Consider the following 57671-nt stretch of genomic DNA (forward strand, 5'->3'; position numbering starts at 1 on the left):
TGAGTACTGGCTCAGGAACCGCTGAAATCAAAAGCTAAACGGACGCTTTTGATTGCGCTGGAGATATGGATGTCAGGTCATGTGACCTGACATTTTTTATGATTTTCTCAGGACATAGACGCCCCCAATAACCAGGAGCACTCCGAAACCAAGATAAATGTAGGCGGTAGTTGCGCTAGTTTCATTTTTAGCAGAAAGCTCCAACTTGCCCACTTTCAACGATGCCGATGAATTCTGGAGCTGGGTTACACCTTCATATCCCAGGTATATACCACCTGCGATAAGTAAAATACTGATAATTTTTTTCATAGCTATTGAGTTTGTAGGAGTTGCAAGGTACATAACGAACAATGGATCACAAGAATTGTTCTTAGGTTGGTTGCCAGGAAAAAGTAGTTAGGTGCTATTTTTCCTTTTTGCCTTTGGTCTGATTTGGCTGTTTTTTTTTGGGTTTGGGAAGAGCTTTGTATTCCTCCCGGAGTTCGGAGCTGTCAATGAAGCAGACTGGGCTGGAGATTTTGATGGCTTGATCTTTGACCTTAGGTTTCTTTTTCATGGCGAATCCAGTTTGAATGGGTCTTGAAGAAAAACCCCTTGAATAAGTTGGCCGTTATTTAGGTCTTCAGTAAGTATTGTTGTGCATTTTGCCTGAGAGGCAGCACTTATTACCAGGCTATCCCAAAACGAAATCTTATTAACCGTCTGTATGTCAATAGCGGTATTAATTGTTTCCTTGTTGTTGATAACAAGCTCAAAATCATCGAATAGCTGAAGGATGTCTTTCACTACTTGAGGTGGAATGTGGTGTTTAACAGTCATTACCCTGTAAAACTCTTGCATTACCTGTGTTGACCAAACCAGAACAACTTTGTCTCTAAGGCTATCTATCAATTGAGTGCAATGGACTTTTTTTATCTGATCATCTTCACTGAACAGATATATCAAAAAATTAGTGTCGATAAATACTTTACCTCTCATAAAGCTCATCACGATCGAATCGTTCTCCTTTAGTTTTTACCTGCACTTGCTGCTGAAGCAACTCTAACCTTTTTATGAAATCAGATTGGTCAGACTTGACGGTTTTCTTTAGGTAGTCCCTTATCATTTCATTCAAGGTTGTTCCATGTTTTTCTGCATACTCCCTGCTTTTAGAAAGGAGGTCGTCAGGCATTGAAAGTGTTACATTCTTCATAGCACACATATTATGTGTGCAAATATAATTATTTGAAATCAATTCTGACTTTGATTCCAGAGGAAATGATTGAAAACGGCCCTGATGTCATTGTAGCTATAGTCATCGCCTAGCTGAACCTTGATGGGAGTAGCGCTGAAGTTCTCAGACTTTTGCACCAACGGGAGTATTTTCTCCACTTTTTCTACGGGCACCAGATCAAAAATGGAGAGTTCTCCCGTCTTGATAAAATCGATCAGGTGGACTTCGATAGTGCCCACAGCCAATCCTCTTTCCTTGGCTATATCAGCAATGGACTTGCCCTTTTTGAACAAGTCCATTGATGTTTGCTTACTGTCGCCTGCCTTGGCTTTGGGCAGCCGGGGAGGAGGTGGAAGCTTCTCAACCACCTCCCTGTGATGTTTGTCCGCTTGCTGCAACACCTGGCTGCTGTCGATCCCTTCGCTTAAGCCTTTGGTTAGCAGCAGGGCCTGTTCAATCAATTGTTGCCGGGCGAGCAACTGCACCTGGAGTGCGTGAAGTTCTTTCAGGTATTTTTTTATACGCTGCTTTTTCATCATTGAAGCGATATGCGCCTTCAGGGGCTGGAAGACCTCTTCTGCCATTCGCTTGTCGAAATAGGCCTGTGCAGCCGACATGCGTTCATGGAGTTGGGCGTACTTGTCTTGCTCGGCGTGGGGTAACAAGCCTTGAAGCTGGGCCAGGAACTTATCCGCCACATTTTTGTGACCCAGCGTGGTTTGCACCATTTTGCTGAACAGCTCCACAGCTTCTTCTTTGTTAGGCACCTGCCGACCGTCGAAGCCTTTGTAAAAATCAGTCACCTCCTGGCAAACTGGCTGCCATTGAAAGGTGGTCGTCAATTTATTCTCAATGAACGCCTTTTGCTCGATCTTCAGCAAGGGCGAAAGCGATTCTTCGCTTTCCGACTGAGACACAAACTCATTGACTTTGTCGTCGCTAAGGATGCTTTGTGCTGGAATGGCTGAGCGCAAAACCAAGCCTTCCATATTGGTTAATCGACTGAGGGCCACATACACCTGGCCGGAAGCGAACGACTGGCCAGCATCGATAATCGCTTTGTCAAAGGTCAGGCCCTGGCTCTTGTGAATGGTAATGGCCCAAGCCAACCTGACCGGGTACTGCTTGAACCGGCCCATTATCTTTTCGTCGATGCTGTTCTTTTCGGTGTTGTAAGAGTAGTGCATGTTCTGCCACTCTTCCTGGACCAGCCGAATCGTCGAATTGTCCTCCGGTGTAGAGACGATGATCTTGTCATCGTCAATACTTTTGACGATGCCGATTTTACCATTATAGTACTGCCTTTCTTCTCCCTTGTCGTTTCTGATGAACATCACCTGCGCACCGACTTTCAGTTGCAGGACCTCGTCGGCAGGGTAGGCCCTGTCGCTGAATTCACCTTCTACTGACGCTTTGAAATTGTAGGTCTTGCCGGGTAATTTTAAGAGCTCTTCTTCGTTGATGGCGTGCGCTTTATGGTTGTGGGAGGTGAGGGTGATGTAGTTTTCTCCTTCAGGAATTCTAAAGTCGGGAAGAAAACGCCTGTTGAGTAAGGCCAACTGTTCTCTGGTGACAGTGTTGGTTCTGATACCATTGAGCAACCCAATGAAATCTTTCTCCGTTTGGCGGTAAATTTTCTGCAATTCAATGCGCAATACAGATGCTTCTGACATCACATGTGCATCAAAGAAGAAAGGGCTTTTGTAGTGTTCTTCGAGCAGGGTCCACTCATGGTCTTGCACTACGGGTGGTAGCTGATACAGGTCGCCTATCAAAAGCACCTGCACGCCGCCAAATGGTTCGTGAAAGCGTCGGCGAAAGTGCCGCAAAATCTGGTCGATGGCATCAAGCATGTCGGCCCGCACCATCGATACCTCGTCGATGATCAGCAACTGGAGTTCTTGCATCAATTTGCGCTTGTTGCCGTGCATTTTCATCTTCTGAAACAGCGATAGCTTGTCATGAGCGCCATCGGTTTCTTGTCCTGTCCAGTTGCGCTTGACAGGCAGGAAAGGCCCGAACGGAAGCTGAAAAAAGGAGTGCATGGTGACCCCACCTGCGTTGATAGCGGCTACACCTGTGGGTGCCACTACCACATAGTTTTTTCCTGTGGTTTCTACAATGTGTTTTAGAAAAGTGGTCTTTCCGGTACCAGCCTTTCCGGTCAGGAATAGGTGCCTGCTGGTGTGGTTGACAAACGAGGCTGCCAGTTGAAAGAGTTGATTGGATGTATCTGAATGCTTCATGGAGATCGTGAAGTTAAGAAAGTTGTAAAAAGAAACTGGCCGATCAGTTGACCGGCCAGCATTTAAAGTTGATAGCATTACTTCGACGAGCTTCTGTCGCCAAGAAGAAGTAATTCATTTACCTGTATTTCGGTAATGTACTTCTTGTTGCCTTCTTTGTCTTCGTAGCTGCGATGCACCAGCTTGCCTTCTACAACCATTTCCGATCCTTTGTCCGTATACTTCTCTGTGATTTCTGCCAGCTTGCCCCAGGCTACCAGCTGGTGCCATTGTGTTTCTTCAACCTTTTCACCTTTTGCATTGCGGTAGCTCTCGTTCGTTGCCAGGCTAAACCTTGCCATTTTCTTTCCACTGTCTGTGGTGCGCACTTCTGCTTTGGCACCCATGTTTCCGATCAACTGCACTTTGTTTTTTAAAGCGTACATAACTGTAATTGTTTTGGTTAAAAATTTTTATCTCAGTCGGAAGGCGTTGGCTTAGTTGCTTTCGCCGAACCGACGATACAAAGGTGCAGGGAGCAAAAAAAAAAGCCGGTTTCTAGTCGTTTACATTCGATAGTATTCGTTTGTAAACGTTTACAAACGTTTGTTTTCGGATAATATTAGCCTTATATTGGAGGGTAAACTATTTGATAATGAGTGAAATAGCTGATTCAAAAACCTGCCTGGCTTGTGGTAAACCCTTACAGGGAAGGATAGATAAAAAATTTTGCGATGATTATTGCCGCAATACATATAACAATCAAACGAAGTCGGCCAGCAATAACCTCGTCCGGAATATTAACAATGCTTTGAAGAAGAATCGAAATATTCTGGAGGGCATTGTACCGGAGGGAGAGGTGATGGCCAAAGCCCATAGAGATAAGTTAACGCAGGGCGGTTTCCAGTTTCGTTTCATGACGCATACTTACACCAACCGCAAAAGCAATATATACTACTACTGCTACGATTACGGCTACTTGCCTCTGGAAAACGATTGGTTTTTGGTGGTGAAGGGGAGGGAGGAGTAGGTTTATATGGGGTAGCCTGGGATAACCCAAGGGTACGGGTGCCGGTCGTACCTACGGGACTTTAGGTTGTGCGGGGCAACTAGCCAGTGCCATTGATGGTTTGCTGCTTTGCAGACGGTAACCTGGGATAAATCCAAGGTTTTACGGAGATCGGTCGTACCTACGGTACTTTGAGGATTGACCTGCCAGGTTGTAGTAACATTGGTACAGTTTTCTGAGCAGCTTTGAACCCAGAATAAATTCAGGGTTTAGGAAATGGGTCGTACCTACGGCACTTTGATTATGGTGATCTAATTGCCAGTGCCATCGGCACGGTTTTCTAGACAGCCTGGAATTTATTCGAGGCTGATTGTGATGATGAGGCGTAGGTTCTTTGGCGTAACCTCGGATAGATCCAAGATTACATGGATTTATGAGATGTGGAGGCTGGGGAACGCTCTGGTCGTTCGGATTATAGATTTTTGCTGATGTTTCTTACCATCAGCCACCCAGAATAAATTCAGGGTTTGGGAGATTGGTCGTACCTACGGCACTCTGCGGGATGATCTGCCAAATTGTAGTGCCATCGGCACGGTTTTCTATGCAGCCTTGAATTCATTCAAGGCTGCTTGGGTCATCAAACAGGCTCTTTAAACAAATACTCCCTGTCATAATCAACCTCGAATCGTTCCAGAAATTCAATGTATTCTTCAATGAAGCTCTGCTTGTTGTGATGGGCTTCCTGGTTTTTGATGTAGTTGAAGACATTGTTCACCTGCGATTGATTGTATGAAAACGCACCAAAGCCTCCCTGCCATTCGAAGCGTTGCGGGGTGAGCTTGTTGTCATTGATCCATTTCGATGACTTGGCCTTGGCAGACTTCATTACATCAGAAATAGCCAGAGAGGGTTTTAAGTTAAAAAAGCAGTGTACATGATCGTCGACTCCGTTTACAATGATGTTCTTACATCCCGTCTCGTTGATGAGGTTTCCTATGACTGCCATCAGGTCAGCTCTCCATTCTTTTTGGATAAGTGCTTGCCGAAATTTTACAGCAAAAACAGTTTGGATATAGACCTTATTGTAGGTGTTGGGCATGGGCTATTTGGTTCGATTGATAAATTAAAATACAGATATCCTGATCATTGAACAAAAAGATCGCACCCCAACCTTTTATTTGGGAAATTGGCTTGTAACCTTTTCCTCCCACCTAAGTACTCACTCCAGCCGAAGGAAGGGCCAGTAACCAAAGTTGTGTGCCTTCTGCAACCCTTTTCTTTCAGGCTTGTCACTGGAAATAGACTAGTCAAAAACTCAACATCATGCTTAAGAATTTCCTCATCGTTGCCATCCGGAGCCTTGGTAAAAACCGGCTCTATTCGATTATCAATATTTCGGGGCTTTCGGTAGGGTTCACCTGCAGCCTGCTCATCTTGCTGTGGGTAGCCGACGAAACCTCATTCGACTCCTTTCATCCCAAAGCTGACCGGCTCTATCAGGTGTGGGGAAATGCGGAGTTTGATGGCAAAATCAACTCGTGGCGGTCGGTGCCGTTGCCGACTTATGAAGCATTGAAGGATGCTCATAGTGGCATCGCCAACACCACCGTAGCCGACTGGGGCGGCAACCACCTGCTTAAGGTCGGAGAAAAGCGAATGATGCAGCAAGGCTACTATGTCGGGGAGGAGTTTCTGGAAATGTTTGAGTTTCCCCTGCTGGTAGGAGATGCTGCAACTGTGCTGGACGACCCGTCTTCAATTGTCATTACAACATCTTTGGCTAAGTCACTTTTCGGCGATGCAGACCCAATAGGTCAGGTCATTCGGGTGGACGATAAGAGTTCATTAAAAGTAACTGGTATTCTCAAAGACATACCCAATAACTCGTCGTTTGAGTTGGAATACCTGATGCCCTGGAAGCACAGGGAAGCTATCAATCCCTGGGTGGTTGAAAATAAGACCAATTGGGGCAATTACTCCTTTCAGGTATACGTGGAGTTAGTGGATGCATCGAAGCGGCCCGAGGTGGTAGCTGGCATCGAAAATATGCTTTATGAACACGGCGAAACAGAACTAATTACCAAGTTGTTTCTTCACCCACTTTTGAAGTGGAGATTGTACTCCTCATTTGAAAACGGAAAGATCACCGGAGGCATGAGCGACTATGTCAGGTTGTTTACGGCTATCGCTATTTTTATTCTTGTCATTGCCTGCATCAACTTCATGAACCTTTCCACCGCCCGCTCCGAACGCCGGGCCAGGGAAGTGGGCATCAGAAAGAGCCTTGGCTCGAGAAAGGGCCAGCTGATTGCACAGTTCCTGGGAGAGTCACTCTTTCTGTCGACGCTTTCGTTTTTTATTGCTGTAATCATCTCTCTTTTGGTGCTGCCTGCCTACAACAACCTGGTGGAAAAGGAACTGGTGATTGACTTTGCCTCAACTCAGTTCTGGATCTACTCAATCGCTGTGGTGTTTGTAACTGGTATACTTTCAGGCAGCTATCCGGCATTTTACCTCTCTTCATTCAACCCGGTGCGCACGCTGAAGGGGTCTTTTTCTGTGGGAAAAAGTGGTGCAACACCAAGAAAGGTACTTGTTATCATACAATTTGCTTTTGCCATTATGCTGATGATCAGCACAGTGGTGATATTCAAGCAGATTGAGCTGGCTAAGAACCGGGAGTTGGGCTACAAGCAGGAGAACCTGATCACCATTCAGAACAATGAAGAGATAGCGAAAAACTACTACATCTTCAAAGAGGAGCTGGAGCAGTCCGGTTATGTAGAGTCTGTAACTCGTTCTAACAGTGCCATTACTGATATCAACTCCAACAATTTTTTGGGCTGGCCTGGTAAGCCGGAAACGCAGCGTGTGATTTTCACAACAATTGCCTGCGAATATGACTACGCCAAAACCATGGGTATCGAAGTGTTGATGGGCAGGGACTTTTCGAAGGAATTTACGACCGACACTGCCTCCATTGTTATCAACAAGGCTGCGCTTGATTTGATGGGACTTGAAGATCCCATTGGTACACCGCTGGATCTTTGGGGTGGCAAAAGGAAGTTGATCGGCGTGGTGGACAATGTGATGATGGGCTCACCTTACGATCCTGTCAAACCTATGTTCATGATTTTGGATCCCAATTGGACGGATGCCATTACGGTGAGGCTAAAAGCTACGGATGACTTGCAAGGGTCGCTGGCGGTGGTAGGCGACATCTTTAACAAACACAACCCAGCCTACCCATTTGAGTACACTTTTGTCGATGTGGAATTCCAGAAGAAATTCACTACCATCAATATGACTCAAAGGCTGGCAACTATCTTTTCCTTTCTTACCATTTTCATTACAGGATTGGGACTGTTTGGCCTTGCCTCATTCACGGCGGAGCAGAGGATCAAGGAGATTGGGGTAAGGAAAGTGCTTGGCGCTTCAGTGTTCAGTTTGGTAGCACTCATTTCCAAAGACTTTACCAAGCTTGTGCTTATCGCTTTTGCCGTGTCTGCCCCAATGGCCTGGTACCTGCTAAGCAAATACCTGGAGCGTTATACTATACACACTAATATAGACTGGTGGATATTTCCGTTGGTTGGTATTGTAGCTCTTGGCTTTGCTTTGGCAATTGTTTCGGATCAGGCCCGTAGGGCGGCGCTCACCAATCCTGCCAGGTCGCTGAGGAGTGAGTAAGGTTAATCAGAAAAACCGGGAATGTGCGCTTGATTGATATACCAGTAACCATACTGGTGTCTGAAGCCAAGCAATGCACTGCCGGCAAAAGAAACTTTTTCGCCATTTGGAGTAAATGCGGAATAAGCCAGGTCGACGACAACCCTGGCTTTTTTCTTCTTTAGGCTAAAATCAACTTCTGTGATTTCTTCCTTCGTTACTTCAAAGTTTTTCCAGGCGGCCTGAAATAGTTTTATTTTCTCGACAAATGTTTCTTCCGAAACCTTCTCCTGTCCACTTTGATACAATTCCTTGCATAGGGTATGGCTTGCAAATTCATTCCATTCACTTTTGAGCAATTGATAGATAAACTCCTCTGTATGCTGCGTGAGATCGTGGTTATGGTTGGGGTAAAATTCCTCATAGATAAAGTGGCTCACCATGCCATCCATACGAACATCGTCCATTTCATATATGAAAAGCTCATCGACGATAAACTTGTAAATAACACGGTCACTGTAGCCATCCATGTAGTCGAGGCAAACGCCATGCTCGCCCATGTACTCAAGGAGCTCGTTGAGTTTTTTGGTAATTGAGGCATCGTCAAGATCCTCTTCGGCTTCGAAAGCCGGCTCACCAATGAGTTTGTAGACAGAAATTTTTTTAGCGTTTTTGTGCAACGCCTCGAAGTTTTGAATGTAGTTAAGCCATTCATTTTCTATCGTGGGGCTCAGCTCTGTCTCTGAACCTTCAAAAAATTTGGCTCCTTGTTCTGCCATCAACTTTAACTTGAGAAGGTCGTTTTCCTGCCGAATTTTTTCTTCAGGGGTTAGCTCGTTTTTATCTTCCTCCATTAGATAGTATTGTTTCCTCATTTAAGCTAAGAAAAATTTTCGGAAGGAAAAGTCGAAATAAGAATTGCGCTAACTTTGTCGACATGGCAAGTTCCCGTTTTAACCAGAGGCCTTACGTTAGCCGGTTTGAGGGAGGTGAGGACAGCAATACAATTTTTGCGCAGCTTAAACCCTACCTCTTTTCAGTGGCATACAACATCCTCGGCGAAATACCGGAAGCTGAGGACATTGTTCAGGATGCTTTTGAATCTTTTTTGAAAAAGCCGAACGTCGAAGTCCATAATACGAAATCATACCTCACCAGAGTGGTGGCCAATAAAGCCATTGACCGTTTGAAGGTTTTGCAAAAGGCCAGGGAGAGCTATTTCGGCACATGGCTGCCTGAACCTGTTGTAGATTTTTCTTTCCCCACAGTTACGGATGAAGGTGTGATGAGTTATGAGGCTATGGTTGCGCTCGAAAAGCTTACGCCGGTAGAACGTGGCGTGTTTGTGTTGCGGGAAGCATTCGAATATTCCTTTGCTGACTTGAGTCAACTGTTTGGCCTGAGTGAGGAAAACGTCAGGCAGGTGCTTCATCGGGGAAGGAAGAAAGCCAACCAAAAGGGCATGAGCAGCCAAAAGAGACCAGGAGATAATGCAGCCCGACAATTGGTAGAAAGTTTTTTGAAGGCATGTACTGAGGGAGATACAAAGCAGCTTGAAACACTTCTGAAGGATGACGTTGCCCTCTATTCCGACGGAGGAGGTAAAGTCAAAGCCGCAGTCAATTCGCTTCACGGGCCTGAAACAGTGGCGAAGTTTTTACTGGGCATTTTTAGAAAGAGCTTGCCTTTCAACGTAGAATTAAGGCAGGCAACCGTCAATGGTGCCCCAGCTTTTGTCACCTTTGCCGGAGGTGAGCCGTATTCTGTTTCATATCTTTCGATGACAGGCGATAGCGTAGAAAATATCTACATAATAAGAAATCCGGATAAAATTCAGCTGAAATAGTTGTCACAAAAAGCTGGGCATTCAGACATAAGGAAAAAAGCTTATGTCAGAAAGATTAACACCCATCGAAAAGCCTGGAGGGCTGATGCTCAGAATCGCCTTCTGGTACTCCAAAAGAACCTTTGGGAAAGTGATTACTCCCCTGAAGAAGATTTACTCACGCATGCCAATTGCTTTTGGCACCTGGAGCGGAAAAATCTCCAGCCTTGAGAACAAGCTGCCAATTCCCCTGGAGCTGAGGATACTCCTGAGGATTCATGTAGCTCAGCTAAACGGTTGTCATTTCTGCATCGACATCGGACAGGCACATGCCGTGCAGCGGTTTAAAGACCAGGAGAAATTTTTTACTGTAAATGACTTCGAAGTGTCACCTCTGTTTTCAGACAAGGAGCGGGTAGCGCTCAGGTTTGCTACGGAAATGACGCTGCATAAAAAGGTTGGCGATGATACATACGATAGTTGCAGAAGCCACTATTCTGATGAGCAAATGCTTGCCATCGCCTGGATGGTGACCAGCGAGCATGTGTACAATCTGATGAACCTCACCTTTGAAGTTGAGTCCGACGGGCTTTGTCAGCTTCAATCGAACAAATCTCTAACAATAAATAGCTGAACAAATGAAGCAACGAATTAATATCAAAGACCTTGAGCCGGGCTTTTATCAGGCGATGTTCGGGCTGGGAAAATACGAAGCCTCGACGGGCATCGCTGCCGGGCTTAAAGAACTTATCAAAATAAGAGCATCGCAGATCAACGGGTGTGCCTACTGCCTGCAAATTCATACTGTGGATGCAAGAAAGGGTGGAGAAAGCGAATACCGAATTTATGCACTGAGTGCCTGGTGGGAGTCGCCTTTATTTTCCGATGCAGAAAAGGCTGCCCTGGCGGTCACTGATGAAGTTACACTTATTGCTGACAAGGGATTGTCTGAGGCTACGTACCAGGAAGCTTCCAGGCACTTCAACGACCATGAAATAGCACAGCTGATTGCCCACATTATTGCCATCAACGCATGGAATAGAATCGCCGTGTCAACGCATATGTTTCATGAGGCAAGTTGATTAAGCCAATCCAATCACTTCCCTCCGGGTGGATGCCGGAGGGAAGTTTGATTAAAAATAACTTGACACACCAAGTTGAACGCCGCTAATGAGTGCAGGCGGGTTGCCCAGCAAGTCCGTCTGCTGCATGTAGCGGAAGTTAGCTCGCAGGACGGTTTGGGCTGTCGGACGAAAGCTCACTGCCGGCACTATGGCCCAAAGATGCTCTGAGATATTACCTCCCGTCTCCCGAAACTTTCCCGCATTCCAATCGGTATACTCCAGCCTACAGGCCACGTTCAATACGGCCTTTTCAAAACCCAGCATTGGCCGGTTAAGAACGGGTTGCACAATATCGATAAAGCCACCTCTCTGCTTGTTGCCGTAAGTCTGACTGTAGGTTTCGGGCACGTCTACCATCACCCAGGCCCATTCACCCACGACATACGTTTTGCTAAACGGCAGCGTGGTGTTAACGTCTACAGCCAACACATCCAGGCGTCTTTTATCGTCAAGTACAAGGCCATCGTCTTCAAACTTGTTAAACACCCCACCCATGTACGACAGGCCGATTTCGCCTACCATATTGTGTCTTATCGCAAACTTACCGGTAACCAAAGGCTGCCCATTGCTGCTTTCTTCAAACCTGTCCTTACTGGCCTTTGAAGCAGGCAGGAATGTTTTGTTTTCAGTATTGCTAATGATGGAATCGTCGAAGCCGTTGGTTACATAAGCTTCGTAGCCAAATGCCCAGTCGTTCACATATTGCTTGCCATAGAGCCCAAAGCCGACATTGCTCCAGGTGGCAGGCAGCATTTGGGTCATGGCAACCGGACGATCCACAAACTCCCATTTTGGGCCGTCGTGGTTTTGGTTGAAGGCACCTATTGGATTCATGACTACGCCTCCACGTAAATTAACCAGGGGATGAAAACTAAAATCCATGGCTGCAAATTCTATGGAAATTTCTTTGCCACCTTCCTCCAACTCTAGCTCCGATAGAAACTTAATCTTTCTATGGATGGTGGATGCGACAAACAATGTCATTCTTGGTATGCGGAACGTGTGCCCTTCAGTTACGCCATCTTCACCCATGTACTGGTAGTCGGCTTCGACATACCCACCAAGAGAAACGGGCATTTTCCCCATCTGAAGAAATGGCCTGTTGTAAACGGCGTCCATGTTCATTCCTTTGGCCATTGTGGTATCAACCGGCGCCCGCCGCAATAAAGTGCTGTCTATTTGGGCTTGTACAGTTAAACTTAGGTTGAAAAATATCAGGGTAATGAAAATTGATTTCATGAGAGGTCAATTTTTAACATGTCATTCTCCTTGTCAATGAGGAATCTTCTCAGGTTTTTGTCTGCCGGGCCGTTTTGTACAGCTCCGGTACTGGAGAACTCGCTGCCGTGAGCCGGGCATTGTAGCCTGTCGCCAAACACTTGCAGTTCCGTGCCCTGGTGTGTGCATCGCATGAGTACGGCACTGAAGTCGGTATCCGAGAACCTGTAAACACAGATCGGATATTCCAGCTTTTCATTTTGCACTACCACATACCTCCTGAATGCCTTTTGTCCCTTTTTCTCTTCTTCAAAAGAAGAGAGGGGAACCAGTAAAGACGACCCGGTTATCTGTCCGGTAATGTATTTTGTTCCGGCGCAGCTTTGCAGAAGGCTTAGGCCTCCAAGCATACCCATACAGCCAATGCCACATGTTTTGATAAATTTTTTTCTATCCATGGCTACAGTGATTTAAGAAATTTGAGGATAGCATCTTTGTCTTCTTTGGTCAGCAACTCAAACTGCGTTTTACTGAATTGCCCCTCACCGCCATGTAGCAGTATGGCTTCTTCTATACTTTTTGCCCTGCCGTCGTGAAGCAGAAAATAGTTACCACCTTGTGAATTGGGTGAAAGCCCCAATCCCCAAAGAGGCGGTGTACGCCATTCGTATGTTTCAGCGGAGCCTTCTGTGTAACCGTCATCAAGCCCGGGCCCCATGTCGTGCAGGAGCAGGTCGGTGTAAGGGTAAAATTTCTTGTTGGAAAGCGCTTTGATACTTGTTTCCGGGGTTGTCCACTCTTGAATATGGCAATTGGCGCATCCAATGGACGAAAACAGCGCTTTGCCTTTCACCACGTCAGCATCAGAGCTCGCCCGGGGTATGGGCTCCTTGAGTGTTTGAAGATAGAATACCAAATCGTGAACGACCTGATCGGACACTTCCGGATCGGTAGGCAGGTGAGTGTGTGGGTCAACTGGCTCGAAGGTGGTAGTAACGCCGATGTCCTGGTTATAGGCGTTTACGGTTTGATGAAGCAGGTCAATAGCGGCCGCCTTTTTCCCGAACCTGCCAATGTACTTGCCGTCAACATCTGTATGCGTTGCGCCGGGCTGAAAGTAGGGCGGAGGAGTGATGTAGTTGGGCACGCCCGAAATGCCATCTCCGTCGCTATCGTCGGGGTCGGCATTGGCAAGGATTTGCGCATCTGTCAAAGCTTCAAGGAAACCGAGGCCAGTATTGGCGGGTGGAGTAAATCTGGAGAATGCGACGCCATCAGGAAGCTGCTCTGGCTCATACCCTGGCACGGCCCTGTTTTGCAACTGTGGGCCGCCTTTTCCAATTAACGGGTTGACACCTGGTGCTGATTGACCAAAGCGAGTAAGGGTTGTAAAGGGGTGCCCTTTGCCATCTCCGGCGTGACAGCTCCCGCAAGATGTGGCGACAAATAAGGGGCCAAGCCCGTTAGCAGACGAGAATACTTCGGCATTAAAAGCAAAATCACCGTTAAGGAATCTTTTTCGCTCAGAATTGGAAAGCCCTTCTACGGGCCCATCAAGCAGCGTGTTTTCTTCGGGTGCTTCAGGAATGATCCCCTGGCAGCCACCTAGGACAAGGCAAAACAAACATAAAAAGCATAACGACTTAGTTAATTGCATTTCGACCAACCTTTATTAATTATTAGACAAATATACTCGTTAAATTTTCAAATACAATAAAATTAATTTAGGTTAATCTAAAAATATAAAAGCAAAACTACCTTTTTGAGAACTAATCAGATTATTTTTTGATGAGCCGCTGTTGCCAGCTTTGCGAAGGAGTTGACAGGCGGATGGTGTAAACACCTTTTGGTAGCAAACCGATTGCTATTTCAACAGACTGTCCCGGGCTGGTATCCAGGGAGCGACTAAGAACCTCCTGCCCAGCCATATTGATGATGGATATAACAGCGTCATTTTGCTGCTTGAGAAGTTCAATAGCTATGGTCTCACTTGCCGGATTTGGGAATAAATTGAAGATGTCCGCTGCAGTTTCAACCCCAGTTACTTCCAATACCTGGTACGCCATCGACACAGAATCTGCACAGCCCTCTTCATTGTGGGCTATCAGCATCACGTCATAAATCCCAGCGGAATCGAATGCCAGCAAGGGCTGCTGGGAAATGTCTATCAGGCTTCCGTTGATCATCCATTCCCACGAAGTGGCGCCTGGCGACAGACTTGTAAAAGTGGCAGTTCTTTGCTTTTTCAGGATGAGAACCTCAGGCTCAATAAGGAAGTCTGCAGAGAAGTCGTAAGGGTATATTGAAACTTCAACCGGGTCACTTTCTATAATAGAGTCGATACCTTTTACAATTAGCTTAACAGTGTCCGTCACGTTCAAAACATCGAATCTACTTCCCTTGTGCAGTGGCTCCCCGGTGTTTGCTGAGGTAAAAAGAAAGTTGCTCCCGTTTTCCGGCACCAGAGTGAAGTTTTCGCCGGGGCAAACCGGGCTATTGGACACCAACGGCAGCTCCGACTTGGTGAAGCTCAATAGTTTTGAAACTGATGAGGTACATCCCTGCTCATTGCTGGCCAACAGTCTGATGGTAATTTCGGTTTGCTCTCCCAAAATCAATTGGCTATTCATGGTGTCTCCTATGAGGCTGTCGGCTAAATACCATTGGTAGCCAGTGGCATTGCTGCTTTGATTGACCAGAAGGATCGCCGATTCGAACTGAGTAGTATCAGGGAGATAGGTGAAGTCAACGATGGGTCGATTCAGCTGTACAGAGACCAATACCTTGCGGCTTTCAAAAAGACTGTCTGCATTAGCCACGTAGAACGAAGTGTCTTTATCAAGCAGACCGGAGGTGAAAAAGGCGCCTTCGAAGACTGCGGCCTTGCTAGTCGAATCGGTATAGACTTTTATTTTTGTGGCATTTGCAGCCTGAATAGTTGCGGAGGCATTTGCGCAAATTACTATGGCATCGATGACCGGCTGTGGCGCTCTGTTAGCCACCAAAATAGCTTTAGTGGAGTTGGAAACACACCCTGCTTTGCTGCTCGTTGTTAGTGTTATGTCATAGGTGCCAGGCTGGTTGTATTTTGCCTGAGCATTTTCTAAAGTGCTTTGGGAACCATTGCCAAAGTCCCAGGCCCAGCTCACTGCTTTTTCGCTTTGGCTGGCGAGGCTGATGGTGGGGTTAACACCTGGCTCAAGCAGAACAGTGTCTGAGCTAACGCTGAAATTGGCGTCAAGGCCGTCCATATTAACCTGCACAGAAAACAAGTCGCCAGTGTAGTTGTTGTCAGCGTTTCGCACGAAGAAGGTGGCGGGTGATTTGATGGTATCAGTCAGGTAGTTATTTCCGTGAATCAGCAGCGTGTCTGTGGCTCCGGCGTCGGCAAAGAAATCAAATGAAGTACCACCGGACAGGCTGATGGTAACCGGAGAATCCTTGCAGGCCAAAACTGTCGCAATGGTTCTCGGTTTGTTTTGGAATTCAGCATACCTGAGGCGGGCTCGCTGCACGGCAGTAATGAGCCCATTTTTTGACTCGGCAGTAATCCAGGCAAAAGCTACTTTTTCACTCTTAAAGGCGCCAAGGTTCCCGATCTTCACACCATTCATTTGAGCAGTGTTATTGCCTGCTCCACTTTGGCCGGCATTCGTTTTGACCATTTCTGCACTCAGCCAGGCAAACTTGAGCGAATCCGAAAGCAGCGAGTCGGTCACGGCCATGTTTTCGTTCAGGTTGTCGATGTCGGCAGCATAAAAAGTTGGAATATTGTTTGTGAGCAGTGCTATCCCACCATAGATATTGTCTTCGTCAATGTAGGTAACTCCAAGTCTTAGAGAGTCGACCCATTCAGTGCGGTTATTGTCGCCGACGCCGATGTTCCAGTTGGCGAAGAGTCCGGCATGAAGGTTCTCGATGGCATCAGAGGAGGTGTTTGTGATCCGATATTCAGTGATTAGGAAATTTCGGTCATCAGCAGAATCCCAAGACAGCGTTTTCTGCTCTACGAGAGTTGATAGAACTTCAGTCAGGCTTGCTGTAAAGCTGTTTTCGTAGTAATTGTCGGCAACTGTTCCGCCGAATAACTTGAGGTGCTTGTTAACGGAGAAATCATTGTTCCTCGTTCCGTATATGAGGTTATTGGCAACGTTGTCAGCTAATGTTGTATCACTATTACCGAGGAGAAACCCAGCATGGCTTGCCACACTAATATTTTGAAACTTGACCCCATTGCCTGCTTTTAGAGAGTCCATTGTGTAGCCAAGGTCTCCTTTCGAGTTAATGGTAAGTGATAGATTGGAAGACGAGGTAGTGGTCGAATCAGGGTGCGTGGTGAACTCAAAATATTGGGTGTCGTTGTAACCAGAAGCTTTGACTTTGGCTTTGAAAATGACCCTGGAACCAGGAGGAGTATTTTCATCCAGAATAGCAGAAAATGCATAGTTGGTAGAGTCAAATGTGGCCAGGTAGGGGGTAGTCCAGGTGTTGCTGCTTAACGTTACCAAATCACTAAGGGGTTCGAGGGTAATTTCAAGACCTGAGGCAGGCTTGAGCCAATTAATGGCTTGCAAATCATAGTGTACAGTGTCGCCAAAAAAGACCTTCTTCCCGGCTTGCGTATACAAAGAATCTTTCACCAAACGCACCGAAGGAGAAAGCGTATCAGTTAGGGCACTGTACATGTTGAGCATACCCCGGCCCAGCAGACCCTTGTACTGAGCATTACCAGCCAGCCCATCCACCGACGTGCCAGTGATACGCAACTGCTCCATTATCTGGATGGCAGAGTATTTCGGGAAATAAGATCTGAGTAAAGCAGCTGCACCAGCCACCTGAGGCGACGAGAAAGATGAGCCATCAGCAGTTCCATAGGTACTGTTGTTCCTTGTTGAGTAGGCGGCGGTGCCGGGAGCTACCAGATCGACATAGTAGCTATAGGTAGCAAAGGACGACTTGGTGCCGTCGTTGGTGGAAGCAGCTACAGACAATACGTTGTCATAACTGGCCGGGTAAAAGGTAAGCTCGGCATTGGTGTTGCCGGCGGCAGCCACTACCACCACATCCCTTTCCAGAACAGCATAGTTAATAATGTCTTGCGCCGCCTGGCTATAATTCCCCGCCGAACCCCAGCTAAGATTGACAACGTCCATGCCCTGGTTAGCCGCATAGATAATAGCTTCGTAAGTACCGAATGAAGTATTGTCTTCCGTTTTAAAGGCCTTCAATGGCACAAACTTAGAATTGAAGCCTGTTCCCGCCATTCCTTTGGCATTGTTGGTTCTGGCTGACGATAAACCGGAAACGTGTGTGCCGTGATCTCCAAAATCTGACTTAGGGTCACTATCTCTATTGGCAAAGTCCCAGCCACGGTAGTCATCTACGTAACCGTTCCCATCGTTGTCGACGCCATCAATGGGGTCATTTGTATTCAGGTAGATATTTTTGCTTAAGTCCTCGTGGGTATAGTCTGCTCCGGTGTCAATAATGCCAATGACAATGGTAGAATCGCCAGTCGTAATCCCCCAGGCATCATAGGCTTTGATAGACGAGAGATAGGGCTGCTTGGGGCTTGCTGTGGCGGCGTCCGGGTCGTTGGGTATCAGAAAGAGCTGCTCTTTGAAAACTGGCTCGGCATAAAGCACATTGTCATACCGAAGTAATTCGTTGATCGTTTCCAGCACATTGCCCTCTGCCAACTCAACTTTGTACATGTTAGCCAGGTATTTGCTTGGCCGCTGGAGCGTCCTTGCGTTTGAATTGGATGCAGGATCGAGTGCCTTCAGCTCCTTTATCGGTATCTTCTGGCCAATAGTGGATGGGGCAATATCGGGAGCGGCTTGTAACGTCCTGGCGCCTGTTGAATAGCTGCCGTCTTTGAATTTAATGATGAGCTGATCAGACTGGATATCCGACGCTGATTTGCCCGACGGTAGTTGGTATCTTCTGCTGGGTTGGGCACTGCTTGCCATGGGCCATAAGACCATGAGCAGCAAAAAACTGCCCGGTAACAACACTTTATACCAATGGCTTACCCTCATTTCTTAAGCTGCTAACGCACCTTTACCTTTCGCACTATCTGTGAGAAGAGAGAAGGAAAAAACCGCTTCACATAAATACCGCCCACTTCTTTCACTCCTCCTATGTACACCTCTTCCTTTTCTTTTTCCACTGCTTTCACAATCGTCCTTGCTGCCGCTTCCGGTGCAATACCATTTGCCTGAGCGTCATCCATCTCGTTGAATTTACCCCCGTCACCAGTAACTGAATTGACGGAAATCTGCGTCCGGATAAATCCAGGACAGATGATGGTCACTTTGATATTGTCGTCGTGCAGTTCTGCCCGGAGCCCGTCGTAGAAGCCATGCAAGGCATGTTTGCTGGCCGCATACCCTGTTCGATAAGGCGAGCTGATGATGCCCACAGCACTGGAGATCACTACATGGTGCCCGTTTTTTCTGCTGATCATACCGGGCAGTAGCGCCTTTGAAAGGGCAATGGCTCCAAAATAATTGACCTCCATTACCTTGCGATCAACATCCAATTGGGTGTCTTTGGCCAGTGAGCGCTGACTGATGCCGCCGTTGTTTACAAGCACGTCGACCACACCAAACATGGCTTCTGCTTCTTTCGCTTTGGCTTCAAGACTTGCTGCATTGGCCAGGTCGACTGTCAGTATTTTTACATTTTCCTCAGCCAGGCCCGGCACCGTTGCCAAACAAGCAGCTTTCACCCTCTCCAGTTCTTCCTGACGGCGAGCCGACAGAATAAGTTTCGCTCCCCTTCTGGCCATTTCATAGGTAATCGCCTCCCCAATTCCTGAAGATGCACCTGTGATCCACACTACTTTGCCTTTTACCTCAGCCATACGCTACTTTCTTTTTTTCCACTGGGTGAATGAATAATTATAAGGATTTTTTTCGTCAGAGGACATGTCTTTTCGACTAACTTCTTTCCAAATGTGTGTGTCAGGAAGAGGATATTTCACATTTCCCTCCACAATTACATCAATTTCTGTGATATAAAGGATGTCGGAAATGGGCTGTGTTTGCTTGTAGACTTCCCCCCCGCCAATGATATAAAGCTCTTCTTCTCCGGCTGCTTTGGCTAACGCTATGCCTTTTTCTATAGAATCAACAACATGGGCGCCCTCCAGGCTGAAGTTTTTGTCTCTTGTTACAATAATAAACGTTCTGCCAGGGAGAATTTTACCAAGCGACTCGAAGGTTTTCCTCCCCATGAGCACATGATGACCCATGGTTTGGTCCTTGAAGTACCTGAAGTCCTTGGGCATATGCCACAGCATTTTATAGTCATTGCCGATGACACCATTCCGGGAGACTGCTACTATTTGGGATATGATCATATTCTATTGCCTCTGAGAAATTCTTCAATGTCCATTCTTTTCTTGCCTTCCATCTGCAAATCCTCGATGGAGATATACCCATCTGCGGTTTTTAGATAGAGGTACGTCTTGCTGTCACTCAGCATTTCTTTTTCGCCCTTTTGGTTGATTTTTCGTGCTTTGTAAACTTTCACAGTTTTGCCCATCAGGCTTGTCCAGGCGGTGGGGTAGGGCGATAGGCCTCTGATGAAGTTAACCACCTGCTCCGTCGGTTGTTCAAAATTGATCTCACAGGTTTCTCTGAATATTTTTGGTGCCGTAGGCGTGTCTTCGAAAACTTCCTGCGGCTTTTCCTTGTAGTTGCCTTCTGCAATGGCTTCGACTGTTTTTAACACCAGTGCGGCTCCCTTATTCATGAGTCTTTCATACACTGTGCCAACGTTGTCCTCATCGCTTATCGGTTCTTTTTCCTGAAAAAGGATATCGCCAGTATCGATTTCGTGTTTCAGAAAAAAAGTAGTGACACCCGTTTCTTTCTCGCCGTTGATAATAGCCCAGTTGATGGGTGCTGCGCCACGGTATTTGGGCAAAAGCGATCCATGCAGGTTGAAAGTGCCTAAGGCCGGCATTTGCCATACTATTTCGGGCAGCATGCGGAAGGCAACTACTATTTGCAGGTTGGCGCCCAACGCCTTCAACTCCGCAATGAATTCTGGCGATTTAAGGTTGGTCGGTTGCAGGATATTGAGCCCCTTATCTTCAGCATAGGCTTTTACAGCCGATACACCCAGCTTTTTACCTCTCCCTTGTGGCTTGTCAGGCGCTGTAATCACCCCAACAATATTCCACCCATTGGTTACTAAAATATCAAGACTTGGTACGGCGAATTCTGGCGTACCCATAAATACTATTCGAAGATCCTTTGTCATGAAGGCTGTTTATTCAAAATCATCATACAACAGATGTTTCTTTCTTATCTGCTTGTATGCATTAAGCTTTTCCTGCCAGGTGGCTTTGATCTCAGCCTCACTCATTCCTTGTTCAATTTGCTTTCGGAGGTCAGGAGTTCCTGCCAGAAGGGCGAAGTAGTTGTTGAAAAAACTGGAGTCGGCTGGCGTTTTCTTGTAAAATGAAATGAGATAGGAAAGATCCACGGCATTGGGTACGGGAGCTTGCCTCATGTCGATACCATAGCAAAGTTTGTCCTGATGCTTTGGATCCATCGACATGCCCGGAATTGGAACGGGAGTAAATTGAAAGTCGCCAAACTCAGGCAAAGGGTAGCCCAATACTTCAAAGGGAAAATGAGTACCTCTGCCCAGGCTCATCATCGTGCCCTCAAAAAGGCAGATAGACGGATACCAGGCGATGGAGTGATCCGTCGGTAGATTGGGCGATGGGCTTACAGGCAGATTATAAGAGCTCCTATGTGTCCAATTTGCCAGCTTGATCACTTGCAAGTCGGCTTTAACGCTATTTTCCAGCCAACCCTCATTGTTGATCATGGTGGCCAGCTCACCCATGGTAAGGCCATAGGCAATAGGAATGGGATGGAGGCCAACAAATGACTTTTGGGCTTCTTCCATAACCGGCCCGTCAATGACATTGCCGAGTGGGTTGGGCCTGTCAAGCACTATAAATGGTAAGCCGTTTTCTGCGCAGGCTTCCATGGCATAGCTCATGGTGCTGGTATAGGTGTAGAACCTGGCCCCCACATCCTGGATGTCAAAAATCACTACATCAAGCCCTGAAAGGTCTTCCTTTGTAGGTTTGTTGTGGCTGCCATACAGGGAAAGGATGGGGATTCCTGTTTTCGAGTCGACTTCATTTCCCACCTTGTCGCCGGCGGGGGTGTCACCCCTGAAGCCATGCTCCGGTGCAAATATTTTTTTAATGGCAATCCCTCTGCTGAGCAGTGAGTCAACCAGATGCGTCTGGCCCAGCATCGTGGTATGATTCACCACCATACCCACGTTTTTGTTTTGCAGGAGTGGCAGGTATTCTTCCATCTGCGCTGCGCCAACTTTTATCTGAGAATCAGCTACCTCTTCCACTAGGGCCTTCTTATCTCCTTGTTTTGCCGCATCAGAGCCGCAGGCAGTCAGCATAATGCTAAAAAATGCAATCCTAATCATAGTGTAAATGTGAGGCATGTCTTTATTTTTGTGAGGGTCGAAACTAATTCTGCTGGCAAAATTAATCATTTTTGAATCTTTCCTACTTTATATCGAAGCGAATAAACAAAGACCATGAAGGGTCATTTTCGGCCTCTATTGGCAGGATCGCTATAGCTAGCATTGCTGTAGGCCTGGCCAGCGCTTTAGTGGCTTTTTTGATCCTGAGGGGCTTTCAGACTACGATCGTTGACAAGATATATGGTTTTGCGGGGCACATGCAGATTTCAAGGTACACCTTGAAATCCAACAATTTTGACGAGCCCCCAATCAGCCTTACGTCTGACTTTTACACTCACTGGAAGGAATATGACTTTGTTTCTCACGTGCAGCCTATTGGCTACAAGATGGGGATTCTTAAAACTGAGGAAGCCGTTTTGGGTGTGGTGTTCAAGGGAGTGACCATCGATTTTGATTCAACCAAGTTTGCGCCAAGCCTCCTGAAAGGTCATTTCCCCCACTTTTCTGACAGTTCTTATTCTCTCGAAGTGTTGTTGAGTAAAAGAATAGCCGATAAGCTGGAGAAGGATGTTGGTGATGAAGTGATCATGTATGTGGTGCAAAATCCTCCCAGGTTCAGAAGGTTGTCGATTGCAGGCATTTATGAGACAGGTCTCGAAGATTTCGACGACAGGATGATTTTAGGGGATTTGGGCCTGGTGCAACGGCTCAACAACTGGCCCGATTCGTTGGTCGGAGGCTATGAGGTGTTTTTGCGTGATCCTTCTGATATGGAAGCTGCTGAAAATGAGATGTACGATGTGCTGGACTCGGACTTATACGCCGATACGGCCGACAACAAATACTTTCAGATATTTGAGTGGCTGCAGATGCTGGACAGGAATGTGGCCATTTTTCTGGTGCTCATTCTTTTTGTTGCCAGCTTCAATATGGTGTCTTTTCTGCTCATCCTCATTATGGAGCGCACCAACATGATTGGGGTGCTGAAAGGCCTCGGGGCCACCGACCTGACGGTAAGGCGAATTTTTTCGTGGAATGGCATGCGACTTATTGCCAAGGGGATGCTTTGGGGCAATGTAATTGCCGGTGGGTTGGGCCTGCTTCAAAGTCAATTTCACATCATACCACTTGATGCCGCCAGCTACTACATGCACTACGTGCCTATCTATTGGGACTGGTGGGCGATTGTGTTGGTAAATATCCTCACTTTTGTGGTAGTGAACCTCACGTTGTTTATTCCCACAACAGTCATTATCAACATCAGACCCATTGCTGCTATCAAGTTTGACTAAGCTTCTACCCGCAGGTATTTCCTGAAAAGGCTATAAATCCTCATTTGCAGCACGCCAAGAACAGCTTCCTGGAAAATGCCCCGGGTCATTTTGGATTCTCCACGGCTTCGGTCGGTAAAAATGATCGGAATCTCCTTAATTTTGAAGCCATACTTCCAGGCTGTGAACTTCATCTCAATCTGGAAAGCGTAACCAACGAACTTAATTTTGTTGAAGGGAATAGTTTCCAGCACATGCCGGCGGTAGCATTTGAAGCCCGCAGTAGTGTCTGACACAGGTATACCGGTAATGAAACGAACATATAAACTGGCAAAAATAGACATCATTACCCGGCTTATCGGCCAGTTGACCACGTTCACCAGCCCGTCGACGTACCTTGAGCCAATGGCAACATCAAAGCCATCCTTGTCGCAGGCGTTAAAAAGCTTCGCAAGGTCTTTAGGGTCATGAGAGAAATCGCAGTCCATCTCAAACATGTATTCGTAGCCCTTATCCAACCCATATTGAAATCCGGCTATATAAGCGGTGCCAAGCCCGTGCTTGCCCTCTCTTTCCAGAATATGAAGTCTTTCTGGCCAAATACTCTGCATGTGCTTAACGATGGCTGCGGTGCCATCCGGAGAGCCGTCATCCACGATAAGCAGGTCAAACTGCATGGGTAAATCAAACACCGCTTCGATCATAAGAGCGACGTTCTCTTTTTCGTTGTAAGTTGGGATAATGACTAAGCCTTTATTCACAGTTTTTGCTAGTGAACGCCAAACATATTAAAACCATTTCGTTTCTTGAATATATAAAGTGAATTTGCCGCTTTTTTAACGATTAAATACCGGGATCAGTTTATGAACAAAGCCATATTTCTTGATAGAGATGGAGTAATTAATGTTGAAAGAGGAGAGTATACCTTTAAACCTGAGGACTTTACTATCGAAAAGGGCGTGAAAGAGGCTTTGGAAATCTTAAAGAAGAAGGGGTACATAACGGTTGTCATTACCAATCAGGCCGGAATTGCCAAAGGTATCTATGCCAGGGAGGACGTGGAGACTTGTCATGCGAAGATGCATGAGCAGTTGCCGGGGCTTATAGACGATGTGTTTTATGCACCACATTACCCACCTATCTCAGAATCGCTGGGCAGAAAGCCGGGCTCCCTGCTTTTTGAAAGAGCATTGGCTTTGTATAATGTTGACCCGCAACAATCATGGATGGTGGGCGACAACGACCGGGACCTGGTGCCCGCCAGAAAGTTGGGAATGCATACGATTGGCATAGGGGCTACAGAAAAGTTTCCCTCCGCTGATGCCTGCGTAAGTAGCCTTCTGGAAGCGGTCACCAATGTCATTATGAAATAGACTAGCGGTAGCAGAAGTTAGCTGGTTATTTGTAGCCCAGTATCTTCAGCATGCTGTCGCTTTCCTGCTCTTCTCTGAATAGCCTGGTTGTTACTGTCCCTCTCTGATCTCTGTCGATGATAATGTGTTTGGGAGCGGGAATCAGGCAATGCTGGATGCCGCCGTATCCTCCCAGGCTTTCCTGATAGGCACCCGTGTGGAAGAACCCAAAGAAAAGCGTTTCGTCGTCTTCAATCACTGGCAGGAACACCTCAGAAGTGTGAGCCTCTGAGTTGTAGTAGTCCATGCTGTCGCAGGTGAGGCCGCCAAGGTTCACTTTGTGGAAGTTGTTGTCCCAGTTGTTGATGGGCAGCATGATGTACTTTTGGTTTAATCCCCAAACATCGGGCAGATGAGTAATGAACGAGCCGTCCATCATGTACCAAAGCTCCTTGTCGTTTTGTAGCTTTTGGTCAAGCACCGAGTAGATCGTGGCACCGCTTTCACCAACAGTGAAGGAGCCATATTCAGTGAAGATGTCTGGCACCGGCACATTGTTCTTATTGCAAATCCACTGAATGTTTTCAACGATCTGCTCAGCCATGTAGGGGTAGTCGAATTCAAACGCCAACGAGCTTTTTATAGGGAAACCGCCGCCTATGTCGATAGTGTCGAGTTCGGGACAGGTCTTTTTTAGCTCGCAGTACATGTAAATGAATCTGCTGAGCTCCGACCAGTAGTAAGCAGTGTCTTTTATGCCGGTATTGATGAAGAAGTGAAGCATTTTGAGCTTCGCTTTCGACTTACCGTCTTTGATTCTGTTTTTGTAAAAGTCGATGATGTTGTTGTACCTGATGCCAAGGCGAGAGGTGTAGAACGCAAAGTTCGGCTCCTCATCAGCAGCCACCCGGATGCCGATTTGAAACTCATCAACTGTCACGCCCGATTCGTATTTATCAAGCTCTCCCAGGTTGTCAAGAATGGGCACACAGTTTTTGAAACCGTCATTGATCAGATCGGTAACATACTCAGTATAAAGCGGCCTTTTGAAGCCATTGCAAACCACAAAGGTGTCTTTGGAAATCTTACCCTTCTCAAACAGGTTCCTAACGATGGGAATGTCATAAGCAGACGACGTTTCGATGTGAATGTCGTTTTTAAGGGCTTCCTCCAACACAAATGAAAAGTGCGAGGACTTGGTGCAATAGCAATAAGTATACTTGCCTCCGTACTTGTGTTTGGCTATGGCATTATTGAAAATTTCTTTTGCGTACTGTATTCGTTCACTGATTTTCGGAAGATAAGTGAGCTTGAGAGGCGTGCCATATTGTTCTATGACATCCATCAGGTTCACTTCGTTAAACAACAATTGATTGTTTTCTACTCTAAATTCTTCAGTCGGGAATTCAAAGGTCTGATCAATCAGATCGAAGTAGCTTTTCATCTAAATCAGTGCGGTTCTTGATTACATTTAATATACCAGGTGCCGTGCTATAAAGGGCACAGAAAAGCAAATATAAAGGTATAGGTCGGCCATTAACAACAGTATTGCCAAATGATCTAGGTAAGCAACGATTTTTTTATATAATCGCTTATATTTCAGATGATTAGTGAAAATGAAGAAAACGTTAACATTTCAGATGCGCTTTGAGGGTTTTCAAGGTATGGGTTGAGTTTTGGTGACATGCGCAATTTTCCTGCGTGTTTTTGCGAATATTTAATAATTGATGTGATTTCGATGCTGAAAATATCTTAAATTGCACCGTGGATGAATAATATTGGCATCCTTACCCTAATTTTATGTCTTGCTACATAGGTAAACAACTGGAACCCAACCAGGCGCTCAGAGTCAGAGCGTTGCCGTGCAGAATATACCTGCCCTATTATCATTTTTCGTATAACTAGCCCTGCCTGATTCTGGAACGCCCGATAGTTCTGCTTTTTTGACATCGCAAAGCAATGGGCGTTCGTAAACTGGTTTTCAAAGCTTAAACAACATAATCCCATTACAATGAAAGAGATTTTGCTCATCGAAGTTAAGTCAGAACTCGGTGCAGGCACGAGAGGTGCCAGTTTGGGCATCGATGCGGTTAAAATTGCCAGCATCGACCTTCAGTCAGATTTTTTTGCAAGGTACGACTCAGTGAACGTTCGCACTGACAACAGCCCACTGTTCACCGGCTTTATTTCGCCTTCGGCTAAGTATGTGAATGCTATTATTGGTGTGGAAAAGAGGGTGTGCAATGCAGTTTGCGAGGCACTGGAGTTTGGTCAGCTACCGATGGTGCTGGCGGGCGATCACAGCACGGCGTTTGGCACTATCGCAGGCGTAAAAAAGGCATTTCCGGACAAGAGACTTGGCGTGATTTGGGTAGATGCCCATGCCGACTTGCATACGCCTTACACAACGCCGTCGGGCAATGTGCATGGCATGCCGTTGGCCATGGCGCTGGGCACCGACAACCGGGATGTTCAAACCAACGAACCGCCGGCCGAGGTGGCCCACATCTGGGAGGAGATCAAAAAAATCGGCGTAGAGGGGCCAAAGCTGCATCCATCCGATGTTGTGTTTATTTCAAAACGTGACACTGAAGCGCCTGAAGACTACCTTGCTGAAAAACATGGTATGCGTAACTATACTACTGAGGAGGTAAGAAAATATGGCCCGAAGAAAGTAGCAGCCATGGCGCTTGAGCAACTGCGGGAGTGCGACATGATTTATGTGTCATTTGACGTCGACAGCCTCGATCCTTCTGTGTCGGTGGGTACTGGCACCCCCGTGCCTGGTGGATTGACGGTAGAGGAAGCAAAAGTGATCAATACTGAGCTGGTGAAAAGCCCAAAGGTGCTGTGCTGGGAAATGGTGGAAATCAACCCAACGCTGGATTCAGAAAACAAGATGGCCGAAGTAGCTTTTGAAATAATGGAGGCGACCGCCAGGTCGTTTGAAGATTCGAGGATGAAGCCGGTGTTGGTTTAATACAGGAATTGCACTACTAACTTAAAACAACAAAGGCTGCGTTATTCATGCAGCCTTTGTTGTTATTTTTAGGCAGCGTTGCTAAGCGCCCCGTATGAGTCGAAATATCAGTGATAATACTAGCAATACTACAAACACATAGAACACTATTTGTGCGATACCTGCTGCGGCTCCAGCTATCCCGCCAAAGCCTAAAACTGCTGCTATCAATGCGATAATCAGCAGTCCAATAATCAGTCTTAACATAGCTTTTAATTTTGGTTGAAAATAGAATGATCTCTCTTTTGCTAACGGCTCAAAACAGCCTGAGTTGGGAGTGGGGGAGCTATCTGTCTGAATATCAGGTAAATAAATTTTATTAAAATAGAAATATAATAAGAAAATATTGTAAATTTCCTTGTATTTAATTTCCTTAAAAATGGCCCTGGTTGACTTACGAAAATACCGTTGCCCTAGTCTTTCAACCACTCCATCCTCTCAGCCCAGTCCTTCAAATACGCCTGCCGAAATTTGTTGACCGTCTTTGCTCCGGCTCTGTTGTTTTCGATAAGAGAATCTGCGGGGTTGTCAGTCCAATAATTGGGGCCGTGGCTCGTCTTTATAAATGAACCACCCCAGCTTTCTCCTTCAGGGCTGTCTAAGTCACCATTGAGGCAATAGAGCACCGATGGCGTGTCGCCCATTTTGATGTCTTTTTTCTTGCCCCAAAACAAGTCTCCCAATGCGCCATGGCCTTTTATGTTGTTTTCAACAAAGGTGAGATTGCCCATGCTATTGGTGGTGTCGCCGCCCATATACATGCCCCTGAACGTGGTATTGTTTTCTATCCACCACAGGTCAGGGTGGTTGTCAAAAAGGTAATCTCTCGATTTTGGATCCATCACTGTGTTCCACGACCCAATGGAATATACTCTTATATTGCTTTTGATGGAAGGGTCATGGTGCACTGCCTGGGCAACATCGGTGATTGATCCCCAAACAAGGACGTACAGCGGCTGACCAGTGTTTTCTTTGGCCTTCTCTATGAGCCATGAGGCGCCTTCACTTAATTCGGTTGGAACTTCAGTTTGAAGCGAATCGGTTGCCCCTTGTTTGGTGATACTGAGCAGGTACTCCGGAGTTGGAAAAAGTGCTGACTGCTTTCTGAGCTTTTCAAAATCAGCTGCGTAGGCAGCAATTGTTTCCTCTATGTGTTCCTTTCTCCCCGCATCAGGGGGTGAGCTTATCAAGCCCAATAGGTTGAATCTGTCAGCATATACAAGTAGATGAATGAGAGACTGGTAGTCGTCGGGGTCGCTGCCGCCGATGTCTGTAGAAACAATGACGTTTGGCCGGTCAGCCACAGGTTCGGATTCCTTGCAAGCTGAAACAAGGACTATTGTAGCCAATAGCAGCAGTCGCATGAGACTGTCGAAGATGCTTGTGAGCTGTCGGGTAGGTTCGATTTCTTTCTGGAATGCCACAGTTGGAGGCTAAAGCGAGAATAGAAAATAAAATATAATTTATACAAGAATTATTTGGGTATTTTTTATATAAGCGGTACCTTTATCGATTGACTATCTTTTTTTGGATACATTATGCCTCTTCTAGCTATTGGACAAACAGGTGTATGAATTTTATTTGCGTTTGTCTTTAGGCTAAATTATATAAGTTTTACTCATTATGGCTGTTCGACCTAACCTAAAAGCAGCAGTGGGGCTGATATTGCTATTGCTATCAGGCACTGTTTCTGCACAGAATTTTTCTGCCGGTGTAAATACCGAAAACCCCAACCCAAGGGCAGTGCTACACCTCGTTTCCCCAAACGGCGACCAGGGGCTCCTCATTCCTCAACTTACCACTGCGCAAAGAACAAGCATGGCGGGCGGGCTCAATGCTCAATCCAATGGTTTGCTTGTGTACGACAATGAACAGGGGCTTTTCTACTTCTGGCTGAATAGCGGATGGATTGCTTTGTCAGTTACTGACAATCAAACCCTTGCTGTGTCGGGCACCAACCTTACCATTCAAAACGGCAACTCGGTGGACTTGGCAGCCACAGGCTTTCTTTTGGCTGAAACTGACCCAACAGTGCCTGATGCTATCAAAGACGGCATCGACTGGACGGAATTGACAAACATTCCCGCTGGGTTTGCCGACGGTGTGGATGAGGTGGGAAGTTCTGCAGGCGACGGCACCACTATATTAGGCGATGGCAACACGACACCATTTTCTGTTGGGGTAATAGACATTGCCCAGGTTACCGGCCTGGCGACGATTGCAGCCAGCGGGTCGTTCAACGACCTTGCTGATGTGCCGGCCAATTTGGATGTGGACAATACCGATGACCTGTCTACTTCTGCTGTTCCAGCCCCTGGCGATGTCTCGGGGAGCTTTGCGCTGGGTTTAGTAGTGGATCAGGTGGGGGGGCAGTCTGCTGCTGCCATTGGCACGGCTGTGTCGACCATAGCAACGGCCCCAAGTCTTGATATTGACACCAGTGATGACCTCACTACCTCCGCCGTTCCGGCCCCCGGCGATGTTTCAGGGAGCTTTGCGTTAGGGCTGGTGGTTGATCAGGTGGGGGGCGAGGCAGCTGCTGATGTTGGTGCAGCCACTTTTTTCGTGATCAACAACCCTTCAATTGATCCTGATTTCAGCGACGATCTTACTTTGTCTGATACGCCTTCCGGTGGCGATGTAAGCGGTGATTTTGGAACTGGGTTGGTTGTTGATTTTGTAGGAAGCGAAACTGCTTCTGATGTAGCAACTGCAACAGCTCTTGTGATCGCCAATCCGACTCTTGACCTGGACGCTACTGATGATTTTGATGGGGCCTATGGCAGCCTAACAGGTGTTAGCGTGGTGAATGCCGATGTTAATGCGGCTGCGGCGATAGCTGGAACGAAGATCAACCCCAATTTTGGCACTCAAAATATTAGCACTACTGGTTCGGTAACGGCGGGAAGTTTTGTTGGCAATGGCAGTGGCTTGACGGGTGTGCCTTTTACAGAGTTGGACCCTACTGTCCCGGCCAACATCAAAGATGGTGTCGATTGGACTGAGTTGACAGGAATTCCAGTAGGCTTTGCTGATGATACTGACGATGGAGTAACTGACTTGACCTCGTTTGATACAGACGATCTCACAGAAGGGGCTGGTAATTTTTATTATACTGATGCCAGAGTTGGTACCTATTTGACAGGCAGCAGCGTGACTCAATTCAGCGATGTAACGAATGCTGGCAGTGGGCAGATTATCACTGGAGCGGAACGGACGTTGTTGGGCACGGCTTTGCAGACTGAAGCTGACCCAACAGTATTAGCTAGCGTAAAGGATGGTGTCGATTGGACTGAGTTGACAGGAATTCCAGTAGGCTTTGCTGATGATACTGACGATGGAGTAACTGACTTGACCTCGTTTGATACAGACGATCTCACAGAAGGGGCCGGTAATTTCTACTATACTGATACCAGGGTTGGCACCTATTTGACAGGCAGCAGCGTTACTCAATTCAGCGATGTAACGAATGCCGGCAGTGGGCAGATTATCACTGGAGCGGAACGGACGTTGTTGGGCACGGCTTTGCAGACTGAAGCCGACCCTGTTTGGGTGGCGGACAGAACGACGCTAGGTAGTGTTGGCACTATTAACACAGGAGGTAACCTTATTGACTGGAGCCAGCTGAAGGGTGTGCCTACGGACTTTAGTGATGGCGTGGATGAAGGGTCGACGCTCGTCGACGGCAGTATCTGGGTTGGCAATGCAGGCCTGCCGTCTGCGGTGACAATGTCAGGGGATATAACACTTTCAAACACCGGCGTCGCCACAATTGCCGCTAATGCTGTTGATAACACAAAAATTGCAGCAACAACTATTACGAACAGCGAAATTAGCGTCACAGCCGCCATTGCCGGAGCCAAAATCACTCCCGATTTCGGCACACAGAATATTATCACGTCAGGCAATATACAGCTAACCACCAGCCCCACAGCCGGATACGTGCTTACCTCCGATGCTACTGGTGTTGGAACCTGGCAGCCCGGCAGCTTCGCTCTCCCATATACCAATGCTGTTGCTGATATCAACGCCCTATTCGACCTTGACAATACGGGCACCGGCCCTGCTGCCAGGTTTGCCAATACATTCACCAACGGCACTGCCGTGCTTGTTGCCGGAAATATCGCCTTTGAAGAAAATTTGACCAGAAAGATTGCTATTCAGGACAATTTGGCTGCAGCAGGAGATGATTTAGAGGTAGCCGCTGGAAATAGTTTGTTTGCGGGTGCCAACGGAGGTGTGCTAAACCTCAGAGGAGGAAATGCAACAACTGGCAATGGGGGAAACATCAGTCTTGAGCCAGGCACGTCCGCAGGAACCAATGGTTGGATAGATATGCGGGGAGTCGCCCGGTTCGGCCAAGTAAGTGCAACTCAGTCGGGTAGGTTGGAAATAGAAGACAACGTGGGAACCGGCCGGGTTTCTATCAATGGGGCGGCGGTCATCACGAGCTATAACCTGTCTTTGCCGGGCGCCAATGGCACTGGTGCACTGACTAATGATGGATCTGGAGCCTTGACGTGGAATCCAGCCGGTGCTGGTAATTATATCATTGACGCTAATGAAAACCAGAAAGGTGGAGCAAGTGCCGCTTCGGCAACTACGACGGGTGCTCAAAATATTGTGCTTGGAAATTTATCAGCTAGTGCATTGACCGTTGGAAATGGAAATATCGTTGCGGGTTATTCTGGAGCGGTGAGTTTAGTAGGAGGGTCAGATAACCTGGTGATTGGCCGCCTAGCAGACGTCACTGGCGATGGAAGTAATAATGTGGTGCTGGGCGATAACGCAGATGCGGCAGGAAGTAATTCTGTTGTAATTGGTGCTAGTGCCAGCGCCTCGGGTAACTTGGCTATCGCCATAGGAGAGAATACACAAGCAAACGGCGTGCGGAGCATGGCCTTCGGTGCCGGAACTATTGCAACAACCGCTCAGACAGCCATTATTGGCGATGGTATTTCCAACAACACAACTTTTGACGTAGGGATTGGTACTAACGCCCCTACAGGACGACTGGGAGTAGCGACTTTAGTTGGTGAAGCCAATAAAAATGGGATAGTTATTAGCCAAAATGCGGCGCTTGGAGCAGGTTTGATAGTTGATCTTACAGATGTTGGCAATTCCAATGATGCTGTGATTGTAGACAATGCCGGCAGTGCAAGGGCAGCAGTTTTCAGAAATACAAATGTGGGAAATGTAGCCTCAACTCTTGTAGTAGAAAATGCCGCAGCTGGTAGTGGGCTTCAGGTAGATAAAACTACAGATGGCAATGCCATTGAAGTAAATTATAGCGGTACAACTACCGGAAGTGGTCTGCTGGTGAACATGAACCTGGCGGGTACCGACCCAGCCATTTTAGTGACTAATTCAAGTGCTGCTGGTTCAATTGTGGCTGATGGAAACATAAGCACATCAGCTGCAGTCAACACCAATGACCTTTCGGTAGGTGGAAGTTCCATCCACAATGGCCCGTTTATTACGCCACCTCCTGTCACCAACCAAACGGTGGTTGCCTCGTTGCCAACCCCGGGATCAAGAATTGTTCGTCTAGTTGCAGGCGGAACCATCAATGCCATTGGTGCAGGACAAAACGGGCAGGAGCTTATTCTTATTAATGCAGGGCCGGCAGTTACGGTAAATGACGGAGCCACCATTTTCTTGAATAATAATAATACATTCAACATGAGTACCACCTCCACATTGCATTTGATCTACGATTTAGGGTTGGGTGCGTGGATCGAAATAGGACGGTCATTAAATCAATGATGAGAAATCTACTCACCATATTTTTTACTTTAGCTGTGCTTTCCGCCAGCTCACAGACCTTCAACCTCGGAAGCGACGCCGGCCTATTCGTGGGTGGCGACGCCAGCTTTTACTTCGGGGGCAACACTACCCTGAATGGGAAGCTCAACAACCAGGGACAAGTGACCAGCTTCAGCGATATCAACTTCGTGTCGAACACGGATGTCGGTAGCATCAAATTCATTGGCACGGCCGACCAGGAGCTTATTGGAGAAGAGCTGATTTTCTTTGACTTTACTGTGGACAAAGATGGACAGCTAAGGGTAAACCCAAGAAAAATTACGGTCAATGGCACCATGAGCATGGCCAGGGGTGTGATCAAGACCGATGCTGACCAGGAAGTAGTTATTAAAGGGAGCACAACCTCCGGTGGTACCGGGTATATTGAAGGCAGAGCGTTGGGTGTGCTTTCTAATGGTGAACTCACCTTCCCTACAGGCATCAACGGATTTACTAACTATATTACCTTCAGCGGCTTCGATCCAAATATTACATTCGAGGTGAGAATCCTGAGTCCGGACGGTTCCACACTGAATCCTGATGAGGACATTGTGGGAATTGCCGACCAGGTAGAGTGGCAGGTGGTATCTCCCGAAGTGCCGGCAAGCGCCTTTGTTAGCGTGGATTTTTCAGGCATCGATCTGGAGAATTTTCAAAATGGGCAGCAGATACGATCTGAAAAATATGAAGCGGCGTTAGTTATGTACACTGCAGATGATACCTTATACCATAGCGTTCCGGGTGTCTTTGTCGATGGCTCTGACCCACAGTCGGAGTCGTTTGGCAGGTTTGAATCGACGGAACGCATTCCTATCTCAAGTGAAGTTACTCGTTTGAACATAGCACTGATACCGGTCATCATCAGGCCCCACTTCTTTGTCCCCAACTCGTTCGCACCCAATGGCGAACTGGACGAGAACCACCTGTTTAGGCCGTTTTACTCCGGTGATAAGGTAACAAGTATTTATATGCGGGTGTTCGACTCGTTCAACAAAGAGGTATACCTCTTTAGCCAGGCAGGAGACGAGGTCGATCTTTCGCTGATGGGCTGGGACGGCACCATGCCCTCAGGGGTGGGAGCTCCGAATGGTGTATATTACTACACCATTCAGTTGCAGGGCGAGACTGAGAATCATAATCAATCGGGCGCAGTACTTTTGGTAAAATAATATGAGAAAAACTTTTACTGCGACACTATTTTTTATTTCACTCAACCTCCTGGCTCAGGAGGGACAGTTTTCGCAATATTTTGCCAGCTCGTCTTTTATGAGCCCGGCCTTTACAGGAGCTATCCCCAACCTTTCTCTTAATTCCAACTACAAAAGAGGGGGCAGCCCTAATTCAGAAAACTTCTTTGAGATGGTGCAAACCACCTTCACCTACCCGTTTCAAAAGCACACCAGCAAATCGGTACAGGTAGGTGGAGCAGGGATCAGTTTTTTTCAGGAACGCCGGGGTTATCAGGGGCTTTACAGTGCCAGAAAGGTGCTTTTGAACGGAGCCTACAATATCAAGCTTGACCAGTTTTCAAACCGTTACTTTATTTTTGGCCTACAGGGGGGCGCTGTGCAGCAGCGAATCAATGGCAACCAATTGCAGTGGGGTTCTCAGTTCAATAAGTACTTTGGTTATGACGACACCAGGCCAGGGGAGGGTATTCCAGTTTCTTCCGTGTTCTACCCGGTCTTTAATTTTGGGGTCATGTACACGGCTTTCGATAACCAAAACCTGTACATCAGAGACAGGAGCTTCACTTTTGGTGCCAGCATCGATAACCTTAACCGACCTATCATCGACTACCAAAGTGTTGAGCCCAGCCGTCTCAATTTCCTTTATAAGGCTTTCGGCTCGGTGAAGCTACCACTGGCACCCCGCTGGCACATATTTCCGTCTTTCTATGCGCTCTATTCCCATGGCAATACTCAGGTAAACGCTGGTACTTACCTGTCCACCTTTCTTAGCTCTGTGCGCTCCCGCACTGCGTTTCTTATGCAGTTTGGAGCGTGGTACAGAGTGGGAGATTCAGTCATTGTGCTTACTGGCTTCCAGGTAGAAAATATAAGGCTTGGGTTCAGCGTGGACCTGAATGCGCAAACTTACAACCTGGGCACGGAGCTAAGCAACGACCTGCCAACGTATGAAATCTCGCTTACTTATAATTTGAATTTGTCTCGGCCGCTGCGTAATATGACCAGCCCCATTTTCTAGCCAATGAGAAAAGTAATACTTATCGCTTTTATTTTATCAGCCCACATCGGCTTCTCGCAGTCGGTGCCTAAGCTGGTGGAGTTTGCGGAGGCACACTTTGAGGCGCATCAGTACCTGGAGGCTATTGAGTACTACGAAAAGATTGTCAGTATCGATAAGCAAAATATTGAGTCGAGGTACAAGCTGGCCATTTGTTATCAACAGACACTTCAGTACGATAAAGCGGAGGTAGCATTTGTTGCGTTGGGCAACCGACCCGACCATCCTTTTCGGGCGAGGTCCCTTTATTATTATGCCACACTGCGAATGCACGACAGTGCCTATGAAGAAGCAGACTCTGTTTACAATGTGTTGATCTCCATGCCCGACGCAAGTCCAGAGCTAATTGACTTGTCGAGAAACCACAAGGAGGGGTGTTTGCTGGCCATCCGACAGAAAAAGCTTGACAGAGGATTTACTGTGGGAGTGATGGAGGGTATTAATTCAAAATTTCATGATTTTGGTGCTGTGGTGAATCCTGCCAATCTTCATTTGGTGTTTGCTACAACCCGCAACTTGCCTGGCGAACAGTTTGAGGGCAGTCAGTACGATGGGCTGCTCCCCGATTTGGCGGCCTATGAGCACCGGAGGAACAATAGATGGGTATACGCCAGTGGCGATCAAAATTTTGGCAATGTTAATACCCATTGGGCAGAGGGGTCTGGATCTTTCACTGCCGATGGAAAGAAGTTCTATTTCTCATCCTGCCTGGGAGAGGCTGCTTCAGACTGTTCCATCTATGTTAGCTATCTGGAGAAAGACAAATGGACAAAGCCCGTGGTGCTGAATGAGTACGTCAACGAGCCTGGGTCGGAAAACAAACATCCTTACATTACCAGCTCAGGGGACACGCTGTTTTTCAGCTCAGATCGGCCTGGCGGAGCCGGAGGAGCCGATATATGGATGAGTTTGACAGGGGCGTATGCCGAATCATGGTCGCCAGCCATTAATTTGGGTAAAGTAATTAACTCCCCGGAGAACGAAATAACACCTTACTACTCTGAGGTGTTCAGTTGCCTGGTGTTTGCCAGCGACGGACATGTCGGCTATGGCGGCTACGACCTCTATGCAGCAAAAGGGCAGTCCTTTTTTGAGCCCCATGTCTACAACCTGGGCGCTCCGTTTAACTCCACCTGGGACGATACTTACTTTAATATTTCCGACTCCATTGGCTTCCTCACCACCAACCGGCTCAACGGAAAAATATTGGACCTTTTTTCTTTTCAGGTCAGCGACGAAAAGTTGTTTTTGTCCCTTCTCATTTCCGGGGAATCGCTGATAGATGCCCGTATTATGTCGAACCTGAGAGATACCCGTTCGATTGATATTGTGACGCTCAGAGTAGAGGACTATCAGGGATATGAGCTCTATGAAGCGGTTAACTTTGAGAAGCCAAAACCCGACCTGATAGTTGAAAAGCAAATGGGCGCCCGACCAAAAAAAGTATACAATCCGGAAGCAATTGCAGATGGGGGCGGTACGCAGGGAGCGGGGTCACAACGAACAGGAGCCGGGCCGTCTTATCTGCCGTCAGGCGCTGGGAGTAAGGCCCGTATGGGCTTTTCCGGCGGCAGGTCGGAGCCTTCCAGGAACCAAGGGTTTGAGAAGATTCTATTCGATTTCGGCATGGCGGTGTTACGACCACAAGCGAAAGCAGCTTTGAATAGCATGGTGGAGCAAGTGAGCATCGATAATATCAGCAAGATCAGCCTGTTTGGTTTTGCTGACAATCTTGGTGGCGAAGAGTACAATATGGAACTCTGTAAGAAAAGGGGAGAAGCCGTAAAGACCTATCTTACGACTCTTGGCGTGCCAGCGGAGAAGGTCTTTGTTTACCCACGGGGTGAATTAACACCTGACGGTGACAGTGATCACTGGTTCAAAAGGATTTTGCGGAGAAGGGTGGAGGTGCAAATTGAGACGAACACACCCATTAGCCTGCTTTCAGCAAGCACCTACATCCTGAGAAAGCCCAATGACCTTATGGAGATTGCCAGGCAGCTTGGGTACGAATCGGACGCTTTCAACGCCTGGAATGGTCACCCAAAAAAGCCGTTGCAAAAAGGCAGCACTATTCGGGTGTATGAACCAGCCCCAAACCCGCCAAATATGGCCAATTTTATCACTGAGGAGAATTTATTCGAATTTCTTCACAAGGTGGAACTCAATGCTCCCCCTCTAGAAGTTTTTAGAGACTAGAATATAAGCGCCCCAGTCGTAAGGGTTGTCATACTCCTTTCTAAACAGCCGTCTTGCACTGAAGAATGCTTCCTGCGGATCCTCAAGTGACAACAATTCCTGATAGTAGATATTCATAAACCGACGAGCGGCATTGTCATTGATTTTGACGAGGCTGAGCAAAATATTCTTGGCGCCTGCTACCAAAAAAGCTCTCTGCAAACCGAATACTCCTTCTCCATTTTTCACCGTGCCCAGGCCGGTCTCGCAAGCGGCCAGCACAATCAGGCTGGTTTGATCCAGCACAAGGTTCATGGCTTCGTAGGCGGATAGCAGACCATCGTTATCGTCGGTCTCTTCTTCTCTGGAAAGATAAATGCCACTGCTGTGAAGCGGGTCAACATGATTGGGGTCGTCGTTGAAGTACCCGTGGGTGGCGATGTGGATCAGCCCCGGATTCGACAGCCGTTTCATTTGGCCCTCGGTGGCGTCGTTGAAATAATAGGTGTCCGACTTCCACTTCCTCACATCAAGGATGCCGGTGATGTCGTTGGCTTCACGCTCGGCCCCAGGGAGCTGAAGCAGTTTGTGTGTTTCGCCCAGCCGGCCAAAGTTAGGGTTGCCGAAGATCTTGGCATCTCTTACGAACTTGGTGTCTTCTGAGTACAGCAGGTCTTTTCCGCTAGTGATATGAATCAAGTCGTATTCATCGGCAATGTACATATCACGTTCATTGTCGAAAAAGATGACAGGGTTCAACTTATGAAAAAGGCCATCAGGTGAAAAGTAAATGGTTTTCACGTCTTTCAAATGCGCTCCAATGGGTTTCCAGAACACGTTGTAGCTATTCACATCCTGCACGCCAAATTGCAGGGCATTTTTGTACAATGAAAATGCCTTGGCAAAGTCTGTTTGCTTGGGCCAGGTAACTGTTTCCAGCACGTTGCCCGGCTTGATAACAAAGGCGGCATAACGCTCCCTTTCTTCGAAACCCTGCTTCAGCTTTTTGTCACTTACCTCCACAGAATAATTCCTGAATTGAATGATGTCCACCATGGCTGCGCCTTCCTTCATTACCTCGCTCAACTCGTTCCAGGTGTGGTACGACGACTTCTCCTGATCGGAGAAGATTTTGAACGATAGAGAAAGCTCTTTTTCAAGCTGAGCCGATTCTGCCTCCAGCAGACTTATCGAAATATTTTGTCTTATCCTTTCTTCTTCCGTTAAAAGGTACGCCTGGGCTAGCCTGTATTTTTTGTCCCGCCAGTCGTTGTACATATTAACCACCTTTTCATCACCACTTCCCTGGATGAGTTTCTTCATTTTTTCGGAGGCATAGAAGAGAACCCCCTTGGTATTCAGGAAGTGGTTGAGCGCATCTTCGGCATATTGGCCACTGAAAAAGCTTTCAGAAAAAGCAAGCGAACAGAATCTTTCAATATTGTATCTGGTCTCATCAAAATAGAGCTTTCGTTGCCGATCCGTTAACACAGGGAACACATCCTGCATGTGCTTTATTTCAGAGTCCAGCGCTTCGTTAAATACGTCCATGGCCGCCACCGAATCTTTCATTAGCAAATGATAAATCCCGAGGTCGTTGAGGCTTTTGATATACAGCGGATGGTATCTGCCCAGCGCTTTCTCCCGGATTTGCTTTGACTGCATCAGCAGCTTGCCAGACAGAGAATAGTTGCCCAGCTGCATGTAGAGCAAGGCAACGTTGTTCAGCGATGTGGCGTAGTTTGGATGATTAACGCCCGACAGCACTTTGTCCATGTCAAGCACCCTGGTGTACAGGTTCAGTGACTCACCCAGCTCTCCCTTTTCTTTCAAAATGCCAGCCAGGTTGTTCAGGCTGCTGGCGTAGTCAGGGTTCATGGTGCCGTAGAGGCTTTTGAAACCTTCAGAGCTTTCGGTGAAGCACTCCTCAGCTTTTTCCAGGTCACCTTTTTTCATGTAAATGGCACCGAGGTTGTTGAGCATATAGGGCCGGATATTCCGCAGGTCTTTCCCGGTTTCCAGTGCCTGATCCATGTATGATTCGGCCGATTCGAGGTCATTCAGCCGGTAATACAGATAGCCCAGCTCATTCAATGTTTCCAGCATTTCATCAGGCTGGTCTCCATAAATCTCCCTCTTTCGTTCGAGGTTGTGCAGCAGGTAGTTTTCCGAGTCGGAATAGTCTCCTTGCTCGATTTTCAACGATGACAGCCTGTCAATCGCTTGAAAATACAGCCACTCATGGTTTCCCTGGGCAAGTTCTACTGCACTTATCAGTTCTTCTTCTCCGTGTTCAAGGTCGCCGAAATGCCTGTAAGTGGTGCCCAGCTCGATCTGGAGGGTAATTCTAATCGAATCATTCTTTTCGCCAATAAAGCTAACAGCTTCATTAAGTGCGGCCAGGCTTTTTTCGAAATCGCCGGTTTCACGGTAGTAAATGCCTTTGTTCAGCAGGAATCGTGTTTGCGCTTCATGATTGTTGAGGTACCATTTATTTACCACCCGCTCTGCCAGGTTCAAGTATCTGCCCGACGTTTCAAAATCTCCTGTTTCCTGATTGATGGTGGAAAGGTTATAGTAAAGCCCGAGGAGATCTTTGTGGATAGAGTCTTTATTGACCAACTCGTGCTTAAGACCGGCTAACAGGCTGTTAACGCTTCGCTTTCTGTCGTTAAGGTCCCAGAAGAGGAGGCCTATATTGTTGTAGAGAGCCGCCAGGCCAATTTCTTCTACACACCTGCCCGAATCAAGGTCGACCAGCAGTGCATTGGCATAAAACTTTGCCTTCTCAGGATAGCTGTGCTTGTACCGCTCCACGCTGTCGTACTTCTGGATGCAGGTTTGTCCCACAGCCGACAGGGCAGGCAGCATTAGTACAAGTACAAAGCTAAAAAGTTTCGTCATTAGCACGTCTCAGGTCAATAGGCTCTAATCCATTAGCCGACAGTAAGTTGCTGTTTGGCCGGTAAAGAACCCGTAAGTTAACATTATTTGATACTTCAATTGTGTAAAGAGTGCAAAAGACTACTCATTTGTCTGATTTAAGGAGGTGGAGCATTTCAATGCAGTAGCAGGCATCAGTGAAGTGGTTGAGTTAATATTTGATTACTATTGGTGTCCGGCTTTTTTCAGGCTATCATATACCGTACATTTGCGCCCCGACTCCCTTTTTATCTTTTCTTAACCGTTTCATTTTCTAAATATCTTCGTTGCATGTGGTTGCGAACCAGTTGCGAATTGACCTTCAGTATAGCTGAACCGACTCCTTTTATTCTCATGCTCAGGCCAAGAAGCGGCGGACAGCAATGGGTTGCCAGAGAGGAATATGCCATCCTGCCGTATGTGCCAGTGTTTGAGTACACCGACGACTATAAGAATCTTTGCCAGCGACTGGTGGCACCGGTGGGTGATTTTGTGGTGCGAACGTCGGCCAATGTAAAAACAATAGATCTGGTAGACACCGCACCTGGTGCACCCTTTGTTGAAATTCAACACCTGCCCAATGAGGTGCTGAGCTATTTGCTGCCAAGCCGCTATTGCGAGTCCGACAGGTTTGGAGAAATGGCTACTTCTATAACTAATGGGAGCCTTCCGGGCTATGATCAGGTGGCCGCTATCGAAGACTGGCTGCGCAAGAACATCCGCTATTTTTCCGGCAACAGCGGTCGTCCTATTTCTGCTGCCGAGGTCAACCTACAGCAGTCAGGCGTGTGCAGAGATTTTGCCCACCTGGGCATAGCTTTGTGCCGCAGCCTCAGCATTCCGGCCCGCATGGTGGTGGGGTACCTTTATGGCCTCGAACCCATGGACCTGCATGCCTGGTTTGAAGCCTATGTAGGTGGCAACTGGTACACCTTCGATGCTGTCCAAAAAGGCACTAAGGGAGGCTATGTGGCCGTTGGCTATGGCCGTGACGCTGCTGATGTGGCCATTTACAACCAGTTTGGCCCTGCTGTGTTTCCTATTACGCAAGTTGTGGCAGTAGAGCAGATTGAGAACCCTGATTAGGGAGCGGACTTACCTGCCACTTCAGTGGCTTGAGTACTTCGTTTTGGAGGCGACTAAGTCGGTAGGTAAAATAGAGTGAATCTTTTAGGTGAAAAGTGCTTAGTGCTAAGTTCGTGGTCAAAAAGCTCAGTAAGAGGCTATTTCCTTTTCATTACCAGGGTCACTTTGTTCCAGTCGGCAGCCGCATTAACTACTTTTCTGAATTCCTCGAATCTTTCTTGCGGGAAATAGATTTCATTATAGAACTCGTCAATGGTGATGGATAATAAGGCATTCTGAAGTTGATGGGTGCTCTTAAAAGCATAGATGACTCTGGCGTCCTCTTCCACCTGAACATTCATGTCAATATCGTCGGCGTTTTCGATCAAAAAATCAGGTGGTAGATGGATTTGTATTTTGCGAAAATAGCTCCTGTTATTGGTGTTCTGTACTCTGGTAATCCGCTTTTCGTCCTGGTAAAGCTCGCTTTGCGGCCCGATGAGTTCACCGACTTTAAACAGCATGATGTCACCGGCGAGTTCCAGATAAGAGGGGGCCTTATAATTCGCAGTTATGACGAATGGATCATTCCAGTTTTGGTAGGTGAATGTTTTATTATCCAGACTTACATTTCCCACCTCCGCATCGATTGCCAAAAATTCAATCATTTCCTCCAGAAGGTCCTGCTTTTTCTCAGGCTCAAGAAACTCATAGATAGATTTGAGATAGGATGCTTGTACCCCGCCAAAACTTCTCTGTACGTCAATTATTGCTGCGCTGAGATCGTCGGGTATCTTGACGTCGATGGCCAGGTTATCAAACTCCGTAGTGTGATCGGGTTCAGGTATCCACCTGACTTCGGCAACCGGGTAGGTGAAGTCTCGTACCTTCATTGGGCGAATGTAGAGGCCGTTTGTGGCTGTTAGGTCTGATGGAATATTCCCCAGGCGAAGCTCGAAGGCATACGGAGCGAGGTAGGAGCTTAGATCAGGTAAATAAATAACGTAGTCGTTCAACGAACTCCAAGTGTCAAAATCTTTGTCGAAATACACCTCCGAACGAGACTGCGTGAGTACTATTTCATGGCTAACACCCAGCTCGGTAAGCAATGCTGCAAAGAGAATCGTGAGGCCTCTTTCATTACCAAATTTTTGTCTTAGTATCGTGCTTAAATCTTCTGCCTCCGAGCCGGCATTTTCATTGAGGTAAAAATTTGTTTTGACATAGTGCTCAGTCTTTGATATTTTTTCTTTTGCTGTTGCCAACTTATCCACTCCCACAACTTTCAGCAGTTTTTTTACATCTTTCATCTCCGCAGGATCAAAACTGTAGATCTGATTGTAGATTCTCGACGCAGCATCGTTCCAGGTAAAAAGTCGATTTTTACTTGATGCGGAATTGTAAGAAAGCTTGAAATCCAGCCTTTGCCGACTGCCATCAAACGATGAGAAAGCTTCCTCCGGGAGATCTTCAATATAATCAGCGTGTAGCGTATAACGATTGAATGACTTTGATGTATCGCTTTGTGTTACCTGGGGTAGTCCATTGTAGCTCCTAAATTCAAATTCAAGATTTTCAGGACACGTCAATGTGAAGGAAAAGTCCTTCATAGGGTATTTGAGCTGCGCAAATTCACGTCCGAAATAGCGGGCAGTTATCTTTTTTGTGTAGAAGTATTCTACTTCGCCGCCAATTTCAGCCCCCTCGATGGCAAAAATCTGATATCCACCCTCTTCTTCATCCTTTACTTCACGAATATTACTTTCATCTAACAAAACAACCTTGCCTGAAGGAGTAATGGTTCGTGCCTTTACGTCGATAAGTTCAATCATGTTTTCAGTAGGGATGTAGATTCTGTTTACCCTCTGAAGTGCTTCATCGTTATTTACCCGAATGATCTGATGGTCGGTAAAGTAACATACGGGCTCCTTTTCAGTTTCTTCGTACAGGTACTGGTAATGGATGGTTTTTTTCAGGTAGAGCAAAGGTAAATCTGCCTCTGCCTTATCTAAGCTGGTGAGCACTCGGTCGGGCGTCCATGTGTATTCCTCAAACTGTTGCCCCATCGAGCTGTTTGAAAGAAAAACGAAACAAATAAATATGCTTACGGGATAAATATTTTTCATCTTACTCTGTTTCTTTTTTACTGAGAATGACTACCTGCCGCATACTTTCGGAGTAGTGTTTTATTGCTTCGTTCCAAACGGAAAATTGCTGTGGATGCAACTGTAGGTATTTAATCTGATAATCTCTCTTCTGCACAATTCTGTTTGCCTCCTGGGTATAGGTTATTTTATAACTAAAAATGTCAGTGTCTATGCCTGAGTCCTGAGGAACAAAGCTTATGGCGTAGCCTTCAGGAATATTAAAAATAGCTTCGCTGGAATTCACGTACTGATATTCGTTTTCCAAAGAATGAACCCGGTCCGGTTTGATGGTGCCGCCCGCCATACCCTTATCCATGTTCATGTTGAAAAAAATCTGATTCCCTGTTGTTCGGTAATAGTCCTCCACTCGAAATTGGTAGTCGAGTGCGATGGGCTCGTCTCGGTTGTCGAGGTGAGCTATTTGATAACTATCTACAAAGAATTTATTGCTTCCTCTGCTTAAAAGGCGGTTCACATAATTATCAACGCTGGTTTTGTTGGACTTTATCATTTTGTATGCGTTGAATACTCTTGCATGGCCTGTGAGTTGTAATTTTCCTTCTCCCTTCACCATCCCTTTTTCAATTGAATAGGTATAGGAATCGCTCATTATGCTTTCGCTGGGGGTTTGCACCGGTACTGTGACTAATTCGTAGTGATCTTCTTCCACAGCCACCAGCGCTTCCTTCCCCTGAATCATAGAAGTGGGGTAACCGAACGGAATGTACTGCCCGGTGGCATCCAGAAAAATCCATTCTTTTCCGTGCTGGTAGGCAGCGATCATGTGGTTATCAACCATCGGGCTTGGGAGTTGGGAGTATTTGTAGGGAAGATCACGTGACCCAATCCATACAAACCTGGCATCAATGCCAAGTTGGTGCAGCATGCTTATGATTATACTTGACATGTCCTTGCAGTCACCATATCGGTTGTTGAGTACATAGCTGCCGGGGTGGGGAATCAGCCCCCTCATACCTTGTTCAAATGCGATATACTTGATGTTGTCCTGCACCCAGTAAAAAACCTTCCGCACCTTCTCTAGCTCGGTATCTTCAGGGTTGACTATTGAATCAAGAATACCCTTTATCGACGGGTCGTCTTTTTTCAGGTCGTGAATGAACCCCCGGTACCAGCTGTAAAGATCCTGCAACGAAGACAATACATTGACTTTGTCATTTTCAGAGGACGTAAAGCTTCTTATTACAGGAATTAAATGAGGCTCATCGTAGCTTAGACTAGGACTATTGGCTTCAAATTTGATTTTCGGAATATTCTTGCCGCTGAAGCGAAAAATTCTCTTTCCACCAATACTTTTTTCTTCTCTCGAATAAATGTCCTCAAATCGGTGGAAGGTATAAAAGTTAATGTCTATTCCATCATCTACCGTTACCACGAACTCCGACTCGATGACAGGAATAAATGTAGCTGGTCGGTATTGTCCCAAAAAATGCGGATCGGTAACCGTCTCGGTATATGACAGTTGAGTTCTTGCCCCAGGCTGGATTGCGGGAAAGAGAAAGTTGATATATTTGACGTCGTCGTAAAATATATTAGAATCTTTGTCAAACGATTCTTTAAATTCCTTGACTTGCTCAACTTCATATTTCTTTTTAGCGGGAACGAGAGTTTTTGCATCCAATTGGCTAACCCTTATAAATGAGCTGCTGTAGATTTTTCCCTGCGCATAGGGTTTCGAATTTTCGCCCAAATGAAGCATCTCCTCATAATGACTCGTGGTAATCATCAGCGAGTCATTTGCCATTGAGATATTCATATGCTGCTTAAGAACAAGGTAGATTGCCTGCTCATCGGGATACAAGCTTTTGTACCTGGCAAAGGTCGCTTCCCGATCGCCAGTTTGCCCGTACAGGTTGCTTAACGCACCCGGGAAGATTACAAGCAAGAGACCTATAAAAAGCTTATTGGTATAATTCATCATTCCAGTAGTAATTTCTTTTTTTCACCTTGCCGTCAGCAGAAAACACAATCTCTTCACCATTTTGTTTACCCATATGCCAGTTTACGACCTTGCGTAACTTACCATTTGGAAAGAAAAACTTCTGAACACCTTCCAATTCATCGTACTTGTAATGAGACTCACTACTAAGTTGACCGTTTGCAAGGAAATGTCTGTATGGTCCCGACAACTCTCCATGCGAGTAATGCCCTTCTTCCTGAACGGTTCCGTTAGTTTCATAATATTTCAGCGACCCGTGGATCAGTCCGTCTTTATACTCCTGCAAACAACTTAGTTCCTTGTTGGGGAAATAGGCCTTGAGTGTAAAATCTCCAGACGGATCGAATGGGAATATTTGACTAATATTTCCATCGGGCAGGAGGTGTCTATAACCCACCACATGGTCATTGTCGTAAACTTTTTCTACCTGTAGTGTACCGTTCATGCTGTAGTAATGGCAGCTTCCCTCTCTCACCCCATTTTTGTAGGAACATTCCGACTCCACCTTGCCGTTTTCGTAATAATGAATGCTTTTTCCGTTCCTTAAACCATTTAGAAATTCAGTTGTGGAGGACACTGAGCCTTTGTCGTCGTACCATGTCCATAATCCGGACTGTTTGTTGTTAAGGTAGTTGCCGGTAACCTTCAGCTTCCCCTCCGATCCAAAAAATTCGTAGGTGCCGTTGTATTCTGCATTTTTGATAGGGATTTTTGTTGTCACACGCCCATCAGAGGCGTATACAAACACATCGGTTGTGTATTCACCGCAGACGCTTTCGGATTTTTGCCGAATTTTTCCACTAATATATTGAAGCTCATAGGTGCCGGAGCCATTCTTCAAATGGGTATTATAGAAGGGTGATCCAAGCGTGTCATAGAGTACAATTTTTTCCAATATGCCCTGATCATAAGTGTATTCACTGAAAGACCTCCCTTTGAAGTCATATTCACGTACCGGACCATGAAGTTCACCTTTCAGGTAATACGATTCACGTTCCAACGTGCCATCCGGGTAGTAGTAATGCCATGTCTGAACGGGCATATCATCCTGCTGCCAGCCTTCTGATTTTACCTTTCCGTTAATATAGTATTCCCGATAGTAGCCGTTAGCCGTTTTGTCAGAATAAGTGTTGTGCTCCCTTACCTGCCCATTTTCATAAAAGCTTTTAAATTCTCCGTCCCAGCTGTTGTCGACGGCCTTGCCTTGCTGGCTTAATTTACCGTTATAATGACGATAGATGAGAGGGCCATTCAGCTTTCCACTTGTCAGCGTTCCCTCTGCCAACACATGTCTAAGTGCATTGTAGCTTTTGTAAGGCAGGTTTCCTGAAACGTCGGCTTCATGTGCAATAACAACCCCTTCTGAATCGTAGTAGGTGTATTCTACTACCCGATCCTTTGAGTAAACTACTTCGCCATAAAGGCGCCCTTTTTTGTCAAAAAATTTATAGTTACCGTGACTATTGCCTTCTTGATCGTACTGTTCAATTTCGGTAAGCAAACCGTCCTGATTGTAGAATTTCCATTCACCAGTCCTGTTTCCGTCCAGAAAAGCCCCTTCGTATCTTAGCTCTCCATTGTCATGAAATCCTTTCCAGTCTCCGGTTTCATTGCCTTCGAAGAAAGCCCCGTGCTCATCCTTTGAACCATTCTGGTGAAAGCTGCTAAAAGGGCCGTGGCGTAGATTATTTGCGTAGGTATAGGACGTTTTTAGATTTCCCGATTTGTAGTAGTAGTCGTATGTTCCTTCCAACGACCCATCCTGACTTTGCATGGCGGAATACTTTTGCCCACTACTGTAGTAAACCACTCCCTGACCGGTATTGGCTCCATTTTCATAAGGCTGGATTTCCGATACCTGACCACACGCCATATAGTACGTGAGCTCTCCATTCAGTTTGCCGTCTGAAAAGGGAGCCTCAGTGGAAAGTCTCCCCTCGTTATCATAGTATACCACATTTTCAATCACCCGCCCATTCTCATCGTATACTTCCTTTCTTAGCAATTCGCCGTTTTTGTGATAGAAAAACCAATCTCCAATTTTCTTTCCATCTTCGCTGTATTTTCCAATACTACTTTTCTCCCAGTTGTCATAATAGATTACCCAGGGGCCAACACGAGTGTCATCATCCACTTGTTCTCCAAAGGCGTTCACTCTTCCATTGCCATAGTACCAAACAGGGAACATCTTTGTCTCGCCGAGAAGTGTGATTTTTTTACTGAATTTGGCGCTGCCCAACTCCTTATTTGCTAAGTCGACATAGGCATCGTTTTCTTTCTGGTGACTTTTTAACCACATGCTCACTTTTTCATTCTTTGTGGATGAAAGTAGCTTGTAGATGAAAAATGTAGAAAGACCCTGTTTATGTAACTTGAGATAGAATGGAACGTAAAATCGCATCCAGAAATCCTCACTTTCAGAATTGTAAATTAAGTTTTCGAGAAGCATCGTGCTGTATTTAACGAGGGAGGCATTGAAATCCACCGAAGTTTTGAACCTCTCGTCTAATGGTGCTTTTGACCTGAGCAACAGCTCGATATAGTAAAAATCATTATTAATTTCATGTGCAGCGAGCGTGCCTTCCAGGCGGTTTGCGCCGTTAACGAGGTTTTCCAGCATTACCAGTGCACTGTTGTCATCCGGATTAATCGCCAAATAGGTCATTAAGCTCAGCATAGCTTTCGTTCGCAGCCCTTTGAGAATCATTATGCGGGCGAGCATAATATGGGCATTGGAATAGAATGGGCTAACGCTCAGGCACTCCTTTAAATGGTCTTCGGCCAGCGCATATTGACCTAATCTAAAGTAGGCAACACCAATATTGTTGTGCATCATATGGTGTGTGGGGTACCTGCTCAGGCCTTTTTTATAGATATCGACTCCTTTTTCGGCATCCCCTGCATTGAGCCAGGCATTCCCCCATTCTAAAAAATTGGTGGCATTGTACTCGTTGTTTGTCGCCGTAAGACGTGCGCCCAATGCTTTGGCAGGATTAATGTCATTTGCCGCTCCGTAAGTAACAAGCAGTTCGGCTTGGGCAAGAAAATAGCTTGTGTCGTTTTCGGGTATATGCTTTAATAATTCGACGGCGCCAACATAGTCTTCATTGCTACGGAACTCTCTGACCTTTTCAAAAATTTCCAGTGGCTTTATTAGGGGAAGTGTGTCGTTTTGGGCCTGCCCGAAAATCGGCATCAGCAGCAGGAAAACTATTGGCTGGTGTCTAAGCATTGGTCGTTATTTTTCTGTTTGGAAAGTAACTTTTTTTATTGAAAAATGATTTTTATCCCTTGTTTTTATTGCGCAACTCAAGGCCATAGCTGAGTGCTAATGGGAAATAATGATCTGAAACAATCGGTCACACAGGGTTACTAACGCTAAAGTTATTTCCGATTTAACCAAAGCTAGCATGATATGCAAATTGTAGTTGCCGTGCGTGTGGGCACAGGAAAAGACATTCTATGGTGTATTGAAAGCAGGGGAAGGGAGTTGAGTTTTACCTTCTTTCAGTCAATTTGTGTGGTTACTATTTGCGTGGTTTGTCTCTTGGGATTGGCGTCAGGATATTTTACCTTACTGAGGTTATTTGCCAGCCAAATCCATTGAGTTTCCCACAAGAAGCTAGTGCTTTTACCCGCTCCATTGTATCAATCTCCTGCTACCGCACCTTTCTATTGTATCTTAGAAACGACCTTTCAGAAGGCTCATGCCCGAGCGATCACAGATGAATTTAGAGGAGCAGTTCCTGGAAGGCATTTTACAGGCTGACGGTCATTTCTCTTTTTGCTCCACCGTCCATTCTATGCCCCAGCGTTTCACATATTCCTGAATAGGGCCGAGGCCTACTTCCTTTCTCCTCTGGTTCACGTACTCGGGGTCTTTGATTTCATACACTATTTGCTGCCCGCTCTCCTTGTCACTGGTTATTTGGGAGCCATATGTCTGTGGTTGGCCGTTGTGCATCTGGATCCTGTCCTCCAACAGCGCCAGGTGGCTGCCACTCGATTCTCCTTTTAGCACCGATGCTTTCAGCAAAGGCAGGTATCTCTCCTGGGTTTCGAGTGGGGCATGCTGGGTCACAAGCCACAGGGTGATATTGGCTTGTCCTCCCACCAGCGGTATGCCCACCCAGCCCCTTTCTTCGATAATTTTTACTACTTCCGCTTCGTTTAAGCTGTCTTGCTCGGCAACCAATTGCCAGAAGTACTTCATTTCCTCGGAGCCCTTCCCGAATTTCTCTTCTGCATCCATGTACAGCTGTCGCAGTGTCTGATCCCTGACGTATATTTTCTCCAGCTGCTCCTTCAGGGGTTTGTCAAAATCCTTTTCGTAATCATCGAGATTGGCTTGCATCTTCGCTAAAGTCGCTTCCCAGTTTTGATGGGTATGCAGGGAGGTCAGGTCTTTGTCTCGCTGCGCATGTTTCACGTTTTTCCAGCCTTTGTCCGCCGCCAGGTCCAGGTATTTTGTCGACTGAGTTGCATTTTCAGCCAGCGCCCAGGCACATGCCGCATTGTAGTATTGACTGGCCGTGCCCTCGTTTAACGCAAATGCCTGGTCGTATGCCGCTCCTGATTCAGCGTATTGCTTTTCATCGTAGTGTTTGGCCCCATTGCCAATCAACTCGTCGAACGTTTGAGCCTGGAGAGGTAATACAATGGTGCAAATGGCAAGTGTTAAAAGCAGTCTCATAGCTGGAGGTCTTGTATTGATGAAAAGGCTAAGATACGGCTATCAACTATAATTTTAGTTAATATTTCTTGTTTTTGTAACTAACTCGTTCTGGCGAGTGTCTTCACACGCCTGCATCCGTGTGTAATGAACCCATCTAACAAGCCCGTTCCTGTCGACAGTTCTCAAGAAATAGAATGAAGTCATTTGGATTCATTTGATTTTTAACAGCCATGTCAAAAGTCTCTGTCACAGCTTCCTTTTTTAAAAGTGGTTGCCGCTACGCCTGCCTAAAATGAGTGTGGGAGTTTTATGCAGCTCCGCTTCCAGTACATCTTAGCCACGCCAATGATAAAATTATAATTTGTGGCGGACAATCCAAGCCAGCTAACGCTTGAGAACCGATGAAGCCCACATTCATTTTTACCGCTGTGTTGTGAGCTTTTCTATTCGTAGGTCAGTGAGGTAGTGAGCTACTGTCCCAATACCAAAAAGGATGGAGCCGACAGTCGCCCATATCTCAGGTATTCGATAGCTTTTTCATCACCCACTATCCGAGCGATGAAAAGCAAAAGTCCGACCCAAATCAATGTCTTGTAGATAGTTTTTACGTTCATGTATCGTTGGCTATCTTATGCGCAGTTTTCAGTCCACAAAACTTGTATGAATCCAATAGAATCTACTCCTGTCAGGTAATAAAAAGTCGTAGGTCGTGGAACCTTGCTTTGTACCAACCCATTTTCCCTTAAGTCCTTTGTTAATAAATTGATTTGCTACAGAACTATAAACCATGAACTTTCCCTCATAAATTAAGTCCGCACCAATAAACTCCATTAAATGGTTTATCACGCTTGAATATTCACTTGTCAGCCGTTTTGCTTTTAGGCTGTCAGATTCGCTTGAAGTCCAAGCTTCAAACAATAAGTCAATAATTTCAATCCTTTTCTTTTCTCCATTTACTAATGTCAGTAGCTCAGTTACAACTTTTTTGTTGGTAGAGTCACGTGAAATTGCTTCTTGAATATAAGTCCTTATGTCCGATTGCCTAAAATAGATTTCTCCGTTTCTTTTTATGTAGACTAATGTTGGTACAGAGTCAGCCTGGAATGTTGTTGGTTTAAGCTTAACAGATTTCATTTTATAGAATTCATACTTATCCCCAATGGCATGTTGTCCAAACAGACTAGTTGAAATTGTCATTAAGATTAAAGGCAGAAGTCTCATTGATGAAATTTGCTCACAACGCCTCGGTAAAATGAGTGTGGGAGTTTTATGCAGCTCCGCTTCCACTACATCTTAGCCACGCCGATGATAAAATTATAATTTGTGGCGGACAATCCAAGCCAACTGACCAACGATAACCGCTGAAGCCCACATTCATTTTTACCGGTGTGTTATGAGTCTTTATCCGAGTTGTTGGATGAATCCTTAGAAGTTAGGGCGTTGTACAACAAAGTCAGGACAAAGAGACCAAGGGCAGAAACAACAGAAGAAATTACTAGTCCAAGAATCAGTCCGTCGTGCTTCCTCAAGTCGTCACTAGTCACAAGCCCAAGCGAGAAAAAAAGTATCAAGGTTAGTGAAATTCTTAGCAGTTGGATGATTTTTTCTGTTCGAGTTGTAGCATTCAAGGTTGTTCGTCTCCAAATCATGTATAGGAGAGTCAGGACTGAAGCTAAAAGCAACAGTTCTAGAGAAGTTTCAATAAAGCTGTTACTGTCAAATCTTCCACCGTTCAGCAGCCCCCCTGAGATTAAGATGGTTATGACGAGTCCCCAGAAAAGTTTGTTGGTCGTGAGTTTAGGTTCACCCAAAGCAGTTCGTTCCGTTGATTGTTGAAATGTGCGTTACCGCAATGACTCATAACAATTCGGGATGGCTATTGGCCATATTCCCATTGTATCATCCAGTGAATCTAACTGATTTTTGACGGTGGTAAAAATAGTAAATGAGGCAAATTGTATTTTCCTCGGCGGTCACCCGGCTTTTACCCAACTTCCATTGTATCATTCTCCCACTACCTGTACCTTTGCACTGCATTTTAGAAACGGCCTTTCAGAAGGCCCATGTCCGAGCGATCACAGATGAATTTAGAGGAGCAGTTGAAGGAAGGCATTTCACAGGCCTTCAAAGAAGTATTTAACCACGAGCTAGCGGCAGCCGACGTTGCTTTTCAACCTACAAGAAAGGAGTTTGAGGGCTCCCATACCTTTGTTACTTTTCCCTACCTGAAAGTAACAGGCAAGAACCCTGAAGAAACAGGCCAACTGCTGGGCGACTACCTGGTGGCTCATGTCGGCGTAGTGTCTGCTTACAATGTGGTAAAAGGCTTTCTCAATGTGACGATGACGGACACGCTTTGGGGCAAAACCCTTTCTGAAGTATACACCAACCCGTCTTTCGGTATCACGCCGCCTCACGGTGGCAAAGTGATGGTGGAGTTTTCTTCGCCCAATACCAACAAGCCACTTCACCTCGGCCACCTGCGCAACAACTTCCTGGGCGACGCCACTTCCCGCATACTCAATGCCCATGGCTACGAGGTGTTCAAAGTAAACCTGGTCAACGATAGGGGCATTCATATCTGCAAGTCGATGCTTGCCTATGAGAAATGGGGCAATGGCGAAACACCGCAGTCGGCCGGGCTGAAAGGTGACCACCTGATTGGTAAGTATTATGTAATCTTTGATAAGGAATACAAAAAAGAAATTGAAGCCTTGAAGTCACAAGGTATGGATGAAGAGGCAGCCAAGAAAAAAGCACCGCTGATCCTCGAAGCTCAAACAGTGCTGAAGAAGTGGGAGGAGAGCGATGGCGATACTGTTGCGCTTTGGAAGCTGATGAACGGCTGGGTGTACGAAGGCTTCGATGCCACCTACAAAGCAATGGGCGTGAGCTTCGACAAAATGTACCAGGAGTCGAACACTTACTTGCTGGGCAAAGACATCGTGGACGAAGGCCTGACCAAAGGTGTGTTCTACAAAAAGGAGGATGGTTCTGTTTGGGCTGATTTGACGGAAGAAGGCCTGGACCACAAACTGGTGCTCCGCTCCGATGGTACGTCGGTGTACATGACCCAGGATTTGGGCACCGCCGATATGAAGTATGCCGACTACCCGTTCAATAAGTCGATTTACGTGGTGGGCAACGAGCAGGACTACCACTTCAAGGTGCTGTTCAGTATTTTGAAAAGGCTGGGTCGCAGCTATGCTGATGGGCTTTATCACCTGTCGTATGGTATGGTCGATTTGCCGTCTGGCAAAATGAAAAGCCGGGAGGGCACCGTGGTTGATGCGGATGAGCTGATCCAGGAAATGCTGGATACAGCAGAGAAGCACACCACCGAGCTGGGAAAAATAGAAGGGTTCACTGAAGCAGAAGCGAAAGAGCTTTACAATACCCTGGCGCTTGGTGCCTTGAAATACTATTTGCTAAAGGTAGACCCGAAGAAAAGGATGCTCTTCAATCCACAGGAGTCTGTAGAGTTTCATGGCCATACGGGGCCATTTGTGCAGTATACCCACGCCCGTATCACAGCTATTTTAAGAAAGGCAGAGCAGCTTGGCATTGAGTTGAAGGGATTTGACCCATCAACACTTGATCTGGAAACATTAGAGGCTGAAGTGATCCGTGTGATAGCCGACTTCCCCGACAAGGTGAGAGTGTCGGCAGAAGAACTGAACCCTGCAGTAGTCGCAAATTATGTGTTTGACCTGGCCAAGGAGTACAACAGGTTCTATACCGAGCATTCCATCTTCAATGAAAACAACCAGGCAAAGGTGAAGCTGCGGGTGATGCTTTCTCTCGTGGTGGCTAGAACAATTAAGACCGGAATGGGGTTATTGGGAATAGACGTTCCTGAGCGGATGTAAAACGAATTAAAGAGGTTACTCTGTGCGCTTCCGCACAGAGTAACCTCTTTAATCGCTTCGACAGATAGTACCTCTTTAATAATGCGCAAGACCATGAAAAAACTACTCTACCTTCTCATTCTTCTTTCTTCCACAGCTATGGCACAAGAATCCTTCTACGACTTCAAAATGGTCTCTATTGACGGCGAAACCATCGACTTCTCAAAATACAAAGGACAAAAGATACTGATAGTCAATACAGCATCAGAATGCGGCTACACCCCACAGTACGAAGACCTGCAGGCACTGCATGAACAATTCGGCGGCAAGGTGACCGTTCTGGGCTTTCCGGCCAACAACTTTGGCGGCCAGGAGCCAGGCTCCAATCTGCAGATCGCTCAGTTCTGCAAAAAGAACTACGGCGTTAGCTTCCAGCTCTTCGAAAAGATTGACGTGGTTGGTAGGAACACGGCTCCTTTATATACCTGGCTGGAGAAGCAAACTGGCAAGGTGCCCACCTGGAATTTCTGCAAGTACCTGATCGATGAAAATGGCAAGGTCGTTCAGTTTTTCCCGTCTGCTGTCAACCCGATGGACGAGCAGGTGACTGGGTTGTTGTAGGTGTCGGCATGGCAGCGCTGGCAAAAGCGTTGGCGGCCGTCAGACACCGATTCGAAGTCTCAACACCACCTGCCGGTAATTGCGATCCGCCGGTTGGCGGAGAAGCAATCTGCCAGTTAGGGTAGCGCTTCGCAATAAACAGATTGGTTCTCTCGCTGATTTAAGCCAGTCACAATTGATAAGTAGAAAGATCGATCGCAATGACCGGCAGGAGATGTTTGTGCGATAGTTCGCCAATCAACGCAGGGCAGTAGCCAAATGCCCTTTCTCAAAATAACCGCTCTCCCTCACAAACCTGTCAAAATTCCGAATGGTCAGTATGTTCTTCACAGCTTTTTTCTTGTCTTCCGACTTGTCATAATACGCCTTCACAATCTGGTAGCCCATCCAATATCCCAGGTCATCAGGTCTGCCTTCTTTCGCTCCGCCATACATCCAGCCGTCCCAGCCCTCTTTCCATTTTCTGTGCATGAATTGCTGAAACTCTGCCTTCAGTTCGCCCTCATGAGCTTTTCCATATTGATAAATTTCTTTGTAAGGGCGAGTGCCAGTCACCAACTCGCAAATAAAATCAGCGCTACCTTCTTTGATCGATTGCTCCAAAAGAGTGAATGACTTCAGCTTGAAATAGTACCTCTGCTGGTAGTGGATCAACTCATGAACAACTACTTCCGGGATCATGTCGGAGTCCTCATACATCTCTACGCCAATCAGTAGCCCTTTGGCCGATATGGTACCGCCGGAATTGTTTCTTCCTATCAGAAAATACACATCAGGAAAAATGGTTTTTGGGTACAGTGCGCCTAATCTGCTGAAGTAGCTCCTGATTTCAGTTTCCTTTGAGGAAAGTGCCAGGCTGCCGGTTCTTATGTTCTCATATTGCTCCCTGTTCTCATAAATAGCTTTGGTAAGGTTGTTGGCATTCCCTATCCGCAACTTGATGAAGCTTTTTAGCCCGGCACTGCCTTTGCTCAAATATTCACTTTCGTAAGTCATCGCTTGGTTTTTCCCATTGTCTTTGTCGAAGGAACTCCAGAATTGATCGATGTCAGAGGTGACCATCTGAGCTGCTTCTGGTTTTTTGCTGGCGTGCATCTTTTTTGATAAACCACAGCCAATGCTGAGGGTACCCAGAAACAGGATGATGAAAGTGTTGATGTTTAGGTTGAAAAGTAGCTTTCTCATGTAAAAAATAACTGTTGCAATCAAAAGACATCTCTTTTTTCCAATAGTTTCTTTGCTCTTCAAAAACAGCCTCGTCTTTCCCTTCAGCCTTGCTAATGTCCGATAAGCGCTCCCGTACTTTTTTCTTACTTATTTTCTAACTATATAGATAAGGGATAACGGTTTCATTGATGCCGACATGCCACATTTCCTTTTTGCGTTTACAATAAACACCTACTTAAATGAATACTTTTAACATCAATCGCCGGCATTTTCTTAAAGGGGCCTCGGCAACCCTGGCATTGTCTACTTTTGGGTTCCGGGGCATCGATCTCATCAATCCACAACAGCCTTTTAGGGTAGCGCTAATCGGAACAGGCTGGTATGGAAAGAGCGACCTTTTTAGGTTGATACAGGTAGCCCCTGTGGAAGTGGTTGCCCTCTGCGATGTAGATAAAAACATGCTGAACGCTGCGGCTGACCTGGTCAGCAAGCGCCAGAAGTCAGGGAAGAAGCCGAAGCTGTACGGCGACTACCGCAAGCTGCTTTCGGAAAATGAGCTCGACATCGTGTTGATTGGCACGCCCGATCACTGGCATTCGCTGCAAATGATTGACGCTGTGAAAGCAGGCGCCCATGTGTATGTGCAGAAGCCAATCAGCGTAGATGTGCTGGAAGGCGAAGCCATGGTAGCCGCCGCCAGAAAATACAACAAGGTGGTGCAGGTGGGTACGCAACGCAAGAGCACTCCTCACTTGATTGACGCCAAGAAAAACATAGTTGATGCAGGGTTGCTTGGCACCATCCGTCACGTGGAAATGTGCTGCTATTTTGCCATGCGTAATAATTCTAATCCTCCGCTAGAGCCAGTGCCTGATTTTCTTGATTACGAAATGTGGACTGGCCCTGCGCCCCTTCGTCCTTATGATGGCATTCCTCATATCCGGTGGTGGAGAGCGTTTATGGAGTACGGCAACGGCGTAACTGGCGACATGTGCGTGCATATGCTCGACACTGTACGCTGGATGCTGAAGCTGGGCTGGCCAACAAAAATTAGTGCCAATGGAGGCATTTTTGTCCAGAAAGATGCCAAGTCCAATATCGCAGACACACAGGTAGCCAACTTCGAATATCCGGAGCTGAACTGCGTGTGGACGCACCGCACCTGGGGTACACCGGCTGACCCGCAATACCCATGGTCGTTCAAGCTTTACGGCGATAAAGGGACGCTTTCTGCCAGCACCATGCAGTATGATTTTGTGCCTGTGGGTGACGGAGAAAAGATTCACAAAGACGTGGTATACGAAAGAGAGAAGTATCCTGAAGATTTGACAGAAGAGCGCATTGAGTTGAATGCCGCACCTGCCACCAGATTGCATATGCTTGACTTCCTGAATGCAATTGATAAGAAAAGCAGACCCGTGGCCGACATTGAGGAAGGGCATATCTCTACGGCAAGCTGTATACTAGCCAATATATCGATGGAGTTGGGAAGGCCGTTGTCGTACGATCCCAAAACAATGACCGTACCGGGCGATGCTGAAGCCACTCAGAAGTTACAAAGGGCTTACAGCAGCCCATGGGTGCATCCTGATCCTAAGAAGGTTTAACATTGAAATGAAGAGGGGCGACGAGCC

The 57671-nt window shown here is 46.6% G+C and carries 44 protein-coding genes (1 of these 44 only partly in view); 17 read left to right on the plus strand and 27 right to left on the minus strand.

Features of this window, described 5'->3' with window-relative positions; genetic code table 11:
• On the plus strand, positions 1 to 38 hold the end of the coding sequence (locus RIF36_RS07280) for a DUF4097 family beta strand repeat-containing protein (protein WP_350121625.1). It extends 862 nt beyond the left edge of the window; only the last 38 of its 900 coding nucleotides appear in the window; the start codon falls outside the window, past its left edge; it ends in the stop codon at positions 36 to 38.
• 58 nt (positions 39 to 96) lie between these two features.
• Here the strand turns inward: RIF36_RS07280 and RIF36_RS07285 are convergent, their stop codons facing one another.
• From RIF36_RS07285 to RIF36_RS07305, 5 genes are all read right to left on the minus strand, one after another.
• Positions 97 to 309, minus strand: a complete 213-nt coding sequence (locus tag RIF36_RS07285; protein ID WP_350091711.1) for a hypothetical protein — start codon at positions 307 to 309, stop codon at positions 97 to 99.
• A 243-nt stretch (positions 310 to 552) separates the two neighbouring features.
• On the minus strand, positions 553 to 978 hold the full coding sequence (locus tag RIF36_RS07290; RefSeq protein WP_350121717.1) for a PIN domain-containing protein: 426 nt from the start codon (positions 976 to 978) through the stop codon (positions 553 to 555).
• Positions 968 to 1192, minus strand: a complete 225-nt coding sequence (locus RIF36_RS07295; protein ID WP_350069648.1) for a DUF6364 family protein — start codon at positions 1190 to 1192, stop codon at positions 968 to 970. The genes RIF36_RS07290 and RIF36_RS07295 overlap by 11 nt, the downstream gene beginning before the upstream one ends.
• 38 nt (positions 1193 to 1230) lie before the next feature.
• Positions 1231 to 3459: a helix-turn-helix domain-containing protein gene (locus RIF36_RS07300; RefSeq protein WP_350121621.1), complete on the minus strand. Its 2229-nt coding sequence runs from the start codon at positions 3457 to 3459 to the stop codon at positions 1231 to 1233.
• A gap of 77 nt (positions 3460 to 3536) precedes the next feature.
• Positions 3537 to 3884 carry a single-stranded DNA-binding protein gene (locus RIF36_RS07305; protein WP_151999034.1) on the minus strand — a complete coding sequence of 116 codons (348 nt, stop codon included), beginning with the start codon at positions 3882 to 3884 and terminating at the stop codon, positions 3537 to 3539.
• 209 nt (positions 3885 to 4093) lie between these two features.
• Here RIF36_RS07305 and RIF36_RS07310 point away from each other — a divergent pair, with 209 nt between their 5' ends.
• On the plus strand, positions 4094 to 4468 hold the full coding sequence (locus RIF36_RS07310) for a hypothetical protein (protein WP_350121619.1): 375 nt from the start codon (positions 4094 to 4096) through the stop codon (positions 4466 to 4468).
• 616 nt (positions 4469 to 5084) lie between these two features.
• Here RIF36_RS07310 and tnpA read toward each other — a convergent pair.
• Positions 5085 to 5546, minus strand: a complete 462-nt coding sequence (tnpA, locus tag RIF36_RS07315) for an IS200/IS605 family transposase (RefSeq protein WP_350121617.1) — start codon at positions 5544 to 5546, stop codon at positions 5085 to 5087.
• 224 nt (positions 5547 to 5770) lie between these two features.
• On the opposite strand from tnpA, the gene RIF36_RS07320 reads away from it, so the two are divergent.
• Complete coding sequence (locus RIF36_RS07320) at positions 5771 to 8137, plus strand: ABC transporter permease (protein ID WP_350121615.1); 2367 nt, start codon at positions 5771 to 5773, stop codon at positions 8135 to 8137.
• Between the two features lie 2 nt (positions 8138 to 8139).
• On the opposite strand, the gene RIF36_RS07325 is transcribed toward RIF36_RS07320, so the two are convergent.
• The gene (locus RIF36_RS07325) at positions 8140 to 8970 is read right to left on the minus strand and encodes a hypothetical protein (RefSeq protein WP_350121613.1); all 831 of its coding nucleotides are present in this window, start codon (positions 8968 to 8970) and stop codon (positions 8140 to 8142) included.
• Between the two features lie 83 nt (positions 8971 to 9053).
• Between RIF36_RS07325 and RIF36_RS07330 the strand changes: the two genes are divergently transcribed.
• Genes RIF36_RS07330 through RIF36_RS07340 form a run of 3 tightly spaced genes read left to right on the plus strand, consistent with a single transcriptional unit; the run spans position 9054 to position 11023 of the window.
• Positions 9054 to 9962: a sigma-70 family RNA polymerase sigma factor gene (locus RIF36_RS07330; RefSeq protein ID WP_350121611.1), complete on the plus strand. Its 909-nt coding sequence runs from the start codon at positions 9054 to 9056 to the stop codon at positions 9960 to 9962.
• Positions 9963 to 10005: 43 nt separating this feature from the next.
• Complete coding sequence (locus tag RIF36_RS07335; RefSeq protein WP_350121609.1) at positions 10006 to 10575, plus strand: carboxymuconolactone decarboxylase family protein; 570 nt, start codon at positions 10006 to 10008, stop codon at positions 10573 to 10575.
• A gap of 4 nt (positions 10576 to 10579) precedes the next feature.
• Entirely contained in the window at positions 10580 to 11023 is a 444-nt protein-coding gene (locus tag RIF36_RS07340) for a carboxymuconolactone decarboxylase family protein (protein WP_350121607.1), read from the plus strand.
• A 51-nt stretch (positions 11024 to 11074) separates the two neighbouring features.
• Here the strand turns inward: RIF36_RS07340 and RIF36_RS07345 are convergent, their stop codons facing one another.
• The 8 genes from RIF36_RS07345 to RIF36_RS07380 all read right to left on the minus strand — a co-directional run bounded on the left by RIF36_RS07345 (position 11075) and on the right by RIF36_RS07380 (position 21763).
• Positions 11075 to 12304, minus strand: a complete 1230-nt coding sequence (locus RIF36_RS07345) for a hypothetical protein (RefSeq protein WP_350121605.1) — start codon at positions 12302 to 12304, stop codon at positions 11075 to 11077.
• Positions 12301 to 12741: a QcrA and Rieske domain-containing protein gene (locus RIF36_RS07350; protein ID WP_350121603.1), complete on the minus strand. Its 441-nt coding sequence runs from the start codon at positions 12739 to 12741 to the stop codon at positions 12301 to 12303. Before RIF36_RS07350 ends, RIF36_RS07345 begins: the two co-directional genes overlap by 4 nt.
• A 2-nt stretch (positions 12742 to 12743) precedes the next feature.
• The gene (locus RIF36_RS07355) at positions 12744 to 13907 is read right to left on the minus strand and encodes a di-heme oxidoredictase family protein (protein WP_350121600.1); all 1164 of its coding nucleotides are present in this window, start codon (positions 13905 to 13907) and stop codon (positions 12744 to 12746) included.
• 154 nt (positions 13908 to 14061) lie between these two features.
• Positions 14062 to 18324: a S8 family serine peptidase gene (locus RIF36_RS07360; protein ID WP_350121598.1), complete on the minus strand. Its 4263-nt coding sequence runs from the start codon at positions 18322 to 18324 to the stop codon at positions 14062 to 14064.
• A gap of 11 nt (positions 18325 to 18335) precedes the next feature.
• A complete protein-coding gene (locus RIF36_RS07365; protein ID WP_350088714.1) occupies positions 18336 to 19151 on the minus strand; it encodes an SDR family oxidoreductase in 816 nt (271 codons plus the stop codon).
• Between the two features lie 3 nt (positions 19152 to 19154).
• On the minus strand, positions 19155 to 19649 hold the full coding sequence (locus RIF36_RS07370; protein WP_152000927.1) for a dihydrofolate reductase: 495 nt from the start codon (positions 19647 to 19649) through the stop codon (positions 19155 to 19157).
• Positions 19646 to 20557: a methionyl-tRNA formyltransferase gene (gene fmt / locus RIF36_RS07375; RefSeq protein ID WP_350121596.1), complete on the minus strand. Its 912-nt coding sequence runs from the start codon at positions 20555 to 20557 to the stop codon at positions 19646 to 19648. The genes RIF36_RS07370 and fmt overlap by 4 nt, the downstream gene beginning before the upstream one ends.
• Positions 20558 to 20566: 9 nt before the next feature.
• Positions 20567 to 21763, minus strand: a complete 1197-nt coding sequence (locus RIF36_RS07380) for an exo-beta-N-acetylmuramidase NamZ family protein (protein ID WP_350149329.1) — start codon at positions 21761 to 21763, stop codon at positions 20567 to 20569.
• Between the two features lie 71 nt (positions 21764 to 21834).
• Here RIF36_RS07380 and RIF36_RS07385 point away from each other — a divergent pair, with 71 nt between their 5' ends.
• The gene (locus tag RIF36_RS07385; protein ID WP_350069597.1) at positions 21835 to 23055 is read left to right on the plus strand and encodes an ABC transporter permease; all 1221 of its coding nucleotides are present in this window, start codon (positions 21835 to 21837) and stop codon (positions 23053 to 23055) included.
• Here RIF36_RS07385 and RIF36_RS07390 read toward each other — a convergent pair.
• Positions 23052 to 23795, minus strand: a complete 744-nt coding sequence (locus tag RIF36_RS07390; protein WP_350121592.1) for a polyprenol monophosphomannose synthase — start codon at positions 23793 to 23795, stop codon at positions 23052 to 23054. The two genes, RIF36_RS07385 and RIF36_RS07390, sit on opposite strands and share 4 nt — an antisense overlap.
• A 102-nt stretch (positions 23796 to 23897) precedes the next feature.
• Here RIF36_RS07390 and RIF36_RS07395 point away from each other — a divergent pair, with 102 nt between their 5' ends.
• Positions 23898 to 24407: a D-glycero-alpha-D-manno-heptose-1,7-bisphosphate 7-phosphatase gene (locus RIF36_RS07395; protein WP_350121590.1), complete on the plus strand. Its 510-nt coding sequence runs from the start codon at positions 23898 to 23900 to the stop codon at positions 24405 to 24407.
• Between the two features lie 25 nt (positions 24408 to 24432).
• Here RIF36_RS07395 and RIF36_RS07400 read toward each other — a convergent pair whose 3' ends face one another.
• Positions 24433 to 25830 (minus strand): type III PLP-dependent enzyme domain-containing protein, encoded by a 1398-nt coding sequence (locus tag RIF36_RS07400; RefSeq protein WP_350069591.1) that lies wholly within the window; start codon positions 25828 to 25830, stop codon positions 24433 to 24435.
• A 567-nt stretch (positions 25831 to 26397) separates the two neighbouring features.
• Here RIF36_RS07400 and rocF point away from each other — a divergent pair.
• Entirely contained in the window at positions 26398 to 27366 is a 969-nt protein-coding gene (rocF, locus tag RIF36_RS07405; protein WP_193217982.1) for an arginase, read from the plus strand.
• An 81-nt stretch (positions 27367 to 27447) separates the two neighbouring features.
• Here the strand turns inward: rocF and RIF36_RS28430 are convergent, their stop codons facing one another.
• Both RIF36_RS28430 and RIF36_RS07415 read right to left on the minus strand, forming a co-directional pair.
• Positions 27448 to 27834: a DUF1328 family protein gene (locus RIF36_RS28430; RefSeq protein ID WP_502880844.1), complete on the minus strand. Its 387-nt coding sequence runs from the start codon at positions 27832 to 27834 to the stop codon at positions 27448 to 27450.
• Positions 27819 to 28829: a DUF1593 domain-containing protein gene (locus tag RIF36_RS07415; RefSeq protein WP_350121588.1), complete on the minus strand. Its 1011-nt coding sequence runs from the start codon at positions 28827 to 28829 to the stop codon at positions 27819 to 27821. Before RIF36_RS07415 ends, RIF36_RS28430 begins: the two co-directional genes overlap by 16 nt.
• Before the next feature lie 199 nt (positions 28830 to 29028).
• Here RIF36_RS07415 and RIF36_RS07420 point away from each other — a divergent pair, with 199 nt between their 5' ends.
• From RIF36_RS07420 to RIF36_RS07435, 4 genes are read left to right on the plus strand one after another with little or no spacing between them, the layout of a single operon-like run.
• Positions 29029 to 33171: a beta strand repeat-containing protein gene (locus RIF36_RS07420; protein WP_350149330.1), complete on the plus strand. Its 4143-nt coding sequence runs from the start codon at positions 29029 to 29031 to the stop codon at positions 33169 to 33171.
• Positions 33168 to 34379 (plus strand): T9SS type B sorting domain-containing protein, encoded by a 1212-nt coding sequence (locus RIF36_RS07425; protein WP_350129858.1) that lies wholly within the window; start codon positions 33168 to 33170, stop codon positions 34377 to 34379. Before RIF36_RS07420 ends, RIF36_RS07425 begins: the two co-directional genes overlap by 4 nt.
• 1 nt (position 34380) lies before the next feature.
• On the plus strand, positions 34381 to 35418 hold the full coding sequence (locus RIF36_RS07430; RefSeq protein WP_350149331.1) for a PorP/SprF family type IX secretion system membrane protein: 1038 nt from the start codon (positions 34381 to 34383) through the stop codon (positions 35416 to 35418).
• 3 nt (positions 35419 to 35421) lie between these two features.
• The gene (locus tag RIF36_RS07435) at positions 35422 to 37656 is read left to right on the plus strand and encodes an OmpA family protein (protein WP_350129864.1); all 2235 of its coding nucleotides are present in this window, start codon (positions 35422 to 35424) and stop codon (positions 37654 to 37656) included.
• Here RIF36_RS07435 and RIF36_RS07440 read toward each other — a convergent pair.
• On the minus strand, positions 37636 to 40539 hold the full coding sequence (locus RIF36_RS07440) for a CHAT domain-containing protein (protein ID WP_350129867.1): 2904 nt from the start codon (positions 40537 to 40539) through the stop codon (positions 37636 to 37638). The genes RIF36_RS07435 and RIF36_RS07440 overlap by 21 nt on opposite strands.
• Before the next feature lie 309 nt (positions 40540 to 40848).
• Between RIF36_RS07440 and RIF36_RS07445 the strand changes: the two genes are divergently transcribed.
• Positions 40849 to 41643 carry a transglutaminase-like domain-containing protein gene (locus RIF36_RS07445; RefSeq protein ID WP_350129870.1) on the plus strand — a complete coding sequence of 265 codons (795 nt, stop codon included), beginning with the start codon at positions 40849 to 40851 and terminating at the stop codon, positions 41641 to 41643.
• 137 nt (positions 41644 to 41780) lie between these two features.
• On the opposite strand, the gene RIF36_RS07450 is transcribed toward RIF36_RS07445, so the two are convergent.
• The 6 genes from RIF36_RS07450 to RIF36_RS07475 form a co-directional block, all read right to left on the minus strand.
• Positions 41781 to 43748 carry a DUF3857 domain-containing protein gene (locus RIF36_RS07450; protein WP_350129873.1) on the minus strand — a complete coding sequence of 656 codons (1968 nt, stop codon included), beginning with the start codon at positions 43746 to 43748 and terminating at the stop codon, positions 41781 to 41783.
• 1 nt (position 43749) lies between these two features.
• The gene (locus RIF36_RS07455) at positions 43750 to 45708 is read right to left on the minus strand and encodes a DUF3858 domain-containing protein (RefSeq protein ID WP_350129876.1); all 1959 of its coding nucleotides are present in this window, start codon (positions 45706 to 45708) and stop codon (positions 43750 to 43752) included.
• A complete protein-coding gene (locus RIF36_RS07460; RefSeq protein ID WP_350129878.1) occupies positions 45689 to 48958 on the minus strand; it encodes a hypothetical protein in 3270 nt (1089 codons plus the stop codon). Before RIF36_RS07460 ends, RIF36_RS07455 begins: the two co-directional genes overlap by 20 nt.
• Positions 48959 to 49498: 540 nt before the next feature.
• Positions 49499 to 50419, minus strand: a complete 921-nt coding sequence (locus RIF36_RS07465) for a DUF6624 domain-containing protein (RefSeq protein WP_350129881.1) — start codon at positions 50417 to 50419, stop codon at positions 49499 to 49501.
• Positions 50420 to 50871: 452 nt separating this feature from the next.
• Complete coding sequence (locus RIF36_RS07470; protein ID WP_350129883.1) at positions 50872 to 51015, minus strand: hypothetical protein; 144 nt, start codon at positions 51013 to 51015, stop codon at positions 50872 to 50874.
• A 28-nt stretch (positions 51016 to 51043) separates the two neighbouring features.
• Entirely contained in the window at positions 51044 to 51622 is a 579-nt protein-coding gene (locus RIF36_RS07475; protein WP_350129886.1) for a hypothetical protein, read from the minus strand.
• Between the two features lie 860 nt (positions 51623 to 52482).
• On the opposite strand from RIF36_RS07475, the gene argS reads away from it, so the two are divergent.
• Together argS and RIF36_RS07485 are read left to right on the plus strand one after the other, a co-directional pair.
• Positions 52483 to 54270, plus strand: coding sequence for an arginine--tRNA ligase (gene argS, locus RIF36_RS07480; protein ID WP_350129890.1), 1788 nt, complete (start codon positions 52483 to 52485; stop codon positions 54268 to 54270).
• 93 nt (positions 54271 to 54363) lie between these two features.
• Positions 54364 to 54870, plus strand: a complete 507-nt coding sequence (locus RIF36_RS07485; RefSeq protein WP_350129893.1) for a glutathione peroxidase — start codon at positions 54364 to 54366, stop codon at positions 54868 to 54870.
• A gap of 237 nt (positions 54871 to 55107) precedes the next feature.
• Here RIF36_RS07485 and RIF36_RS07490 read toward each other — a convergent pair whose 3' ends face one another.
• Positions 55108 to 56055 carry a DUF2268 domain-containing putative Zn-dependent protease gene (locus RIF36_RS07490; RefSeq protein WP_350129896.1) on the minus strand — a complete coding sequence of 316 codons (948 nt, stop codon included), beginning with the start codon at positions 56053 to 56055 and terminating at the stop codon, positions 55108 to 55110.
• Between the two features lie 221 nt (positions 56056 to 56276).
• Between RIF36_RS07490 and RIF36_RS07495 the strand changes: the two genes are divergently transcribed.
• On the plus strand, positions 56277 to 57644 hold the full coding sequence (locus tag RIF36_RS07495) for a Gfo/Idh/MocA family protein (RefSeq protein ID WP_350076406.1): 1368 nt from the start codon (positions 56277 to 56279) through the stop codon (positions 57642 to 57644).
• Positions 57645 to 57671 lie beyond the last annotated feature (27 nt).

Source organism: Imperialibacter sp. (assembly GCF_040222815.1).
In the GTDB taxonomy this organism is placed as follows: Bacteria; Bacteroidota; Bacteroidia; order Cytophagales; family Cyclobacteriaceae; genus Imperialibacter.

Excerpts from the sequence above, each read along its gene's own strand:
- RIF36_RS07395 (WP_350121590.1), top strand. The coding sequence starts at position 23,898 with ATGAACAAAGCCATATTTCTTGATAGAGATGGAGTAATTAATGTTGAA.
- RIF36_RS07380 (WP_350149329.1), bottom strand. The coding sequence starts at position 21,763 with ATGATTAGGATTGCATTTTTTAGCATTATGCTGACTGCCTGCGGCTCT.
- RIF36_RS07450 (WP_350129873.1), bottom strand. The coding sequence starts at position 43,748 with ATGAAAAATATTTATCCCGTAAGCATATTTATTTGTTTCGTTTTTCTT.
- RIF36_RS07365 (WP_350088714.1), bottom strand. The coding sequence starts at position 19,151 with ATGGCTGAGGTAAAAGGCAAAGTAGTGTGGATCACAGGTGCATCTTCA.
- RIF36_RS07425 (WP_350129858.1), top strand. The coding sequence starts at position 33,168 with ATGATGAGAAATCTACTCACCATATTTTTTACTTTAGCTGTGCTTTCC.
- RIF36_RS07440 (WP_350129867.1), bottom strand. The coding sequence starts at position 40,539 with ATGACGAAACTTTTTAGCTTTGTACTTGTACTAATGCTGCCTGCCCTG.
- RIF36_RS07330 (WP_350121611.1), top strand. The coding sequence starts at position 9,054 with ATGGCAAGTTCCCGTTTTAACCAGAGGCCTTACGTTAGCCGGTTTGAG.
- RIF36_RS07310 (WP_350121619.1), top strand. The coding sequence starts at position 4,094 with ATGAGTGAAATAGCTGATTCAAAAACCTGCCTGGCTTGTGGTAAACCC.
- RIF36_RS07445 (WP_350129870.1), top strand. The coding sequence starts at position 40,849 with ATGTGGTTGCGAACCAGTTGCGAATTGACCTTCAGTATAGCTGAACCG.
- RIF36_RS07490 (WP_350129896.1), bottom strand. The coding sequence starts at position 56,055 with ATGAGAAAGCTACTTTTCAACCTAAACATCAACACTTTCATCATCCTG.
- RIF36_RS07295 (WP_350069648.1), bottom strand. The coding sequence starts at position 1,192 with ATGAAGAATGTAACACTTTCAATGCCTGACGACCTCCTTTCTAAAAGC.
- RIF36_RS07290 (WP_350121717.1), bottom strand. The coding sequence starts at position 978 with ATGAGAGGTAAAGTATTTATCGACACTAATTTTTTGATATATCTGTTC.
- RIF36_RS07350 (WP_350121603.1), bottom strand. The coding sequence starts at position 12,741 with ATGGATAGAAAAAAATTTATCAAAACATGTGGCATTGGCTGTATGGGT.
- RIF36_RS07320 (WP_350121615.1), top strand. The coding sequence starts at position 5,771 with ATGCTTAAGAATTTCCTCATCGTTGCCATCCGGAGCCTTGGTAAAAAC.
- RIF36_RS07495 (WP_350076406.1), top strand. The coding sequence starts at position 56,277 with ATGAATACTTTTAACATCAATCGCCGGCATTTTCTTAAAGGGGCCTCG.
- RIF36_RS07485 (WP_350129893.1), top strand. The coding sequence starts at position 54,364 with ATGAAAAAACTACTCTACCTTCTCATTCTTCTTTCTTCCACAGCTATG.
- RIF36_RS07345 (WP_350121605.1), bottom strand. The coding sequence starts at position 12,304 with ATGAAATCAATTTTCATTACCCTGATATTTTTCAACCTAAGTTTAACT.
- RIF36_RS07370 (WP_152000927.1), bottom strand. The coding sequence starts at position 19,649 with ATGATCATATCCCAAATAGTAGCAGTCTCCCGGAATGGTGTCATCGGC.
- RIF36_RS07325 (WP_350121613.1), bottom strand. The coding sequence starts at position 8,970 with ATGGAGGAAGATAAAAACGAGCTAACCCCTGAAGAAAAAATTCGGCAG.
- RIF36_RS07300 (WP_350121621.1), bottom strand. The coding sequence starts at position 3,459 with ATGAAGCATTCAGATACATCCAATCAACTCTTTCAACTGGCAGCCTCG.
- RIF36_RS07470 (WP_350129883.1), bottom strand. The coding sequence starts at position 51,015 with ATGAACGTAAAAACTATCTACAAGACATTGATTTGGGTCGGACTTTTG.
- argS (WP_350129890.1), top strand. The coding sequence starts at position 52,483 with ATGAATTTAGAGGAGCAGTTGAAGGAAGGCATTTCACAGGCCTTCAAA.
- rocF (WP_193217982.1), top strand. The coding sequence starts at position 26,398 with ATGAAAGAGATTTTGCTCATCGAAGTTAAGTCAGAACTCGGTGCAGGC.
- RIF36_RS07435 (WP_350129864.1), top strand. The coding sequence starts at position 35,422 with ATGAGAAAAGTAATACTTATCGCTTTTATTTTATCAGCCCACATCGGC.
- RIF36_RS07305 (WP_151999034.1), bottom strand. The coding sequence starts at position 3,884 with ATGTACGCTTTAAAAAACAAAGTGCAGTTGATCGGAAACATGGGTGCC.
- RIF36_RS07340 (WP_350121607.1), top strand. The coding sequence starts at position 10,580 with ATGAAGCAACGAATTAATATCAAAGACCTTGAGCCGGGCTTTTATCAG.
- RIF36_RS07400 (WP_350069591.1), bottom strand. The coding sequence starts at position 25,830 with ATGAAAAGCTACTTCGATCTGATTGATCAGACCTTTGAATTCCCGACT.
- RIF36_RS07335 (WP_350121609.1), top strand. The coding sequence starts at position 10,006 with ATGTCAGAAAGATTAACACCCATCGAAAAGCCTGGAGGGCTGATGCTC.
- RIF36_RS07465 (WP_350129881.1), bottom strand. The coding sequence starts at position 50,419 with ATGAGACTGCTTTTAACACTTGCCATTTGCACCATTGTATTACCTCTC.
- RIF36_RS07455 (WP_350129876.1), bottom strand. The coding sequence starts at position 45,708 with ATGATGAATTATACCAATAAGCTTTTTATAGGTCTCTTGCTTGTAATC.
- RIF36_RS07460 (WP_350129878.1), bottom strand. The coding sequence starts at position 48,958 with ATGCTTAGACACCAGCCAATAGTTTTCCTGCTGCTGATGCCGATTTTC.
- RIF36_RS07285 (WP_350091711.1), bottom strand. The coding sequence starts at position 309 with ATGAAAAAAATTATCAGTATTTTACTTATCGCAGGTGGTATATACCTG.
- RIF36_RS07475 (WP_350129886.1), bottom strand. The coding sequence starts at position 51,622 with ATGAGACTTCTGCCTTTAATCTTAATGACAATTTCAACTAGTCTGTTT.
- fmt (WP_350121596.1), bottom strand. The coding sequence starts at position 20,557 with ATGACAAAGGATCTTCGAATAGTATTTATGGGTACGCCAGAATTCGCC.
- RIF36_RS07430 (WP_350149331.1), top strand. The coding sequence starts at position 34,381 with ATGAGAAAAACTTTTACTGCGACACTATTTTTTATTTCACTCAACCTC.
- tnpA (WP_350121617.1), bottom strand. The coding sequence starts at position 5,546 with ATGCCCAACACCTACAATAAGGTCTATATCCAAACTGTTTTTGCTGTA.
- RIF36_RS07360 (WP_350121598.1), bottom strand. The coding sequence starts at position 18,324 with ATGAGGGTAAGCCATTGGTATAAAGTGTTGTTACCGGGCAGTTTTTTG.
- RIF36_RS07420 (WP_350149330.1), top strand. The coding sequence starts at position 29,029 with ATGGCTGTTCGACCTAACCTAAAAGCAGCAGTGGGGCTGATATTGCTA.